The 56,147-nt window shown below is 73.8% G+C and carries 56 protein-coding genes, 1 tRNA gene and 1 riboswitch (2 of these 58 only partly in view); of the genes, 43 read left to right on the top strand and 14 right to left on the bottom strand.

The genetic code is table 11. The features are described 5' to 3' along the window. Window positions 1-1,091, top strand: partial view of a RelA/SpoT family protein gene (locus ATL31_RS01095; protein ID WP_101394144.1) — the 3' end only. It extends 1,243 nt beyond the left edge of the window; 1,091 of the gene's 2,334 nt are visible here — the last part of the coding sequence; its start codon lies beyond the left edge, outside the window; it ends in the stop codon at window positions 1,089-1,091. A gap of 27 nt (window positions 1,092-1,118) precedes the next feature. Here the strand turns inward: ATL31_RS01095 and ATL31_RS01090 are convergent, their stop codons facing one another. Beyond that, the gene (locus ATL31_RS01090) at window positions 1,119-2,477 is read right to left on the bottom strand and encodes a DUF349 domain-containing protein (RefSeq protein WP_245861814.1); all 1,359 of its coding nucleotides are present in this window, start codon (window positions 2,475-2,477) and stop codon (window positions 1,119-1,121) included. Window positions 2,478-2,479: 2 nt separating this feature from the next. Beyond that, a complete protein-coding gene (locus tag ATL31_RS01085) occupies window positions 2,480-3,304 on the bottom strand; it encodes a peptidylprolyl isomerase (RefSeq protein WP_101394143.1) in 825 nt (274 codons plus the stop codon). Between the two features lie 68 nt (window positions 3,305-3,372). On the opposite strand from ATL31_RS01085, the gene ATL31_RS01080 reads away from it, so the two are divergent. Together ATL31_RS01080 and hisS are read left to right on the top strand one after the other, a co-directional pair. Beyond that, window positions 3,373-4,074 (top strand): MBL fold metallo-hydrolase, encoded by a 702-nt coding sequence (locus ATL31_RS01080; protein ID WP_101394142.1) that lies wholly within the window; start codon window positions 3,373-3,375, stop codon window positions 4,072-4,074. A gap of 8 nt (window positions 4,075-4,082) precedes the next feature. Further along, window positions 4,083-5,477, top strand: coding sequence for a histidine--tRNA ligase (gene hisS, locus ATL31_RS01075; RefSeq protein WP_101394141.1), 1,395 nt, complete (start codon window positions 4,083-4,085; stop codon window positions 5,475-5,477). Here hisS and ATL31_RS01070 read toward each other — a convergent pair. Beyond that, window positions 5,467-6,081, bottom strand: a complete 615-nt coding sequence (locus ATL31_RS01070; protein ID WP_101394140.1) for a hypothetical protein — start codon at window positions 6,079-6,081, stop codon at window positions 5,467-5,469. The genes hisS and ATL31_RS01070 overlap by 11 nt on opposite strands. Window positions 6,082-6,201: 120 nt before the next feature. Here ATL31_RS01070 and ald point away from each other — a divergent pair, with 120 nt between their 5' ends. The 10 genes from ald (at window position 6,202) to ATL31_RS01020 (ending at window position 15,220) form a co-directional block, all read left to right on the top strand. Then, complete coding sequence (ald, locus tag ATL31_RS01065) at window positions 6,202-7,317, top strand: alanine dehydrogenase (RefSeq protein ID WP_101394139.1); 1,116 nt, start codon at window positions 6,202-6,204, stop codon at window positions 7,315-7,317. Window positions 7,318-7,355: 38 nt separating this feature from the next. Continuing rightward, a complete protein-coding gene (gene xerD / locus ATL31_RS01060) occupies window positions 7,356-8,267 on the top strand; it encodes a site-specific tyrosine recombinase XerD (RefSeq protein ID WP_342749449.1) in 912 nt (303 codons plus the stop codon). Between the two features lie 87 nt (window positions 8,268-8,354). Then, on the top strand, window positions 8,355-9,236 hold the full coding sequence (locus tag ATL31_RS01055; RefSeq protein ID WP_170062483.1) for a ParA family protein: 882 nt from the start codon (window positions 8,355-8,357) through the stop codon (window positions 9,234-9,236). A 5-nt stretch (window positions 9,237-9,241) separates the two neighbouring features. Beyond that, on the top strand, window positions 9,242-10,159 hold the full coding sequence (locus tag ATL31_RS01050) for a segregation and condensation protein A (protein ID WP_101394137.1): 918 nt from the start codon (window positions 9,242-9,244) through the stop codon (window positions 10,157-10,159). Continuing rightward, the gene (gene scpB, locus ATL31_RS01045; RefSeq protein ID WP_101394136.1) at window positions 10,152-10,799 is read left to right on the top strand and encodes an SMC-Scp complex subunit ScpB; all 648 of its coding nucleotides are present in this window, start codon (window positions 10,152-10,154) and stop codon (window positions 10,797-10,799) included. Before ATL31_RS01050 ends, scpB begins: the two co-directional genes overlap by 8 nt. Beyond that, complete coding sequence (locus ATL31_RS01040) at window positions 10,796-11,722, top strand: pseudouridine synthase (protein ID WP_101394135.1); 927 nt, start codon at window positions 10,796-10,798, stop codon at window positions 11,720-11,722. The genes scpB and ATL31_RS01040 overlap by 4 nt, the downstream gene beginning before the upstream one ends. Continuing rightward, window positions 11,722-12,804 carry a prephenate dehydrogenase gene (locus ATL31_RS01035; protein WP_101394134.1) on the top strand — a complete coding sequence of 361 codons (1,083 nt, stop codon included), beginning with the start codon at window positions 11,722-11,724 and terminating at the stop codon, window positions 12,802-12,804. The genes ATL31_RS01040 and ATL31_RS01035 overlap by 1 nt, the downstream gene beginning before the upstream one ends. A gap of 21 nt (window positions 12,805-12,825) precedes the next feature. Beyond that, window positions 12,826-13,524: a (d)CMP kinase gene (gene cmk / locus ATL31_RS01030; protein WP_101394133.1), complete on the top strand. Its 699-nt coding sequence runs from the start codon at window positions 12,826-12,828 to the stop codon at window positions 13,522-13,524. Window positions 13,525-13,576: 52 nt separating this feature from the next. Then, window positions 13,577-15,058: a ribosome biogenesis GTPase Der gene (gene der / locus ATL31_RS01025; protein ID WP_101394132.1), complete on the top strand. Its 1,482-nt coding sequence runs from the start codon at window positions 13,577-13,579 to the stop codon at window positions 15,056-15,058. An 88-nt stretch (window positions 15,059-15,146) separates the two neighbouring features. Then, window positions 15,147-15,220: transfer RNA gene (locus ATL31_RS01020), tRNA-Pro, on the top strand. A 36-nt stretch (window positions 15,221-15,256) separates the two neighbouring features. Here the strand turns inward: ATL31_RS01020 and ATL31_RS01015 are convergent. Together ATL31_RS01015 and ATL31_RS16260 are read right to left on the bottom strand one after the other, a co-directional pair. Beyond that, the gene (locus tag ATL31_RS01015; protein WP_101394131.1) at window positions 15,257-16,504 is read right to left on the bottom strand and encodes a tyrosine-type recombinase/integrase; all 1,248 of its coding nucleotides are present in this window, start codon (window positions 16,502-16,504) and stop codon (window positions 15,257-15,259) included. Then, on the bottom strand, window positions 16,501-17,094 hold the full coding sequence (locus tag ATL31_RS16260; protein WP_143598261.1) for a helix-turn-helix transcriptional regulator: 594 nt from the start codon (window positions 17,092-17,094) through the stop codon (window positions 16,501-16,503). Before ATL31_RS16260 ends, ATL31_RS01015 begins: the two co-directional genes overlap by 4 nt. Before the next feature lie 78 nt (window positions 17,095-17,172). Here ATL31_RS16260 and ATL31_RS01005 point away from each other — a divergent pair, with 78 nt between their 5' ends. From ATL31_RS01005 to ATL31_RS00945, 14 genes are all read left to right on the top strand, one after another. Further along, window positions 17,173-17,478: a MerR family transcriptional regulator gene (locus ATL31_RS01005; protein ID WP_101394130.1), complete on the top strand. Its 306-nt coding sequence runs from the start codon at window positions 17,173-17,175 to the stop codon at window positions 17,476-17,478. Window positions 17,479-17,627: 149 nt separating this feature from the next. Beyond that, on the top strand, window positions 17,628-18,008 hold the full coding sequence (locus ATL31_RS01000) for a hypothetical protein (protein WP_143598260.1): 381 nt from the start codon (window positions 17,628-17,630) through the stop codon (window positions 18,006-18,008). After that, window positions 18,005-18,277, top strand: a complete 273-nt coding sequence (locus ATL31_RS00995) for a hypothetical protein (protein WP_101394128.1) — start codon at window positions 18,005-18,007, stop codon at window positions 18,275-18,277. Before ATL31_RS01000 ends, ATL31_RS00995 begins: the two co-directional genes overlap by 4 nt. Further along, window positions 18,274-19,692 carry an AAA family ATPase gene (locus tag ATL31_RS00990; protein WP_101394127.1) on the top strand — a complete coding sequence of 473 codons (1,419 nt, stop codon included), beginning with the start codon at window positions 18,274-18,276 and terminating at the stop codon, window positions 19,690-19,692. Before ATL31_RS00995 ends, ATL31_RS00990 begins: the two co-directional genes overlap by 4 nt. Before the next feature lie 146 nt (window positions 19,693-19,838). Further along, window positions 19,839-20,057 (top strand): hypothetical protein, encoded by a 219-nt coding sequence (locus tag ATL31_RS16255; RefSeq protein ID WP_143598259.1) that lies wholly within the window; start codon window positions 19,839-19,841, stop codon window positions 20,055-20,057. Continuing rightward, window positions 20,054-20,539: a hypothetical protein gene (locus ATL31_RS16370; protein WP_158239762.1), complete on the top strand. Its 486-nt coding sequence runs from the start codon at window positions 20,054-20,056 to the stop codon at window positions 20,537-20,539. Before ATL31_RS16255 ends, ATL31_RS16370 begins: the two co-directional genes overlap by 4 nt. Continuing rightward, entirely contained in the window at window positions 20,536-22,035 is a 1,500-nt protein-coding gene (locus ATL31_RS00975) for a terminase large subunit domain-containing protein (protein ID WP_101394124.1), read from the top strand. Before ATL31_RS16370 ends, ATL31_RS00975 begins: the two co-directional genes overlap by 4 nt. Further along, window positions 22,032-22,406: a helix-turn-helix domain-containing protein gene (locus tag ATL31_RS16590; RefSeq protein ID WP_211283941.1), complete on the top strand. Its 375-nt coding sequence runs from the start codon at window positions 22,032-22,034 to the stop codon at window positions 22,404-22,406. Before ATL31_RS00975 ends, ATL31_RS16590 begins: the two co-directional genes overlap by 4 nt. After that, window positions 22,403-23,134, top strand: coding sequence for a hypothetical protein (locus tag ATL31_RS00965; RefSeq protein ID WP_101394123.1), 732 nt, complete (start codon window positions 22,403-22,405; stop codon window positions 23,132-23,134). Before ATL31_RS16590 ends, ATL31_RS00965 begins: the two co-directional genes overlap by 4 nt. Beyond that, entirely contained in the window at window positions 23,134-23,307 is a 174-nt protein-coding gene (locus ATL31_RS16365) for a hypothetical protein (RefSeq protein ID WP_158239761.1), read from the top strand. The genes ATL31_RS00965 and ATL31_RS16365 overlap by 1 nt, the downstream gene beginning before the upstream one ends. Then, window positions 23,304-23,555, top strand: a complete 252-nt coding sequence (locus ATL31_RS00960) for a hypothetical protein (protein ID WP_101394122.1) — start codon at window positions 23,304-23,306, stop codon at window positions 23,553-23,555. The genes ATL31_RS16365 and ATL31_RS00960 overlap by 4 nt, the downstream gene beginning before the upstream one ends. Before the next feature lie 3 nt (window positions 23,556-23,558). Then, complete coding sequence (locus ATL31_RS00955) at window positions 23,559-25,916, top strand: phage tail tape measure protein (RefSeq protein ID WP_101394121.1); 2,358 nt, start codon at window positions 23,559-23,561, stop codon at window positions 25,914-25,916. A 39-nt stretch (window positions 25,917-25,955) separates the two neighbouring features. Further along, window positions 25,956-26,819, top strand: coding sequence for an AbiV family abortive infection protein (locus tag ATL31_RS00950; protein ID WP_101394120.1), 864 nt, complete (start codon window positions 25,956-25,958; stop codon window positions 26,817-26,819). 105 nt (window positions 26,820-26,924) lie between these two features. After that, window positions 26,925-27,182: a hypothetical protein gene (locus ATL31_RS00945; RefSeq protein WP_101394119.1), complete on the top strand. Its 258-nt coding sequence runs from the start codon at window positions 26,925-26,927 to the stop codon at window positions 27,180-27,182. A 102-nt stretch (window positions 27,183-27,284) separates the two neighbouring features. Here ATL31_RS00945 and ATL31_RS00940 read toward each other — a convergent pair whose 3' ends face one another. Both ATL31_RS00940 and ATL31_RS00935 read right to left on the bottom strand, forming a co-directional pair. Further along, a complete protein-coding gene (locus tag ATL31_RS00940; RefSeq protein WP_211283940.1) occupies window positions 27,285-28,460 on the bottom strand; it encodes a tyrosine-type recombinase/integrase in 1,176 nt (391 codons plus the stop codon). Next, window positions 28,457-28,876: a DUF6907 domain-containing protein gene (locus ATL31_RS00935; protein ID WP_101394118.1), complete on the bottom strand. Its 420-nt coding sequence runs from the start codon at window positions 28,874-28,876 to the stop codon at window positions 28,457-28,459. Before ATL31_RS00935 ends, ATL31_RS00940 begins: the two co-directional genes overlap by 4 nt. A 536-nt stretch (window positions 28,877-29,412) precedes the next feature. On the opposite strand from ATL31_RS00935, the gene ATL31_RS00930 reads away from it, so the two are divergent. Both ATL31_RS00930 and ATL31_RS00925 read left to right on the top strand, forming a co-directional pair. Beyond that, the gene (locus ATL31_RS00930) at window positions 29,413-31,635 is read left to right on the top strand and encodes a glycosyltransferase (protein WP_101394117.1); all 2,223 of its coding nucleotides are present in this window, start codon (window positions 29,413-29,415) and stop codon (window positions 31,633-31,635) included. Next, the gene (locus tag ATL31_RS00925) at window positions 31,632-32,948 is read left to right on the top strand and encodes a glycosyltransferase (RefSeq protein ID WP_101394116.1); all 1,317 of its coding nucleotides are present in this window, start codon (window positions 31,632-31,634) and stop codon (window positions 32,946-32,948) included. The genes ATL31_RS00930 and ATL31_RS00925 overlap by 4 nt, the downstream gene beginning before the upstream one ends. Here the strand turns inward: ATL31_RS00925 and xdhC are convergent. The 4 genes from xdhC to ATL31_RS00905 all read right to left on the bottom strand — a co-directional run bounded on the left by xdhC (window position 32,917) and on the right by ATL31_RS00905 (window position 38,960). Then, window positions 32,917-33,750, bottom strand: coding sequence for a xanthine dehydrogenase accessory protein XdhC (xdhC, locus tag ATL31_RS00920; RefSeq protein ID WP_101394115.1), 834 nt, complete (start codon window positions 33,748-33,750; stop codon window positions 32,917-32,919). The two genes, ATL31_RS00925 and xdhC, sit on opposite strands and share 32 nt — an antisense overlap. A 1-nt stretch (window position 33,751) precedes the next feature. After that, window positions 33,752-36,226 (bottom strand): xanthine dehydrogenase molybdopterin binding subunit, encoded by a 2,475-nt coding sequence (gene xdhB / locus ATL31_RS00915; RefSeq protein ID WP_101394114.1) that lies wholly within the window; start codon window positions 36,224-36,226, stop codon window positions 33,752-33,754. Beyond that, window positions 36,223-37,713: a xanthine dehydrogenase small subunit gene (locus ATL31_RS00910; RefSeq protein WP_101394113.1), complete on the bottom strand. Its 1,491-nt coding sequence runs from the start codon at window positions 37,711-37,713 to the stop codon at window positions 36,223-36,225. Before ATL31_RS00910 ends, xdhB begins: the two co-directional genes overlap by 4 nt. Before the next feature lie 98 nt (window positions 37,714-37,811). Next, the gene (locus ATL31_RS00905) at window positions 37,812-38,960 is read right to left on the bottom strand and encodes a MalY/PatB family protein (protein WP_245861813.1); all 1,149 of its coding nucleotides are present in this window, start codon (window positions 38,958-38,960) and stop codon (window positions 37,812-37,814) included. Window positions 38,961-39,029: 69 nt separating this feature from the next. Between ATL31_RS00905 and clsA the strand changes: the two genes are divergently transcribed. The 10 genes from clsA to gcvP all read left to right on the top strand — a co-directional run bounded on the left by clsA (window position 39,030) and on the right by gcvP (window position 47,698). Further along, window positions 39,030-39,623 carry a cardiolipin synthase ClsA gene (gene clsA / locus ATL31_RS00900; RefSeq protein ID WP_245861812.1) on the top strand — a complete coding sequence of 198 codons (594 nt, stop codon included), beginning with the start codon at window positions 39,030-39,032 and terminating at the stop codon, window positions 39,621-39,623. Then, complete coding sequence (locus tag ATL31_RS00895; protein ID WP_101394112.1) at window positions 39,620-40,549, top strand: DUF881 domain-containing protein; 930 nt, start codon at window positions 39,620-39,622, stop codon at window positions 40,547-40,549. Before clsA ends, ATL31_RS00895 begins: the two co-directional genes overlap by 4 nt. Continuing rightward, window positions 40,546-40,878, top strand: a complete 333-nt coding sequence (locus ATL31_RS00890; RefSeq protein ID WP_055812796.1) for a small basic family protein — start codon at window positions 40,546-40,548, stop codon at window positions 40,876-40,878. The genes ATL31_RS00895 and ATL31_RS00890 overlap by 4 nt, the downstream gene beginning before the upstream one ends. After that, window positions 40,875-41,648: a DUF881 domain-containing protein gene (locus ATL31_RS00885; RefSeq protein ID WP_101394111.1), complete on the top strand. Its 774-nt coding sequence runs from the start codon at window positions 40,875-40,877 to the stop codon at window positions 41,646-41,648. The genes ATL31_RS00890 and ATL31_RS00885 overlap by 4 nt, the downstream gene beginning before the upstream one ends. A 31-nt stretch (window positions 41,649-41,679) precedes the next feature. Beyond that, entirely contained in the window at window positions 41,680-42,066 is a 387-nt protein-coding gene (gcvH, locus tag ATL31_RS00880; RefSeq protein WP_101394110.1) for a glycine cleavage system protein GcvH, read from the top strand. Between the two features lie 102 nt (window positions 42,067-42,168). After that, window positions 42,169-42,627: an FHA domain-containing protein gene (locus ATL31_RS00875; RefSeq protein WP_101394109.1), complete on the top strand. Its 459-nt coding sequence runs from the start codon at window positions 42,169-42,171 to the stop codon at window positions 42,625-42,627. Window positions 42,628-42,636: 9 nt separating this feature from the next. After that, complete coding sequence (ftsR, locus tag ATL31_RS00870; protein WP_101394108.1) at window positions 42,637-43,338, top strand: transcriptional regulator FtsR; 702 nt, start codon at window positions 42,637-42,639, stop codon at window positions 43,336-43,338. 22 nt (window positions 43,339-43,360) lie between these two features. Continuing rightward, entirely contained in the window at window positions 43,361-43,852 is a 492-nt protein-coding gene (locus tag ATL31_RS00865) for a bifunctional nuclease family protein (protein WP_101394107.1), read from the top strand. A gap of 108 nt (window positions 43,853-43,960) precedes the next feature. Then, window positions 43,961-44,596 carry a MerR family transcriptional regulator gene (locus tag ATL31_RS00860; RefSeq protein WP_101394106.1) on the top strand — a complete coding sequence of 212 codons (636 nt, stop codon included), beginning with the start codon at window positions 43,961-43,963 and terminating at the stop codon, window positions 44,594-44,596. A 59-nt stretch (window positions 44,597-44,655) separates the two neighbouring features. Then, window positions 44,656-44,748: riboswitch (glycine riboswitch) on the top strand. Window positions 44,749-44,821: 73 nt separating this feature from the next. Further along, a complete protein-coding gene (gene gcvP, locus ATL31_RS00855) occupies window positions 44,822-47,698 on the top strand; it encodes an aminomethyl-transferring glycine dehydrogenase (protein ID WP_101394105.1) in 2,877 nt (958 codons plus the stop codon). Window positions 47,699-47,741: 43 nt separating this feature from the next. Here gcvP and ATL31_RS00850 read toward each other — a convergent pair whose 3' ends face one another. Then, complete coding sequence (locus ATL31_RS00850; protein ID WP_101394104.1) at window positions 47,742-50,765, bottom strand: AAA family ATPase; 3,024 nt, start codon at window positions 50,763-50,765, stop codon at window positions 47,742-47,744. Further along, window positions 50,762-51,937, bottom strand: coding sequence for an exonuclease SbcCD subunit D (locus ATL31_RS00845; RefSeq protein WP_101394103.1), 1,176 nt, complete (start codon window positions 51,935-51,937; stop codon window positions 50,762-50,764). The genes ATL31_RS00850 and ATL31_RS00845 overlap by 4 nt, the downstream gene beginning before the upstream one ends. 93 nt (window positions 51,938-52,030) lie before the next feature. Between ATL31_RS00845 and ATL31_RS00840 the strand changes: the two genes are divergently transcribed. Then, complete coding sequence (locus ATL31_RS00840) at window positions 52,031-53,512, top strand: glutamate-cysteine ligase family protein (RefSeq protein WP_101394102.1); 1,482 nt, start codon at window positions 52,031-52,033, stop codon at window positions 53,510-53,512. Here ATL31_RS00840 and ATL31_RS00835 read toward each other — a convergent pair. Then, the gene (locus ATL31_RS00835) at window positions 53,509-54,117 is read right to left on the bottom strand and encodes a histidine phosphatase family protein (RefSeq protein ID WP_101394101.1); all 609 of its coding nucleotides are present in this window, start codon (window positions 54,115-54,117) and stop codon (window positions 53,509-53,511) included. The genes ATL31_RS00840 and ATL31_RS00835 overlap by 4 nt on opposite strands. Window positions 54,118-54,146: 29 nt before the next feature. On the opposite strand from ATL31_RS00835, the gene ATL31_RS00830 reads away from it, so the two are divergent. The 3 genes in view from ATL31_RS00830 to ATL31_RS00820 are tightly spaced (at most 59 nt apart) and all read left to right on the top strand, a layout consistent with a single transcriptional unit that may run on beyond the window. Next, window positions 54,147-54,677, top strand: a complete 531-nt coding sequence (locus ATL31_RS00830; protein WP_245861811.1) for an OsmC family protein — start codon at window positions 54,147-54,149, stop codon at window positions 54,675-54,677. 59 nt (window positions 54,678-54,736) lie between these two features. Continuing rightward, window positions 54,737-55,624: a hypothetical protein gene (locus tag ATL31_RS00825; RefSeq protein ID WP_101394100.1), complete on the top strand. Its 888-nt coding sequence runs from the start codon at window positions 54,737-54,739 to the stop codon at window positions 55,622-55,624. A gap of 9 nt (window positions 55,625-55,633) precedes the next feature. Next, window positions 55,634-56,147 carry the 5' portion of an L-threonylcarbamoyladenylate synthase gene (locus ATL31_RS00820; protein WP_101394099.1) on the top strand. 107 nt of this gene lie beyond the right edge of the window, so the window shows 514 of its 621 coding nt (coding positions 1-514); the start codon lies at window positions 55,634-55,636; its stop codon lies beyond the right edge, outside the window.

Raw genomic sequence — 56,147 nt, 5'->3', positions numbered from 1 at the left:
AGGAGACCTCCGACCCGGGGGAGTTCCTCGAGTCGCTGCGCTTCGAGATCACGGCCAGCGAGGTCTACGTCTTCACGCCCAAGGGGCAGCTGGTCGGGCTCCCCGCCGGGGCCACGCCGGTCGACTTCGCCTACGCGGTGCACACCGAGGTCGGCCACCACTGCATCGGCGCCCGCGTCAACGGCCGCCTGGTGCCGCTCGAGAGCCGGCTCGACAACGGCGACGTCGTCGAGGTCCTGACCTCCAAGGCCGACTCCGCGGGCCCCTCCCGCGACTGGCTGGGCTTCGTCCGCTCGGCCCGGGCGCGCAACAAGATCAAGCACTGGTTCACCAAGGAACGCCGCGAGGAGATGATCGAGGAGGGCAAGGACGCCCTCGCGAAGGTCATGCGCAAGCAGGGGCTGCCCCTGCAGCGGATGACCTCGCTCGAGTCGCTCACCGGCGTGGCCGAGGAGCTGCGCTACCCCGGCATCGAGTCCCTGTACGCCGCCATCGGCGAGGGCCACGTCTCGGCCCAGCACGTCGTGGCACGGCTCGTGGCGTCGGTCGGTGGCGAGGACGGCGCCAGCGAGGACATCGCCGAGGCCGCCTCCCCGGTCCTGTCGCGGCCCAGCCACCGCCGCGGCGGCGATCCCGGCGTGGTCGTCAAGGACATGTCCGACGTCTGGGTCAAGCTCTCGCGCTGCTGCACCCCGGTGCCGGGCGACGACATCCTGGGCTTCGTCACCCGCGGCAACGGGGTGTCGGTGCACCGGCGCGACTGCACCAACGCCGACTCCCTGCTGTCCCAGCCCGAGAAGATCATCGAGGTCGAGTGGGCGCCCACGGCGGGCAGCCTGTTCCTGGTCCAGCTGCAGGTCGAGGCGCTCGACCGCTCGCGCCTGCTGTCCGACGTCACCCGGGTCATCTCCGACCACGGGGTGAACATCCTCTCGGCCTCGGTGCACACCTCGCGCGACCGGGTGGCCGTGCTGCGCTTCACCTTCGAGATGGGCGACCCCGGCCACCTGGGGCACGTCATCCGCGCCGTGCAGCGCGTCGACGGCGTGCTCGACGCCGAGCGCGTCACCGGCGGGCGCCGCGACACCTGAGCGGTCGCGGCGCCCGGCCGGGGTGGCTCAGCCGCCGAACTCGTCGAGCCCGGCGCGGGCCTGCTCGAGCCACTGCTGCTGGGTGGCCAGCCGGTCACGCGCGGCGGCGGCCTTCTTCTCGTCGCCGGCCTTCTCGGCCGTGGCGACCTCGGCCTCGACCGAGGCCACCGACGCCTCGAGCTGCTCGACCATGGAGCGGGCCCGGGCGGCGACCTCGGGGTTGCTCTGCTTCCAGCGGGAGTCCTCGGCCTCACGCACGGCGGTCTCGACGCGCCGGATGCGCTTCTCGACGCGCTCGATGTCGGCGCGCGGCACCTTGCCGGCGGCGTCCCAGCGGTCCTGCACCGAGCGCAGCGCGGCCTTGGCGGCCTCGAGGTCGGTGATGGGCAGGATGGCCTCGGCCTCGACCAGGAGCTGCTCCTTGACGGCGAGGTTGCCGCGGAACTCCTCGTCCTCGACGGCCGCCGCGGCGTCCTTGGCGGTGAAGAACGCGTCCTGGGCGCTGCGGAACCGCTCCCAGAGGGCGTCGTCGTCGGAGCGGGAGGCCCGGCCGGCGGTGCGCCAGCGGTCCATCAGCTGCTTGAAGGCGCGGGCGGTGGGGCCCCAGTCGGTGCTCTTGGCCAGGGTCTCGGCCTCGGCCACGAGCTTCTTCTTGGTCCCCAGGGCGTCGGCGCGCGTGGTCTCGAGCTCAGCGAACCAGGCGCGCCGGCCCTTGTCGAAGGTGTTGCGGGCGTGGCTGAAGCGCTGCCAGAGCGCGGTCTCGGTGGGCTTGTCGAGCTTGGCCGAGCCGCGCTGGTGGCGCTTCCAGTCGTCGAGCAGGGCGCGCATCCGCTCGCCGCTCTGCTTCCACTGGGTACTGCCGGCCGGCTGGCCGGCGATCTGCTCGGCCTCGGCGACGATGGCCTCTCGCTCGGCCGCGGCCACCGCGCGCGCGGCCTGGCGCCGCTCGGTCTCCTCGGCGCGCTTGGCCGTGATGGCCTCACGCACCCGCTCGACGGTGGCCTGCAGGGCCGCGAGGTCGCCCACCACATGCGCCTCCGCCAGGTGCTCCTCGAGGGTCTTCAGCCCGTCGGCGACCTCCTTGGCCGAGACCTCGGGGTTGGCCAGGCGGGTCTCGAGCAGGTCGGCCGAGGCGGCGAGCTCGTCGTACTTGCGGGCGAAGTACTGCAGCGCCTCGTCCGGGGTGGCGCCGGGGTAGGACCCCACCTCGCGCTCCTCACCGTCGACGGTGACGAAGACGTGCCCCTCGTCGTCGACGCGGCCGAAACGGGCCGACTCGGAGTGTGCCGGGGCGGCCGGTGCGACGACCGGGCGGGGTGCCACGCGCCCGGCCAGGGCGGCCGGCGACGGGACGGGGGGACGGGGGATGGGCTGGTCCTCGGGCACGGTCAGGACTTCTCCTCGGTGACAGCAACGCTCAGGATGCTGATCGGTGCGGCGGGCGATCCGTCGTCTGGGTTCGTGTCGTTGGGCGCCACTCCTTGGGCGGCCACCTTGTCGACGATATCCAACCCTGCGGTGACCTTGCCCACCACCGTGTATCCGTGCGGGTCCGGAAGGGTGGAGTCGCCGTACACGATGAAGAACTGCCCGCCGGTGCCCTTCGCGGGGTCGCTGGTCCGCGCCATGGCCACCGTGCCGCGAGGGTACCGCCCGTCCTTCGGGGCGTTCTCGACGCCGTAGCCGAAGCCGGGGGTGCCCTGGCCGGTGCCCGTGGGGTCCCCGCACTGGAGCACCTTGAGGGTGGGGGCGGTGGTGAGGCGGTGGCAGGGGGCGTCTCTGTAGTAGTTGCGGCGCGCGAGGTCGACCAGGACCGCGGTGGCCTGGGGGGCCTTGGTGCCGTCGAGGCTCAGCACGATGTCGCCGCAGTTCGTGGTGAGGGTGGCCGTGAACGTCGTGCCGGCGGCGGTGGCCTTGTCGGGCAGCGAGAGCTCGGCGGAGGTACCGAGGGGCTTGGGCGGCAGCGCGCAGCCCGCCAGCGTGGTGCTGGCGGCGGACGGCGTGGCGGACGGCGTGGCGCCCGGCGCGGCGTCGGAGCCGCGCGAGCCGAAGGTCAGCCCCAGGACGGTGACCAGGCCCCCGACCAGCGCCACGACGGCCACGACCGCGCCGAGGCGGCGCCAGCGCAGCCGCCGGGCCCGGCGCTGCGCCAGGGTCGCCTGACGCCTCTCCCAGCGTCGTCGTGCCCGCGCCCGCTCCTGCTTCCTGGTCACCCCGAGATCCTCCGTGCTCGCTCCGACAGCGCGCCCAGTGTAGGCACCGGGCCCGTTACGCTCGCCCGGTGCTCGCCCTCTCCTTCCCCGCCGCCGCCTTCGGGACCAACTGCTACGTCCTGGCCCCCGGGCCGGGGGAGGAGTGTCTGGTCGTCGACCCGGGCATCGGTGTCGAGGACACGCTGCGCTCCCTGCTCGAGGAGCACCGCCTCCGCCCGGCGGCCGTCCTGCTCACCCACGGCCACCTCGACCACGTCTACTCGGTGACGCCGGTGTGCGGGGGCGACACCGCGGCCTACATCCACACCGACGACCGCTACCGGCTCGCCGACCCGGTGGCGAGCATCGACCCGGGGACCCTGGCCATGATGGAGGCACAGTTCGGGCAGCGCGCCACGTGGCGCGAGCCCGAGCGGGTCGTCGAGATCGAGGACCGCGGGCGGCTCGAGCTCGCGGGGCTCTCGCTCGAGGTGCTGCACGCGCCGGGGCACACCGAGGGGTCGGCCATGTTCGCCCTCGACGTCGTCCCCGACGGTCTGCCCGCCGAGGAGGGACTGGACCGCACGGTGGTCTCGGGGGACGTGCTCTTCGCCGGCTCCATCGGGCGCACCGACCTGGCCGGCGGCAGCGACGCGGCCATGCGCCGGTCGCTGCGCGAGGTGGTCCTACCGCTGCCGGACTCGACCCTGGTCCTCACCGGGCACGGCCCCGCCACCACGATGCGCCGCGAACGGGCCACCAACCCCTACCTGCGAGGATTGGACGCGTGAGCGAGACAGTGGAGAACGCCGCGCCGGGTCGGGGCGGCGCCCCGCGGGCGGAGAAGGTCCGGGTCGAGAAGGTCCTGCCCATCTCGGGCTTCCCCGAGCTGCTGCCCGCCGAGCGCTTCGTCGAGCTGCACTTCCTCGACACCATCCGTGAGGTCTTCGAGCTGCACGGGTTCGCCCCGCTCGAGACCCGGGCCGTCGAGCCCACCAGCCGGCTCCTCGGCAAGGGCGGCGACGCCGACAAGGAGATCTACGGGGTCTCCCGCCTCGCGGGCCGCTCCGAGGAGCGCGGCGGCTCCGACGCCGAGCTGGGCCTGCACTTCGACCTCACCGTGCCCTTCGCCCGCTACGTGCTCGAGAACGCCGGCAAGCTGGCCTTCCCGTTCCGGCGCTACCAGATCCAGAAGGTGTGGCGCGGCGAGCGGCCCCAGGAGGGCCGCTTCCGCGAGTTCACCCAGGCCGACATCGACGTCGTCGACGTGGGAGAGCTCGCGCCGCACGTCGAGGCCGAGATGCCGCTGGTCATCGCCGAGGCGTTCGGGCGCCTGCCGGTGGGGGAGTTCCGCATCCAGGTCAACAACCGCCGCATCCCTGAGGGCTTCTACCTCGGCATCGGCCTCACCGACGTCGCGGGCACCCTGCGCATCGTCGACAAGCTCGACAAGATCGGGCCCGAGAAGGTCGCGGCCCAGCTCGTGGCCGCCGGCGCCACCGATGAGCAGGCCCGGCTCGCACTCGCCCTGGCCGAGGTCCGCAGCACCGACCTGTCGTTCGTCGACGCCGTCCGGGCACTCGGGGTCACCCACCCCACCCTCGACCAGGGCCTCGAGGCACTGGCCGCGGTCATCGCGGTCGGGATGGAGCGGGCGCCCGGGGTGCTGGTGGCCGACCTGCGCATCGCGCGCGGGCTCGACTACTACACCGGCACCGTCTACGAGACCCAGCTCGTCGGCAGCGAGGAGTGGGGCTCGGTCTGCTCCGGCGGCCGCTACGACTCGCTGGCCTCCGACGGCCGCACCACCTACCCCGGCGTGGGCATCTCCATCGGCCTGACCCGCCTGGTGCACCTGCTGGTGTCCAAGCGCGGCCTCACCGCGTCGCGCTCGACCCCGGCGGCGGTGCTGGTGGCCGTGGTCGACGACGAGGGACGTTCGCGCTCCGACGCCGTGGCCTCCGCCCTGCGGGCCCGCGGCGTGCCCTGCGAGGTGGCCCCCACGGCGGCGAAGTTCGGCAAGCAGATCCGCTACGCCGACCGCCGTGGCATCCCGTTCGTCTGGTTCCCGGGCGCCGGCGACGACGGCGGCGACCAGGTCAAGGACATCCGCTCCGGCGACCAGGCCGACGCCGACGCCGCCACCTGGGAGTGCCCCGCGGCCGACCTGCGGCCGAGCATCCTCACGCCCTGACGGGCGGGGGCCGCAGGCCGGCGTCCCGCAGCTCCAGCACCGCCAGCGAGCGGATGACGTCGGCGTCGCCCCGCCGCCAGGCGCCGGCCGGGTCGTCGCTGATCCGGGCCAGCCGCGTCATCGGCTGGTTCGCCATGGCCCGCAGCGCGAAGAGGTCGAGGTCGGGGTCGGCGTCGACGAACCGCTGCGCCGCCGTGGCCCGCCGTACGAAGCGCGAGCGCAGCACCAGCCACGTGACCAGGACGAGCACGATCGGGGTCAGCGCCACGGTGAGGGCCAGGAGCAGCGCGAAGCGGTCGACGGCGCTCACCAGGTCACGCCCGGCGGCCTCGAAGTCGGCGCCCAGCCCCGCGGCCGAGCGGAAGGGCACGGCGATGCGGTCCTCGAGCAGCGGCAGGTGGTCGACGGCGTCGCCCGCGTCGGTCATGGTGCCGCGGAAGCCGGCCCCGGCGTCCTGGAGACGCCGCCCGGGCTCGCCGAGGGAGAGCGTCGCGTCGTGCACGCGCTGCGCGATGCGCACCCACAGGTAGACCCAGGCGAGCACACCGAGGTCGGCGGCCACCTGGCGCAGCCGGCGGGCGGGCAGGTCGCTGTAGAGCTTCACGGGGTCTCCTGCGGTGTCCGGATGCTGCGGGGTCGCCACTAGACTTCCATCGCGCTCCCGCCGGAGGCGGCTCCCGGGCAACGACGCCCCGGGCCACGACACGAGACAGGGCTGATATCCGTGAAGGTCGGCATCCCCACCGAGGTCAAGAACAACGAGTTCCGGGTCGGTATCACCCCGGTCGGCGTGCACGAGCTCACCCGCCGCGGCCACGACGTGCTCGTCCAGCAGGGCGCCGGGCTCGGCTCCTCCATCACCGACGACGAGTACACCGCCGCCGGCGCGCGGATCGTCGCCTCGGCCGACGACCTGTGGGGCGAGTCCGACATGGTGATGAAGGTCAAGGAGCCCGTCGCCGAGGAGTACCACCGCCTCCGCGAGGGCCTGACCCTCTTCACCTACCTGCACCTGGCCGCCGACGAGCCGCTCACCCGCGAGCTGGTCGAGAAGAAGGTCACCGCCATCGCCTACGAGACCGTGCAGCTGCCCTCGGGCCTGCTGCCGTTGCTCTACCCGATGTCGGAGGTCGCGGGCTGCCTCGCGCCCCAGGTGGGTGCGCACTCGATGATGAAGGCCCAGGGCGGCCGCGGGGTGCTGATGGGCGGTGTCGGCGGCGTCGCGAACGCCAAGGTCGTCGTCCTCGGCGCCGGCGTGGCCGGCCAGAACGCGGCCAACATCGCGCTCGGGATGGGCGCCGACGTCACCCTCCTCGACACCGACCTCGACAAGCTGCGGATGAGCTTCTGGCGCTACGACAACCGCGTCGCCCAGATCGCCTCGTCCGCCATGTCGGTGCGTGAGCAGGTGCTCCAGGCCGACCTCGTCATCGGCACCGTGCTCATCCCCGGCGCCAAGGCGCCCAAGCTCGTCACCGACGAGATGGTCGCGCAGATGAAGCCCGGCTCGGTGCTGGTCGACGTCGCCATCGACCAGGGCGGCTGCTTCGAGCACTCGCGGCCCACCACCCACGCCGAGCCGACCTTCGAGGTCCACGACTCGATCTACTACTGCGTGGCCAACATGCCCGGGGCGGTGCCGCACACCTCCACCTGGGCGCTCACCAACGCCACGATGTCGTACGCCATCAAGCTCGCCGACCAGGGCTGGCAGGACGCCTCCCGCGCCGACCGCGCCCTGGCCCTGGGCCTGAACACCCACGCCGGCCACATCACCTACGGCGCCGTGGCCGAGGCCTTCGGGATGGAGAGCATCACCCTCGACGAGGCCCTGTCCTGACCGACCCGACCGCGCCGTCGACGGCCCGCCCCACCCCCGTGGGGCGGGCCGTCGACGCGTGGCTGACCCACCTCGACGTCGAGCGGGGGGTCTCGCCCAACACCCTGGCCGCCTACCGGCGTGACCTCGGGCGCTGGCGAGCCTTCCTCGACGACCAGGGCGTCGCCCGCCCCGAGGAGGTCACCGCGGCCCACGTCGCCGAGTTCCTCAGCCGCCTGCGCGAGGGCGACGACCAGCACCCACCGCTGGCCGCGACCTCGGCGGCCCGGACCCTGGTCGCGGTGCGCGGCCTGCACCGGTTCCTGGCCCTCGAGGGCGTCCTCGACGCCGACCCGGCCCGGGACGTGGCACCTCCACGCACCCCCGACCGGCTGCCCAAGGCCATCGCCCTCGACCAGGTCGAGCGGCTGCTGGCCGCGGCCTCGGTCGGCGACACCCCGGTGTCGCTGCGCGACCGCGCGCTGCTCGAGGTCCTCTACGGCACCGGCGCCCGCATCTCGGAGGCCGTGGGGCTCGACGTCGACGACCTCGACACCGAGGAGCGGGTGGTGCGGCTGCGCGGCAAGGGGGGCAAGGAGCGCATCGTGCCGCTGGGGTCGTACGCCGCCGACGCCCTCACGGCCTGGACGGTGCGCGGGCGACCGGTGCTCGCAGCGCACGGCCGCGGCACCCCGGCGGTCTTCCTGGGGCTGCGCGGGGCCCGGCTCTCGCGGCAGAGCGCCTGGGCCGTGCTGCGCGGCGTGGCCGGACGGGCCGGGCTCCCGGGGCACCTCTCGCCGCACACCCTGCGGCACTCCTTCGCCACCCATCTGCTCGAGGGCGGGGCGGACGTGCGGGTGGTCCAGGAGCTGCTGGGGCACGCCTCGGTGACCACCACGCAGATCTACACCCGCGTCACCGTGCAGCAGCTGCGCGAGGTGTACGCCCAGGCCCATCCACGGGCCCGGTGATGCCCGGGGTCACCGCCGCACGCTGATAGGGTCGGGCCCGATCAGCGGGATGCTGACCGACGCGCGAGAGGACCGGGGAGAGACACGGTGGGCGAGACCGAGGCGGCGTTCCAGATCCGCGTCGACGGGCAGGTCGGCCCCACCGGACGACCGCTGCCGGACTTCCCGGACCCGCCGGTCCTGACCGGTCACGGGCCGGCCCGGATCATCGCCATGTGCAACCAGAAGGGTGGCGTCGGCAAGACGACGACCACCATCAACCTGGGTGCGGCGCTGGCCGAGCTGGGCCGCCGGGTGCTCCTGGTCGACTTCGACCCGCAGGGCGCGCTCTCGGTCGGCCTGGGCGTACCCACCCACGAGCTCGACGTCACCGTCTACAACCTGCTGGTCGAGCGTGGCCACGACATCCGCGACGTCATCGCCCACACCCGCGTCGAGGGCCTCGACGTCCTGCCCGCGAACATCGACCTCTCCGCCGCCGAGGTGCAGCTCGTGGGCGAGGTCGCCCGCGAGCAGATCCTGGCCCGGGTGCTGCGCCCGGTCATCGACGACTACGACGTGGTCCTGGTCGACTGCCAGCCGTCGCTGGGGCTGCTCACCATCAACGCCCTCACCGCGGCGCACGGCGTGATCATCCCGCTCGAGTGCGAGTTCTTCGCCATGCGCGGCGTGGCCCTCCTCGTCGAGACCATCGAGAAGATCACCGACCGGCTGAACCCCCGCCTCGTCGTCGACGGCATCCTCGCCACGATGTACGACGGGCGCACGCTGCACTCCAAGGAGGTCGTGGCGAGCGTGGTCGAGCACTTCGGCGACCGGGTCTTCCACACCGTCATCTCCCGCACCGTCAAGTTCCCCGACGCCAGCCTCGCGGCCGAGCCGATCACGACCTACGACGGCAGCCACAAGGGTGCCACCGCGTACCGCCAGCTGGCTCGCGAGCTCATCGCGCGCGGCGGGGCGGCCTGATCGTGATGGCCGCGCCCCCCGGGGCCCGCGAGGAGACCGCCGTCCCGGGCGGGGTCATCACCCGGCGCGCGGCGCCCACCCCGTTCGAGGTCCACCTCGAGAACTTCGCCGGCCCGTTCGACCTGCTCCTGGGGCTGATCAGCAAGCACAAGCTCGACATCACCGAGATCGCCCTGGCGACGGTCACCGACGAGTTCATCGCGCACCTGCGGGCCGGGCGCGACTCCGAGGCCGGCTGGGACCTCTCGCAGGTCACCGAGTTCCTCGTCGTGGCCTCGACCCTGCTCGACCTCAAGGCGGCCCGGCTGCTGCCGCAGAGCGGGCCCGAGGACGAGGAGGACCTCGCCCTCATCGAGGCCCGCGACATCCTCTTCGCCCGGCTGCTGCAGTACCGCGCGTTCAAGGACATCGCCCGCACCTTCGCCGACCGGATGGCCACCGCCGGGCGTCGCCAGCCGCGGGCCGTGGCCCTCGAGCCGCATCTGGCGGCCCTGCTGCCCGAGCTGGTCATGACGGTGACCCCCGAGCAGCTGGCGGTCATCGCGGCCCGGGCCCTGACGCCCAAGATCGCGCCCACCGTGGGGCTGGCCCACCTGCACGCCCCCGCCGTCAGCGTCCGCGAGCAGGCCGGGATGCTGGGCGCGCGGCTGCGGCGCGAGCGGGTCGCCTCGTTCCGGGCCCTGGTGGCCGACGCCGACTCCACCCTCGTGGTGGTGGCGCGCTTCCTCGCGCTGCTCGAGCTCTTCCGCGAGTCCGCCATCGGGTTCGAGCAGGCCGAGGCCCTCGGCGAGCTCACGGTGCGCTGGACCGGCCCGGAGGAGGGCGACATCGAGGTCGACGACGAGTTCGACGAGCCCGACGCGCCCGCCCCGTCCGCGGACCCCCGTCCCACCCCGACCGACACGGAGCAGCCCGATGAGTGAGCCGACCGCGGCCGCCGCGCCGGGGGCCACCGCCCCCGACGGGGCCGGTGCCGCCGACGAGCAGCTGGCCTTCGACGTCGCCGACTTCCCCGGCGGCGTGCACGCCGCCCTGGAGGCCGTGCTGATGGTCGTCGACGAGCCCGTCACCACCGCCGCCCTGGCCTCGGCCCTCGAGCAGCCGGCCGACGACGTGCGCCGGGCCCTGGCCGAGCTGGAGGCCGGCTACGCCGGGCAGCAGCGCGGGTTCACCCTGCGCGAGGTCGGCGGCGGCTGGCGGATGTACAGCCGCCACGAGTACGCCCCGGTGGTCGAGCGGTTCGTGCTCGACGGCCAGCAGGCGCGCCTGACCCAGGCCAGCCTCGAGACCCTCGCCGTGATCGCCTACCGCCAGCCGGTGTCCCGCTCGCGGGTCGCGGCCGTGCGCGGCGTCAACGTCGACGGCGTCATCCGCACCCTGCTGGGGCGCGGGCTGGTCGAGGAGGTCGGCCACGACGAGGAGTCCACCGCCACGCTGTACGGGACGACGTCCTACTTCCTCGAGCGGCTGGGGCTGCAGAGCATCGACGAGCTGCCCGCCCTGGCGCCCTATCTGCCCGAGGTCGACATGCTCGACGAGATCGCCGAAGGAGGCCGCGGATGACACCGCCGAAGAACCGAGGTGGTGCGCCGGGCCGAGGCCCGAAGCGCGCCGACGCAGGCCGGGGCCCCCGCCCGGAGGCAGGCCGGGGCCCCCGCTCCGACCAGCGCACCCAGCGGGCGCCGGGCACGGGCACCACCCGCCCGAGCCAGCCCACCCAGACCAAGCGCGAGCCCCAGCGGCCCGTCATCGACGTCCACGACCCCGACGGCGTGCGCCTGCAGAAGCTGCTGGCCGCGGCCGGTGTCGGCTCGCGGCGGGTCTGCGAGGACCTCATCACCCAGGGCCGGGTCGAGGTCGACGGGCAGACCGTGCGCGAGCTCGGCGTGCGCATCAAGGCCACCCAGGTCGTGCACGTCGACGGCGAGCGGGTCCAGCTCGACGAGTCGCGGGTCTACCTGGCCTTCAACAAGCCGCTCAACGTCGTCACCTCGATGAGCGACGACCTGGGCCGGGTCGACATCGGCGACTACTTCGGCGACCGCAAGGAGCGGCTCTTCCACGTGGGCCGGCTCGACGCCGACACCGAGGGGCTGCTGCTGCTCACCAACGACGGCGACCTGGCCCACCGGCTCCAGCACCCGCGCTACGGCGTGCTCAAGACCTACCTGGCGCAGATCCAGGGGCCGGTGCCGCGCGACCTCGGGCGGCGGCTGCGCGAGGGCGTCGAGCTCGACGACGGCCCGGTGAAGGTCGACAGCTTCCGGGTCGTCGACTCCCAGCCGGGCAAGGCCATCGTCGAGGTGATCCTGCACGAGGGGCGCAAGCACATCGTGCGCCGGATGCTGGCCGAGGTCGGCCACCCCGTGCTGTCGCTGGTGCGCACCCAGGTCGGCCCCATCCGGCTGGCCGACACCAAGGTGGGCAAGTTCCGCTCGCTGTCCTCGGCCGAGGTCGCGGCGCTCTACAAGGCCGCCGGGCTCTGATGCGCGTCCACGTCGTCGGCACCGGGCTGATCGGGACCAGCCTGGGGCTGGCCCTGACGCGGCACGGCGACGACGTGACGCTCGAGGACGCCGTGCCCACGCACGCCGCCCTGGCCCGCGACCTCGGCGCCGGGCGCCTGCCGGCCGCGGAGGAGTCCCTCGAGCCCGACCTGGTGGTGGTCGCAGCCCCGCCCGACGTCACCGCGGGCTGCGTCGTCGCGGCCCTGGCACGCTGGCCGCACGCCGCCGTCACCGACGTGGCGTCGGTCAAGGGCTCGGTGCTGGCGGCCGTGCGGTCGGCCGGCGCCCCACTGGCGCGCTACTGCGGCTCGCACCCGATGGCCGGGCGCGAGCGGGCCGGCGCCGTCTCGGGCCGGCACGACCTGTTCGACGGGCGCGCCTGGGTCGTCACCCCGACGGCCGAGACCCTGCCCGAGGTCACCGCGCTCGTCACCGACGTGGCCCGGGCGGCCGGGGCCGCGGTGCGCGAGCTGCCACCGGAGGAGCACGACCGGGCCGTGGCGGCCGTCTCGCACGTGCCGCAGCTGGCGGCCAGCCTCGTGGCGGCCCGGCTGCAGGACCTCGACGACGGCGCCGTGGCCCTGGCGGGGCAGGGCCTGCGCGACGTCACCCGTATCGCGGCCAGCGACCCCCACCTGTGGACCCAGATCCTCGCGGGCAACGCCGTGGCCGTCCGGGCCGTGCTGCGCGCCCTGGTCGACGACCTGAGCGCCGTGGGCGAGGCCCTGGAGTCGCTCGAGGGCGGCGGCGACGCCCCGGGGGCCCGCGGCACCATCGCGCGCGCCATCGCCGCGGGCAACGCCGGCCAGGCCCGCATCCCGGGCAAGCACGGTGGCGCCTCGACCGCCTACGCCACGGTGCGGGTGCTCGTCCCCGACGAGCCGGGCCAGCTGGGGCGGCTCTTCGCCGACATCGGGGCCATCGGCACCAACATCGAGGAGTTCCACCTCGACCACGGGCTGGGGCAGCAGTTCGGGCTGGCCGAGGTCGACGTCTCGCCGGCCGCGGTCGCCGGGCTCGCCGAGGCGCTGGCCGAGCGCGGCTGGCGCCTGCACGGCTGAGCGCGACTAGGCTCCTCGCCCATGACCGAGCCGCTCACCATCGCCATCGACGGGCCCTCGGGATCCGGCAAGAGCAGCGTCGCCCGCGCCGTGGCCCAGCGCCTCGGCGTGGGGTACCTCGACACCGGGGCCATGTACCGCGCCGTGACCTGGTGGTGCCTCGAGCGCGGTGTCGACCTGGCCGACACCGCAGCGGTGGCCGAGGCCGCGCGGTCGCTGCCGCTGGAGCAGAGCACCGACCCCTCCAGCCCGGCCGTCTCCGTGGGCGGCACCGACGTCACGGAGGCCATCCGCACCTCCGAGGTCTCGACGGCCGTCTCGGCGGTCGCCACCAACCGCGAGGTGCGCCCCGTCCTCCAGGCCCTCCAGCGCGACCTCATGGCGCGGATCTCCGACGCCACCGGGGGAGTGGTGGCAGAGGGGCGCGACATCACCACCGTCGTCGCCCCCGACGCGCGGGTGCGCATCCTGCTCACGGCCTCCGAGGAGGCCCGGCTGCGCCGACGCAGCACCGAGCTGCACGGGTCGGCCGATGCGGCCGCCGTCGAGGCCACCCGCGACCAGGTCCTGCGCCGCGACCGCCAGGACTCGACCGTCTCGCAGTTCGAGGACGCCGCCGAGGGCGTGGTGCTGGTCGACACCTCCGACCTCACCCTCGAGGGGAGCATCGAGGCCGTCCTCGACGTCGTGGCGGGCGCCACCGGGAGCGACGAGTCCTGAGGCCCACCGCCGGGTGACCGCGGCACCCCCGCGCGTACGGGAGAATGGGGGGATGAGCACCGACGACCCGACAACCGCCGTGGGCGACACCGAGGATCCCACGGCCGTCGAGCGGGCCCTGCGCGCCGGCCTCGACGACTTCGAGCTGAGCGACGAGGACCGCGCACTCCTGGACGCCGAGGGCCTCCTCGACGAGGACGGCCAGCCGATGGCCCCGGCCCCCGTGGTCGCCGTCGTGGGGCGCCCCAACGTCGGCAAGTCGACCTTCGTCAACCGCATCCTCGGCCGCCGCGAGGCCGTCGTCGAGGACGTCCCCGGCGTCACCCGCGACCGCGTGGCCTACGACGCCGAGTGGACCGGCCACCGCTTCACCCTGGTCGACACCGGTGGCTGGGCGGTCGACGCCACCGGCATCCACCTGCGGGTGGCCGAGCAGGCCGAGATCGCGGTCGAGCTCGCCGACGCCGTGATGTTCGTCGTCGACGCCACCGTGGGTGCCACCGACGACGACGAGGCCGTGGTGCGGCTGCTGCGCCGCTCGGGCAAGCCGGTCGTCCTGGTCGCCAACAAGGTCGACGACCAGCGCACCGAGGCCGATGCCGCCGCCCTCTGGAACCTCGGCCTGGGCCAGCCCTGGGCCGTCTCGGCCCTGCACGGGCGGGGGAGCGGCGACGTGCTCGACGCCCTCCTCGAGGTGCTGCCCGACGTCTCGCAGGTCACGGCGTACCAGCGCGGCGGGCCGCGGCGCGTGGCCCTCCTGGGCCGGCCGAACGTCGGCAAGTCCTCGATGCTCAACAAGCTCACCGGCACCGACCGCGTCGTGGTCGACGACGTGGCCGGCACCACGCGCGACCCGGTCGACGAGGTCGTCGAGCTGGCCGGGCGTACCTGGCGCTTCGTCGACACCGCCGGCATCCGGCGCCGCGTGCACCAGACCCGGGGCGCCGACTTCTACGCCTCGCTGCGCACCCAGACGGCGCTCGAGAAGGCCGAGGTCGCCGTGGTCCTGGTCGACGCCAGCGACCGCATCGCCGAGCAGGACGTCCGCGTCATCCAGCAGGTCATCGACGCGGGGCGCGCCCTGGTCATCGCGTACAACAAGTGGGACCTCACCGACGAGGAGCGCCGCCACTTCCTCGAGCGCGAGATCGAGCGCGACCTGGTGCAGGTGCCGTGGGCGCCGCGGGTCAACGTCTCGGCCCGCACCGGTCGCCACCTCGAGCGTCTCGTGCCGGCCATCGACCGCGCGCTGGAGTCGTGGGAGACCCGCATCTCGACCGGGCGCCTCAACGCGTTCCTGGGCGAGATCGTGGCGGCCCACCCGCACCCGGTGCGCGGTGGCAAGCAGCCGCGCATCCTGTTCGCCACCCAGGCCGGGACCCGCCCGCCGCGGTTCGTGCTCTTCGCCTCGGGGTTCATCGAGGCCGGCTACCGCCGCTTCGTCGAGCGCCGGTTGCGCGAGGAGTTCGGCTTCGAGGGCACGCCCATCGAGATCTCGGTGCGGGTGCGCGAGAAGCGCCGCGACCGCCGCTGACCCCGCCGCGATGTCCGGGGGCCGGGGCGATTGGGTCGCTCCGGGCCCGGTGGGATAAGGTTTCGACGCTCCCGCGAGGGAGCAGCCACGGGCTGTGGCGCAGCTTGGTAGCGCACTTGACTGGGGGTCAAGGGGTCGCAGGTTCAAATCCTGTCAGCCCGACGGTAGGAAGTCGCAGGTCAGAGGCGGTCTCGGTCATCACGACGAGGCCGCCTCTACTGCTGTCTGGGAGCGATGTGCGTGCACTGTGCGTGCAGACGGCACGAGGGACGCCGCGGCGTTGGCCGCGTCCCGTGAGGCGGAGCCGATCAGGTGGGCGTAGATGTCGCCCGTCACCTGCACGCTCGAGTGCCCGAGGCGCTTCGACACCACGGCCAGGTTGGCGCCCGAGGCGATCATCAGCGACGCGCTCATGTGCCGCAGGCCGTGCAGGGTCATCAACGGCAGACCCGCGGCCACGCGCAGCTTGTCGAAGAGGCGGGTCGCGTACTGGAGCTTGAGCGGCTCGCCGTTCTCGTAGGTGAACACGTGCCCGGTCTCGACCCACGCGGGCCCCCAGGCGGCCCGCTCGGCCTCCTGGGCCAGGCGCCACGCCATCAGGGCCCCAGTGGACCGGTCGTCGAGGTCGACGACGCGGCGGCCGGCGTCCGTCTTGCTGGTCCGGACGGTCAGGACGCCGCGCTCGGTGTCGATGTCCGACCAACGGAGCCCGACGAGCTCGGAGCGCCGCAGGCCCGTGAACACCGCCAGCTCGAAGAACGCGCCCAGGCGGTGGGTTGAGGCGACGTCGAGGAAGTGGCCCACCTGGGCCGGCTCCCACGGTGCGAACGGCTCGACGTCGACCGCGGGCAGCCGCAGTCGGGTCGCAGGGTTGTCCTCGATCTGCTCCTCGGCCTGCGCGGCGCGCATCGCGCCCTGGACCACGGCGGCTATCCGGCGGACCGTCACGGCTCCGCGGCCGGCGTCGCTGAGCTGCTCGAGGAAGGCGTTGATGTGGTGCCGCCGGATGTCCCCGAGCCGCATCCCTCCGAGGGTCGACGGGGCGATGTCCTGGGCGATGTACCGGGCGTAGTTCTCCCGGGTCGCCGGGCGCAGGCTCCGGCCCTTCACGGTGTGCCGTGAGAGCCACACCGGGAGGTAGTCCGCGAGGACCTCCCGAGAGGGTGCGACGACCGCGCCGCGGTTCACTCGGACGGCGGCGGCGTTGCGGGCCTCGCTGGCCTCCCGGCGAGTCGCGTAGGTGCCGCCGTTGACCTGCCGGCGCTTCTTCGTCACCGGGTCCACTCCGGCGCCCAGACGGAACGACCAGCGCCCGTGCTTGGCATCGGCGAGCATCACCGGGCATGCGGCGGCGCGCTGCGCCTCGGTGGGCCGCTCCACCAGGGCCGGGTACTGCCGGCCGTCGGCGGTCCGGCAGCCGCAGCGCCGGAACAGGGTTCCACTCATTGGTCGTCGTCCTCTCGGTTCAGAAGGTCAGAGCGCTCGGCGCTCGAATGACGGCGCGGGTGGCGCCACTTGTGAGACATCGCCCGCGCCAGTCCGTCGATGGCGTCCCTCACCAGGCCACGGGAGGTCTCGGGCGGGTCAAGCCGGCTCGGCGCGCCGTGGACCGCGGCCTCGAGCTCGCTGACCTCGAGGGTCAGCCCGGAGACCACGGCCGCCAACTCTCCCCGGGCTGCGTTGAGAGCGCGGGCGCTGCCGAGCAGCCGCATGGTCCGGTCACGCTCGGAGTTGCGGCCCGACATCAGCGCGTCGACCGTCGCCGCCTCCATTCGCAACCCCGACGGCATCCGCACCGCGTCGGGAAAGTCGAAGAGCTGGGGGACGGTGGCATCGAGCGCGGCCGCGAGGCCGATCAGCTCAGCCGCAGTGAAGTTCCGCTCCCCGGCCTCGGCCTTCCACACGGCCTGACGGGTCCAGCCGGCGCCGCCCAAGAAGTCCCGGAGCAGTTCACCGAGTTGGGATTGCGTCAGCCCTCGGGCCTTCCGGAGTTCCGCGAGTTGCCTGCCCAGCTCGGCCTCTAGTGTTGCTATCACGGTGACAGCGTTGCACAACAGGTGACGCCAGGTCAAGACTCTGCGTGACGGCGAACGATCACCAGGGAGTCAGCGCACATGAGCACCGCACCGAACATCGAGGCCCTTCGAGGCCGACTGACCATCACGGTCGACGAGCTGTACCCGGCACTCGGGATCGGCCGCAACCAGGCGTACGCCGCCGTGGCCAACGGCACCATCCCATCGCTGCGACTGGGCCACCGGATCGTCATCCCCGTCCCGAAGCTCCTGGCTCTTCTCGGCGACGACGCGCCACCAGGCCCGGCGAGCGAGCCCAGCATCACCCGGCGGAACCACGTCGCCGGCCCTGCAGAGGACAGGCCGCTCCTCGACGACGCCGGCGCCAACCCTCCCGCCGCTTGACCCCAGACATGAGCGACGGCCCGGGCGCCACACCCGAGCCGACCGCCACCACCACCGACCGGATGGAGCCCGGCCATGACCAGCATTCTCCCCTGCGCGCCGTCTGAGCGCGAACACCCACACGACAACCGTGGGGCGGCGGGCGCCCGATGAACCCCGCAGTCGGGTATCTGACGCACCTGGCCGACCAGGAGGGCGTGACACCCATCCACAACCACGAGCCCTCCTTCTGGCTCCGAGCCCGCCTCGTCGACCTCCACAGCCGCTGGAACACGGGCCGCATGCTGACCTGCCGCCACGTCCTCACCCAGCCCGGCGGCGTCTTCATCACCGCGCTCTGGCTGCCCGAGGTCATGGTCTGCACGTCGTGCGCTGTCGACGCTCTCCGCCTCCCCGCGGCTGCCGACCTGACCTGCGACCGCTGCTCCGCGCCGGATCCGAAGACCCGCGCCGTCGCCGTCGACGAGCAGGGCGTCATCGTCACGTTCGGGCTGTGCCCGGACTGCTACCGGCGGGAGATGCCGGCATGAGCGGACAGACCACAGACCTCGACCTCCTCGACGCGATCGCAGTGGCCTACTCCTCCGGCTACGACGCCGGCCACGCCCACGGTCGTCGTGACGAGCGCGTCCTGATCGAGCAGGAGCGACGCTCGGCTGTCGCTGGAGCTGTCGTCCGCCGGCTCGCCGACATCCCAGCGATCAGCGCAGACGAGCTGCACCGGCGCCGGGAGGGGCGGCAGCGAGCACTCGACCGCCTTGCCAGCACGAGCCGCCAGAGGGGGACGCGCCCCGCATGAGCACCTTCCCCGACGAGCTCCCCGAGGACCAGGTCGAGCCCATGCCGCCGTGGCCCGACGACGACTCCCTCGACGACGACTACGAGGCCGACCTCGATCACCGCCGGCGTGTCTCCGATGAGCTCGACCGCCTCCGGGTCCGCGAGGACGCTCGCCGGATCTTCGACCTCGAGCGGCACCCCCCGACCGACTACGCCGGCCTGTACCTCGACGCCGACCAGCTGGACACGCTCCCCACCGCGGACCCGCTCATCGACAAGGTGCTCAACCGGCACAGCTACGCGATCCTCAACGGCCGGGACCACTCGTTCAAGACGTTCGTCGCCCTCGACTGGGCGTTCTGCCTCGCCACCGGGAAGCCCTGGCAGGGACGCGACGTGGACCCCGTCCCCGTCCTCTACATCGCCGGCGAAGGCGCGTACGGCCTCGACCAGCGAAAGCAAGCGTGGGAGGCCGCGTGGAAGCACAAGATCCCGCCGCAGATGTTCGTCACCCGATCGCGCGCCCTCGACCTTCACGCTGGCGGCCCCGCACTCGACGAGCTGCTCCAGCGCATCACCGACGGCCACTACGGCCTGGTCGTGGTCGACACCCTGCGCCGCGTCTCCGGTCGCGCCGACGGCAACGGTTCCGAGATGGGCATCGTCGTCGACAACATCGACCGGCTCCGCCGAGCCACCGACCAGGGCAGCATCCTCGTCCTCGCACACACCGCGAAGGACGACAAGGACTCCCGCGGGTTCTCCGGCATCGAGGATGACGCCGACATCGTCTGGCACGCCCGACGCCCGACGGACGGGCCACCCATGGGCCTCGACCTGGTCAACCGCAAGATGAAGGACGGCCCAGACGGGGAGAGCATCGAGCTCACGATGAGCCCCGTTCTCGACTCCCTCGTCGTCTCGAGGTACGCCCGCACCGGGCAGACCGCCGGCCTCCTGGCCGTGGAGAACTTCGAGAGCGACGACCAGATGATGACCGCCATGCGAGAGACCTTCGCGCAGACCGGGGCGAGCATCACCCAGCTGATCGAGGTCACCGACCTCCCCCGCTCGACCGCCTACAAGTCCCGCGGGCGGCTCCTGGCCAGCGGTCAGCTTGTCCCGCGGAAGAAGGGCGCGACGCAGTACCTCTACCTGCCTGGGACCCCCGTGGAATCGCCGTGGAATCCGACCCCCGATTCCACACCTGTCCACACCACCTCTTCCACACCCGTCCACGCTGACGCTGAGCACGAATCCACGGCAGTCCACACCAGTCCACGCCCGGATTCCACACCTGTCCACACCCCGCCCCCTGTCTATAAGACAGGGGTGGCGTGGACAGAGACCGAGACGAGATGCCCACTGCACCCCGAGAAGCCCAGACCCGACGCCTGCAGCACCTGCGAGCAGAACCACTTGGAGGCCTCATGACCGCCCACCTTTGCCGGCGCGTCCTCGGCGCGTTCTCGTGGATCCCCGCGCGCATGCGCAAGAGGCCGATTACTGCACGCACACTGCACGCACGCGACCTGTTGTCGCAGGTCAGGGCGTGGCCTCTTGACACGGACACAACAGCGATGACCGAGGCAGAGCGTGTCGCGCTGCGTGACCTCGCGGCCCGTCACCGCCTGGGCGCGTTCGTCAACGACGCCGACGAGCTCGCCAAGCCTTCCGGGGACGCCTCGAGCCCGGCCTCACGGCGTGCTGGTGCCGCTGTCCTGGCCCTGCTCGAGGAGCTCGACGGCGGACCGACGGACCGTGAGTGGCGCGCGCAGACGTGGGGGGTGGCGTCGTGAGCGAGGTGGACTGGAGCCCGGCCTTTCCCAACCAGCGGCCGCCGTTCGCCCCCGGCAACACCATGTCGCTGCGGCACGGGGTGTACTCGCCGAGGCGGATCGGGGAGCGCGCCCAGACCGTGGTGGACCAGCTGCTCGAGCAGGCGGGGGTGGGGTACCTGGCGGCGCCGGAGTACCGGGCCAGCGTGTGGAGGTACGCGCAGCGGCAGGCCCGGGCCGACCTGATGCATGACCGGCTGCTCGAGCACTCGGAGTCGTGCGAGGAGGTCGCGGGCTGCGAGACGTGCGAGTCGTTGGAGCGGCGGTGGCGGGAGTTCGACACGGCGGCGGCGAAGGCGTCAGAGCGCCTCGGGCTGGACCCGCTGTCGCGCGCCCGCCTCGGCAAGGACGTGGCCCAGGGCCGGCAGGCGGATGCCGCGGCGATCATGGCCGAGCTGCACCGGCAGGAGCTGGAGCGCAACGCCGGGGGCGAGGGGTCGTGACCACGACCGCGGCCCTGACCGCTGCCGACTACGACGAGGCCCGCCGGGACCCGGTGGTGTTCGCTGCCCTCCTGCTGGGGGACCCGCTGTGGGACCACCAGGTGGAGGTGGTCCGCTCCTCGGCCCGGTACCGGGTGCTGTGCGCTGGCCGGCGCTCGGGCAAGACCCGGGTGTTCGGGGTGCTGTCGCTGCACCGGGCGTTCGCGGTGCCCCGCTCGCGGGTGCTGATCGTGTCGGCGTCGGACCGCACCGCCAAGCGCATGTTCGCGGACGTGCTGGGCATGGTCACCGGGGCGCTGGGTCTGGCGTCGTCGGTGGACGACGAGACCACCCACATGCTGACGCTGAGCAACGGCTCCACCATCGAGTGTGTGCCGAGCTCGATGAAGGCGGTTCGCTCGGCCGAGGCTGACCTGCTGATCGTCGACGAGGCGGGGTTCGTCGACCAGGGCATCTGGGAGGCGGCGGAGCCGGTGGTGGGCGCCCGGCCGGGGGCGCGCGTCCTGATCGCGAGCAGCCCTTGGCGGGGTCCTGGGCACTTCTTCCACGACCTGTGGCGCCAGGGCATGGACCATCCCGATACGGAGGTGGCGTCGTGGCACTGGCCGTCGAGCATCAGCCCGTTGGTGGACCGGGTGTGGCTCGAGGCGGTGCGTGGGCGGTCGGCCTTGGACTACTTCCGCCGGGAGTACCTGGCGGAGTGGACGGGCGAGTCGGGGGCGTACTTCTCCGAGGCCGAGCTGATGGCGTCGGTGGCGGACTACGAGATGACCTCCCCGGAGGCCGCGGCCCTGCTGGGCTTCCCGGGGATGCAGGTTGGTGGTGGCATCGACTGGGGTTTCTCCCGGGACGCGAACGCGGTGGTCTACCTCGGGGTGCTCGACGACCTGGGCTTGAACATGGAGCGGAAGTGGCGGCTGTTCGTCCCGTGGCTGGAGGCTCGGCACCGGTGGGAGTGGTCGGACTTCATCGACTACCTGTGCGAGGGCGCGAAGGGGTACGACGTGAGGGTCTACGCCTCGGAGGCCAATGGTGTGGGGGCGTACCCGAGCGACGACCTGGCCAAGCGGCTGTGGGAGAAGCACCGGCTGCCGACGACGGTGGCGAAGGTGTGGACGGACGTGCGCCGCAAGCAGTCGGGGTTCGGGATGGTGAAGTCCCTGCTCGGCCAGGGGCGGCTGGTGCTCCCTCGCCACCCCGAGCTGCTCAAGCAGCTGCGAGGGCTGGAGTTCGAGCAGACGCAGACGGGGCAGATGCGGATCTCGGTTCCGGAGCGGTCGGGGCACGACGACTTGGCCATGGCCCTGCTCCAGGCGGTGTCGACGGTGCACCCGCGGATACTGGCTGACGGGGTCCAGGCGCCGCGCCGGTTCCGTTCTGTGGAGTCGGTGAGCACCACTGGCGGCGTGGTCCTGCCTCGCAGGCCGTTGCCGTCGCAGGACTTGCCGTGGTGCTTCTCCTCGCCCAAGGGCCGCGAGAAGGGGGACCTGTGGTGAGCGACCTCGACGACCTGCTGCGGGGCCCTGTCGCGTTGGCCGTGACGCGGGTCCTGATCCGTGACCTGACGGTGCAGCGGCGGAACGGGCAGCCGGTGCCGCCGTGGGCGCCGGCCCTCTTGGACGCGTTGGTGCGGGCTGGCGGTGAGCGGGTCGACGTCGACAGGTTCGCTAGCGAAACCCGCAGGGGCACAGTGGGTCCGGTGTTGATGAGTGAGACCCGGGCACCCGAGGCAGCGGATCAGACCGGGGTCAGTGTGCAGTACGTGCGCAAGCTGGCCCGCTCTGGTCGGATCCGCTGCCGGAGGGTCGGCCGCGACTGGCTCATCGATGTTGACTCACTCCGCAACGTGCTCGGGAGGGCATCATGACGACCAAGATCGACGACCCGACCAAGCTGGTGTCCGACGCCGAGCAGGAAGCGGCCGAGGCGGACGCTCTGATCGAGGCGCTCGAGGAGCGCGTGCGTGAGGGCGACGACACGGTCACCCCCGACCAGATCGAGGCGCAGCGGGGGGTCTCCCGCTTCGCCCGACTGCGGGCGGACGCCGCCCGCCGCAAGGCTGCCGCCGTGCGGGAGACCAAGCACGACGAGCTCGTCGCCCAGCTGCGCGAGGACGTGGCCGCGCTCAACGAGGCCGACCTGGGCGCCATGGCCAAGCTGTACGAGGGCCTGGTCCGCGACGGCGCCAAGCTGCAGTCCCTGATCGAGGCATGGCACGGCAAGCGGGGCGACCTGCTCGGCCGCTCGCAGGCGCTGGGCTTCGACCCGGAGTCGCCCGCCAGTCCGGTGTTCGCGCTCGTCGAGCCGCCCAGGGACGCCGTGGCGCTTGCGGCGGCACAGGCCCAGGGGAAGGCGCCCAAGGGGGCCGCCGAGCACGCACTGACCGTGACGGGCGGGTGGGCCACGGTGGTCGAGGGGAAGCGGGCGAGGGTGCAGGCCCAGCGCGCCGAGCGGATCGACCGGCTTCGCACCGCCGAGGACCGCGCCCGAGCCCGAGCCGCCGCGCCGGCGTCGACCGTGAGTGAGCGCGCCGCCGACCTCAAGCGCGCCGACGAGATGCGCGCCGAGCGTGAGCAGATCGAGGCGAACCGCTGATGGCGCACCGCGTCTCCAACGGGGCGGCCCGTCGCGAGGAGGCCCGCCAGCTCGCCGAGGAGTCCCGCCCCGGTGTCGAGGCCGAGCTCTCCCGGCAAGCGGAGGAGTCGCGGACCAAGTCCGCCGAGGAGATCATGACCGAGCTCGACGCCGATGCTGGTGATGCCGCGTGACCCGCGCCGCCGACCTGGGGAACCGGATCGTCGCCGAGCGCCTCGTGCGGATCGCTCGCACCTGCGCGCTGGCCGGCGACGGCACGCCCCTCAAGCGGGCCATCCACGAGGCCACCACGGGCATGAGCAAGGCCGAGCGTCACTCACTGCTGGCGCAGATGGCCCTGACCGCGGCCGCCGTCATCCTCGAGAAGGTGCCCCAGGACGAGCAGGACGCGTACCTGCGCACCATCAGCGGCAGGAGCTGACCCATGGCGCTGAACATAGGCACGCTCACCGGCTACCTCGACCTCGAGGCGGGGCCCTTCGAGAGAGGCCTCGGGTCCGCCATGGACAAGCTGCGGGACCTTGGCCCCAAGGGCGCGAAGATCGCCGCGGCCGGCGGCGCGGCCATCGGCGTGGCCATCGGTGCCGCGCTGGCCGGTGCCATGGACGTGCAGGACGCCAACGCCAAGCTGGCCGCCCAGCTCGCGCTCAGCGCTCCCGAGTCTGCCCAGGCCGGGAAGATGGCCGGCGACCTGTACTCCCAGAACTACGGGGACTCCCTCGGTCAGGTCAACGACGCGGTCCGCGCTGTCGCCCAGAACATCACCGGCACCGGCACGATCGGGTCCAAGTCCATGCAGGACCTGACCGCCGACGTGCTGTCCGTGTCCTCCGCGTTCGACCAGGACCTTGGCGGCACCACGGCGGCGGTCGGTCAGCTCATGAAGACCGGGCTGGCCAAGGACGCCACGCAGGCCCTCGACATCATCACCCGGGGCTTCCAGCAGGGCACCGACAAGAGCGGCGACCTGCTCGACACCTTCACCGAGTACTCGACCGTGTTCCGGGACATCGGCATCAGCGGTGTCGACGCGACCGGGCTGCTCCAGCAGGGCCTCAAGGCAGGCGCACGCGACGCCGACACCGTCGGCGACGCCCTCAAGGAGCTCGCGATCCGCGGGCAGGACGGGTCGACGACCTCCGCGGCCGGCTTCAAGGCCATCGGCCTGTCCGCGAGCAGCATGACCGCGGCCTTCGCCAAGGGCGGCCCGGCCGCGCGCGCCGCGACGGACAAGGTCCTCGACGGGCTGCGGGCGATCGAGGACCCGGCCAAGCGCAACGCCGCCGCTGTGGCCCTGTTCGGCACGAAGGCCGAGGACCTCGGGGACTCGCTGTTCGCCCTCGACCTCGACACCGCCGCGACTGGGCTGGGAAAGGTGGACGGCGCCGCGAAGGGCGTCTCCTCGACGCTGGGCGGCACCGCGTCGAGCAACATCGAGTCCTTCAAGCGCCAGGCGCAGCAGGCGTTCGTGACGACCCTCGGCGGGCGGGTCCTGCCGATCGTCAACACCGCCGCCGCTACCCTCGCCTCCGAGTTCGGGCCCGCGCTGAAGTCCATTGGTGACTGGATCATGAACCCGGTCCTGCCCTCGCTCCAGCAGCTCGGGCAGTTCATCTCCGACAACCAGACCCCGATCATGGTCATCGCCGGCCTCATCGCCGCGGTGTTCATCCCCCACCTCATCGCGCTCGGGGTCCAGTCGGTCATCGCCGGCACCAAGGCCGCGGCGGGGTGGGTCATGCAGCAGGGCGCCGCCATCGCAGGCGCGGCCGCGCACTCCCTCTCCGTGCTCCGTGTCGTCGGCGGCTGGGTCCTGATGGGGGTCCAGTCCCTCCTCCAGGCGGGCCGGATGGCCGCCGCCTGGTTCATCGCCCTCGGCCCGATCGGGTGGGCGATCGCCGCGATCATCGGCATCGCCGCCATCGTCATCGCCAACTGGGACACCATCAAGGCCTGGACGATCAAGGCCTGGGCCGCCGTCAGCAGCGCCGTCGGGTCGGCCGTCACCTGGGTGAAGGGCGCGGTGGCCACCGTCCTGCAGTGGATCGTCTCCGCGTTCCTGCGCTACACCCCGGTCGGCATCGTCATCTCCCACTGGGGCCAGATCAAGGCCGACATCGGCGCGGCCGTCTCGTGGGTCAAGGGCGCCATCGCCTGGTTCGGCACCCTCCCGGGGAAGTTCGCCGACTGGTTCGGGCGGGCCAACGCCGCGGCCATCGGCAAGGCAACGCAGCTCGTGACGTTCGTCAAGGGCCTGCCCGGCAAGATCCTCTCCGGCCTGGGCAACATCGGCGGGGTCCTCGTGCAGAAGGGGAAGGACCTCATCACCGGCCTCATCGACGGCGCCGGGTCGATGCTCGCCAACCTCGGCAGGTTCTTCCTCGACAAGGTCCCGGCGTTCATCCGGGAGCCGTTCAAGAAGGCGCTCGGCATCAACTCCCCCTCGCGGGTCATGGCCGACCTGTCCCGGTGGATCCCCCTCGGCGTCGTCGAGGGCATCAACTCCACCGCCGGGAAGGTCTCCGCGGCCATGGTCGACCTCGTCGCCCCCCCGACGATCCCGCCGATCGCCCCGCCCCGGGTGCTGTCCGCGCGAGCAGCCCTCGACCCGAACGTCAGCCGTGACGCCGCGCGCGGGTACGCGGGCGGCGCGCAGGGCCGGGAGCCTGTCGCGCTCGACTCCGCGACCATCGCCGCCATCGGCGCCGCCGTGGCCCGCGTCACCGTCAGGGGCGAGATCAGCGCCGGCCGGCTCGACCGCGCGCTAGGTGGCTACCGATGACCAGCACGGTGGCCTTCGAGGACAGGTAACGTCGACGATGTGCCGATCCGAGAGCTCCCAGATCTGACACCTCAGCAGGTCATCCGCCTGCAGGATGCGCTGCTGAACAACGCGGACTCCCTCTTCAGCTCGGCGCTCGCGCTTCTCGAAGCCGGTCGTGTCGCGCTGGCGCAGTCTCTCGCGATCCTTGGCCTTGAGGAGTCGGGGAAGGCGATCGCCGTGCATCAGAGACGGGTGCAGATGTGCCGCATAGAGGACGGTGCCACGTTCCGTTGCGAGTGGCTGGATGAGGTGTGGTCGAGCCACCAGCGCAAGCTCGAGATCGTGCACCAGTTCCTGGAGTACGAGGACTACTGGTTCGGGACCGGCCCACCGGAACCCGGCGAGAACGCAGCCGTCCTAGGCACTCTCCGCCGGTGGACCAGGAAGCACGACGACTTGAAGAAGGCCGGCCTGTACGTCGAGCTCTCAAGGACTGGCGAGGCTCTCGCGCCGGCGCGCTTCACGGAGTCCGAGCGCCTCCTTGAGGTGCTGAACCGAGTGCACCAGATCGGGTGGCAACTTCGGCTCGGAGAGCACATCGAAGGTCAGGAGCAAGACCGGCGCGCGGAGGGCATTCCTGCGAGCACACCAGAGGACGTGGACGAGTGGTTCCCCTCCGACGGGACTGCCGGGCGTGAGGAGATCCGCGCGTTCTCCCTCCAAGGCGTTCCCGGTGAGGTGCTGCCGAACACCGCGTACAGATTCAACCCGCCTGGCGGTGATCGGAAGCCCTTCGACACCTTCGGAAAGCCCGGCTACGAGGCGCAGACTCGCGAACTGATTGCCCTGATGAACGACCGTCAGGAACCGTCGGAACCCAACGATGTGCAGGGCCACTCTCCGACCCCGGAGGAGCCCTGAGGGTCGTCACGGCCCTGCTCGATCACCGTGAGCGGTAACGGCGTCAACATCGACGCGGCGCTCCTGCTTCTATGCTGAGGATCAGGCGCGCCGTACCCTCGCCCAATGACAGATCCACGCCTCGACAACGTCCGGGACGCGATCCGCGTGATGACCGCGTGGGCCGACGCGCCAGACGGCTCCCGGTTCATGTCTGAGCAGGTGATGTCGATCCTCCAAGAGAGTGACGACGAGAGCTTCGCCCTGTTGAATCTCTCCCTGGGCCTCAGCAACCTGTGCGGGTACCTCCTCGTCATGCGTGAGGCTGACACCGGCGCCACGCTCGAGGAGACGCTCCAAGAGATCGCTCGACGCATCGCCTGAGGGCAGCTCCCTCAGCCACGGCGGCCCAGGAAGGCACGTGGCCCGCGCAGCCCGCGAACGTGTGCAACGTCGATGTGACCGCGCTTTTCCTCCGCTGCGCGCTCAGATGCCCACCCCGGCCACCGCGGCCTCGAGCGCCCCGTCAGGGACCGCGGCGTAGATGGCCGTGGTCTCGGGCTTCTGGTGCCCCAGGAGCTCCTGCACGGCCCGCAGGTCGCGCCCGGTCAGGTAGGCCTTCGTGGCGAACCGGTGCCGCAGGGTGTGGGTGGTCCACCCGGCCGGCAGGGCGGCCGCGATGAGCTTGCCCAGGTGGTGCGCGGTCAGGTGCTCGTCCGGGATGTCGGACGGAAACAGCCAGCCGCCGGGCGCCGTCGGCCTGCACCCCCACCCGGTGCCGCTGGTGCCCTCACGGCGCCGGTGCAGCTCGGCACGCAGCGCGGTCCGGAGCTCGGGATGGAGGGGCACGAGCCGCTCGTGGCCGCCCTTGCCGTGCACGTGCAGGACCTGGTCCTCGATGTCCCGGGTGTGCACGGCGGCGATCTCCGCCCGCCTCAGGCCCGCGTACACCGCGAGGTACAGCGCCAGGCGGAGACGGTCGTCAGCGACCTCGAGCGCCGCGCGCACGGCGTCGTCCGGCGTCGGCCGCGGCAGGGCCCTCGGGATCAGCACCGCGGGCAGCATCCGGGCCGGTGACCGCTCGACGCGCCCGGTGTTCTCGGCCCAGGTGTAGAACAGCTGCACGGTGGAGCGGCCGAGGCGCTTGGTCTGCGGGGCCCAGTCCCCGCGGGAGAGCCACAGCCCCAGGTCGTCGGGGGTGACCTTCCACGGGTCGGCGAACGTCTCCGACAGGCGGATCAGCCACCACCGGCGCTGCTCGATGGTGGAGGCCTTGCGGGCGCCGGCCTCCATCCACGTCAGGAACGCCGTCACGGGCTCGGCCCACCGCTCGGCCACCTGGACGCGCGAAGGGCCGCGCCGGCGCGAGGGCACCGCCTCCAGGCCCGCCAGGGGCGACCGGGCGAGCTCGCCCATGTCGAGGCCGTGGCGGTAGAACGCCCGCAGTGACACCAGCACCTTGCGCCGCGTGTGCATCGACCAGTTGTGCCCGTCGACCCAGTCGCGCAGCTGGCCCGGGGTGACCTCCCAGGGGTCGCCGCCGAGGTCGTCCGCGAGCCATGTCACGTGCTTGGCGTAGCCCTCGATTGTGGCCGCGGCTCGGCCGCTGTCCTCGAGCATCATCCGCCAGCCGGCGGCCGCCGCGGACCAGGCCGGGTTCACGACTGACCCGTGATCTTGTCGAGCTCGGCTGCCGCACGGACGGCTGCGGAGAGCAGCTCACGAGCGATGGTCTCGGCCGAGGCCGCGGTTAGCTCAGCGGCCTGACCAGGCCACTGCACGGCCACGGTCGGCGGAGTCAGCGAGGACTCCACCGTGGGGTCGTCCTCGATGCCGGCTTGGACGTACCGGTCGGGGTCGGTCAGGTCCAGCCCGTTGCCGGTCGGCGCGGTCTCGCTCGCCATGATGTCGACGTCGATCGTCTCTCGGCCGACCTGGACCTTGGCCACCGGCCGGACGTGGTACCTCTGAGCGAGGTCGCCACCGGGTGAGTCGAAGAGGGACTCCCAGCCGTGACCGGCGGGCAGGGTGCACCAAAGGGGGCAGGGGCGGTTGGTGTTGGGCAGGATGTTGTTCACGGTCGTTCTCCTCTATCTCAGGTGATCGGTCGAGGCCCTGGCTCGGTGTTCCAGCACCGGGCTGGGGCCGCTCTTCTTGTGTAGCGCTGCCTGGTGACAGCGGGGTCTGTGAGCGTGCAGTGTGTGCACGCACTGCACGGGATGGCGGGGGATGGGATGTGATCTGGCCACGTTCACGGCCGTTGTGCCGTGCTCACTGAGCAGCGGTAGAGAGTGGCAGGGACCACGCATGACGGATGGATCATCACTGGGGGTCAAGGGGTCGCAGGTTCAAATCCTGTCAGCCCGACCATCTCGAGGGGCCGCTGGATCGACGGAGTCGATCCAGCGGCCCTTCGTCCTGTGTCGGGCCTGACGAGATGCCGGGAGCGGGCTGCGGCCTGCGACGAAGGTGCAGGCAGGACCCGCGGCGTTTTGTCAGCCCGACGGCGTGAAGGGGCAGGGCCGTGCGGAACCTCTGACAAAGGTTCGACAGAATGGTCGAGATGGCCCGCTCGGGCCGTGCTCCGGGGCGGCGGCTCGCCTAGGGTCGAGACATGCACGTCGGAGCCGCTCTGTCGGCGGTGAGGTCGTCCGGGAGCATCCTCGAGGGGCTGCGCGCGGGCCAGCGTCTCGAGGAGCTCGCCCGCCGGGGGGACGCGGCCGCCGTCGACCTCCTGGTGGCCGCCACCTCCGACCCCGACGCGATCACGGCCGTCGCCGCGGTGCGCGCCCTGGGCGCGCAGGGCAGCGCAGCCGCAGCCTCCCGCCTGGTCGCACTGCTGGACGACCCCCGAGCCGACGTGGCCGAGCACGCCGTCGAGGCCCTCGCCGGCGTGGCCCCCCCGCGCGACGCTGTGGCGCCACTGGTGCAGCGCTGTGCCGCAGGGGGGTTCACCGGGATGCTCGCGCAGCGCACCCTCGAGACCTGGGCGGCCGCCACCCCGTCGACCGTCCTGGACGGGCTCGTCGCCGAGCTGGCCGCGGAGCACGACCCCGGAGCGCGCGCCCGCCTCATCGAGACGGTGGGCCTGCTCCCGAAATCGGGCGGCCTTCCCATCCTGACCCGAGCGAGCCTGGACGACGCCGAGACGCCGGCCGTCCGCGCCGCGGCCCTGTCCGCCCTCGGCGACCTCCTCGCCGACCGGAGCGGTCACGGCACGACCGAGGCGCCGGCGGTGCGCGCTGCCCGTGCCGCCCTGGCCGCCGTAGCGGCCACGAGCGGCCCCCTGGCCAGGGTCGCGGACCGGGCCCGGGCCGACGCCCAGCCACCCGCCGACCGGCGACCCCGGGCCACCGGACGTTCCGACGGCCTCACCGTGGTGCAGCTCTTCCTCCACGGTGCCGTCGACGGCAGCCTGCGGCACTCCGGCCGGGGGGACACCGGCGGCATCGCCACGCTGCTCGTGCAGCTCGGCGACGCCCTGCTGCGGCAGGAGTCGCGGGTGGGCCGGGTCATCACCGTCTCGGGGGGCTGGGGCGACCTCTCCACGCCGGCGGCGCCCGACCCGACCGAGCCCGACGGGCACCCGGACGACCTCCGTGGGCCGGGCCACCACTACGTGCAGGTGCCCTTCCGTGAGGCGTCCACCGGCCTGGCGGCGGCCTGGTCCCGGTGGGTCGAGGCGCGCCGCGGCCTCCGCCGCATCCTGCGCGCGGCGGGCTCGGTCGACGTCGTGCACCTGCGGATGGCCGACGTCGGCTCGATGGTCGCTGCGGAGGTCGCCACCGAGCTCGGCATCCCCGTCGTCCTCACCATGGCACCCGACCCGCAGGCGCTCGTCGCGGCCCGGGAGGCGGACGGCTCGCTGACCCGGGCCGGGTTCGGCGCGGCCGACGTCGTGGAGCACCTGTGGTTCCGCGACCGGCTGGTGCGCCGCCTCGCGGAGCAGGCCGAGCACCTGGTGCTCTTCCCCCGGCCGGACCTCGAGGGCAGCATCGCGCGCCTCGTCGGCGTCGACCTGTCGGCCCACCCGGAGCGCGTCCTGGTCGTGGGGGAGGGGATCGACGTCGGGGCCCTCGACCAGGTCGCGCGCGAGGTGTGGGGTGACGCACCGCGCAGCCCGGCCACGGGCGCCGCGCTCGGTGAGCTCGACGCGCTGCTCGACCGGCTCCCCCCGGAGCGCCGGTCGCTGCCGCTGGCGGTGTCGGTGGGCCGGCTGGCCCCCGTCAAGGGGATGGCGACCCTGGTCGGCTCCTGGCTGGCCGACCCGGCGCTGCGTGACCGCTGCAACCTGCTGCTCATCGGCGGCGAGCTCGACGACCCCAGCCGTGAGGAGCGCGCCGAGCTCGACCGCATCCACGACCTGCTGGCCTCCGACACGTCCGCCGGAGCCGGCGTGCTCCTCGCCGGCCACCGCCCCAACGCCACGGCGACGGCCTGGCTCGCCGCCGCGCAGCGCGGTACCCCAGCCGCGGCCGGGCCCGGCGGTGTCTACGTGTGCGCAAGCCTCAAGGAGGAGTTCGGCATCGCGATCCTGGAGGCGATGACCGTGGGCCTCGTCGTCGTCACCCCGGACGGGGGCGGTCCCGCGACCTACGTCGACGACGGCGTCACCGGGGTCCGCACCGACACCACCCGACAGGACGCGCTGTCCGGGGCCGTGCGGCGGGCCCTCGACCTCGCCGCGGCCCCCGGCGCCGGGCTGCGCCGTCGCCGCTCGCGGGCCGTCGTGCGCGAGCGTTTCGGCATCCACACGATGGCCGCCGCGGTGGCCGAGGTCTACACGGAGGTGGCGTCGGCGCACCGGGGGCCCGGCCGGATGGTCGCCACGCCGTGACCCTCCTCGTCATCAGCCCCGACTACGCCTCGCACCTGTACCCGCTCGCCACGCTGGCCACGGCCTGGCGCGACGTGGGGGAGCGCGTCGTCGTCGCCACGGGGACCGCCACCGAGGGGGTGGTGCAGGCGTTCGGCTACGAGCGCGTGCAGCTCCAGCTCGGTCGCGGCTCCAACCCCGGCGTCATCCGCGCCGAGGAGCAGCCGCCCGGCGAGGACGACACCCTGCGGGGGTTCTTCGACGCCACGCGGCAGGGTGCGGTGGCCGCCCTGGCCTTCCAGGCCCGCGCCCGTGGGGACGACCTGCTGTGGAACGCGGTCGGTGTCGCCCGGCGGGTGCACGAGATCGTCGGCGCGGTGCGCCCCGACGCGGTCCTCGTCGACCACCTGGCGTTCGGCGCGCGGCTCGGGCTCGTCAGCGGAGGGGTCCCGCACGCGGACGTCGTCCTCGGGCATCCCTCGGCCCTGACGGTGGGGGACGAGGTCTACGGCTACCCGCCCGCCTGGCCGTCGTGCCTCGCCCCGGACCGCGGCGCCCTCGCGGCGCTGCACGGGCTCTGCGTCGAGGTCCGCGACCGGTTCACCGCGCAGTGGAACGCCGCCCTCGCCGAGCTCGACCCGAGTGCGCCCCCGAGCACCGACGCGTTCGCCGAGACCGGCGACCTGCTGCTGCTCAACTACCCGGGCGCGCTCCACGAGCCGGAGCGCACCGCGCTGCTGCCGGAGCACACGTTCCTGGGGTCGGCCCCGCGGGAGGAGGCGCCGGACGCGGAGGTCGAGGCGTGGCTGGGCCGCGACGAGCGGCCGGTGGTCTACGTCAGCCTCGGCAGCTTCCTCTCGGCCCGGGCCGACGTGCTCGCGGTCGTCGCCGCCGCGCTGCGGCCCCTCGACGTGCGGGTGGCGCTGGCGACCGGCTCGGCGCCACGCACCGCTCTGGGCGAGCTGCCGGCCGGCTGGCTGGTGCGCGAGTTCCTCCCGCAGGTGCGCCTGCTACGCGACAGCGCGGTCGCGGTGACGCACGGCGGCAACAACAGCGTCACCGAGGCGCTCACGGCGGGCGTCCCGCTGCTCGTGCTCCCGCTCTCGACCGACCAGTTCGCCGGGGCGGCCGCGGTCGAGCGCAGCGGGGTGGGGACCTGTCTCGACCCCAACGCGACGACCGCGGAGCAGGTCCGCGCCGCCGTCGAGTCCCTCCTTCGCGCAGGGGGTGCGGCGTCGGCCGCCGCCGCCCTGGGCGGCTCCCTGCGCGAGGTGCCGGGTCCCCACCGGGCCCGCGCCGCGCTCAACGACCGGTGGGCGCCTCCGCGGGGCTGACCGCCCCGGCGACGGACAGCACCCGCAGCAGGTCGGCCGCGACGGCCACGGCGATGGTCGCCGGCTCCTTGCCCGCGAGGTCGGGCAGGCCGATCGGCGTCCGGATCCTGGCCACGGCCTCGGGTCGGTGCCCGTCGGCGAGCAGCCCACGCTCGAAGCGGCTCCACTTGGCCGACGACCCGATGAGGCCGATCGTCGCGAGGTGCGAGCAGCGCAGCGCGGCGTCGCACAGGGCGTGGTCCTCGGCGTGGTCGTGGGTCATGACGAGCACGTGGGTCCCCGCCGGCAGCTGGTCGAGCACCATCTCCGGCAGCGGTGAGTGGTGCACGTGCACGCGCGCGACGGCGTCGGTGAGCCACGGCATCCGCCCCGGAGCGAGCTGCTCCTCGCGGGAGTCGACCAGGTGCAGGTCGAGGTCGTGGCGGCTCAGGATGCGGGCGAGCTCCTGCCCGACGTGCCCGGCACCGAACACGGCGACGCTCGGCACGACGGTCAAGGGCTCGAGGAGGATGCCGACCTCGCCGCCGCAGCACTGCCGCCCGTGCTCGGTGCGTGCCTTGTCGCTCAGGGTGACGGCGAGCTGTTGCGGTGCCGTGGCGCCCTGGTCGAGGAGACGCCGCGCCGTCTCGATCGCCGTCTGCTCGAGGTTGCCGCCCCCGATGGTGCCCCACGTGGCCTCGGCCGACACGACCATCTTCGCGCCGGCGTCGCGGGGGGCGTGGCCGCGCACCGAGACGAGGGTGACCAGCACGCCCGGCGCCCGCCGGTCACGGAGCTCCTGGGTAGCGGTGAGCCAGTGCACCTCAGGCCCCCGGTCCGGGCCTGGGGACGAGCTCCTCGGAGGCCGGCTCGATCGGCGGCGCGGCGGGGCCCGGCTGGTCGGGCACGACCCCGGGCGCACCCTCGACGACCGCCTCGAGGCCCGGAGGGACGCTCCCGCCGCGCGCCTGCTCGACCGCCCAGTAGACCGCCTCAGGGGTGGCGGGGCAGGCCAGGTCGACCGCCACGCCCTCCGGCCCGAACGCGGCAGCGGCCTGCCGCAGGGCCTCGCGGACCGAGAACGCGAGCATGAGCGGTGGCTCGCCGACCGCCTTCGACCCGTAGACCGCGCCGTCCTCGTGGGCCCGCTGGAGCAGGGCCACCCGGAAGTCGTCCGGGAGCTCGGAGAGGCTGGGCAGCTTGTAGGTGCTGGCGGACCCCGTCGTCAGACGCCCCCGCTGCGGCCCGTCGGTCTCGTCCCACCGCAGGTCCTCCAGGGTGAGCCAGCCGGCGCCCTGCACGAACGCTCCTTCCACCTGGCCGATGTCGACCAGCGGCGAGAGCGAGTCGCCGACGTCGTGGACGATGTCGACGCGCAGCACCCGGTGGGCCCCGGTGAAGCCGTCGACCTCGACCTCGGCGGCGGCCGCGCCGTAGGAGAAGTACTTGAACGGCGAGCCCTGCATCGTGCTCGAGTCCCAGTGCAGGCCCTCCGTGCGGTGGAACCCGGCGGCGAACAGCTGCACCCGCTGCACGTAGGCGGCGGAGACGAGCTCCGCCCAGGTCAGCGAGGCGTCCTCGGCGCCATCGTCGGCACCACCATCGGCACGGACCCGGCCGTCGTGCACCACGACGTCCCCGGCGGCGCAGCCGAGCAGGCCCGCGGCGACCGGCCGCAGCCGGTCGAGGATCTGGGTGCACGCGTTCAGGACGGCGCCCCCGTTGAGGTCGGCGCCCGAGCTGGCCGCCGTCGCCGAGGTGTTGGGCACCTTGTCGGTGCGGGTCGGTGCGAGCCGCACGACGTCGAGCGGCACCCCGAGGGCCGTGGCGGCCACCTGGAGCATCTTGGTGTGCAGCCCCTGGCCCATCTCTGTGCCCCCGTGGTTGACCAGGACCGAGCCGTCCTTGTAGACGTGCACCAGGGCACCGCCCTGGTTGAACGCGGTGAAGTTGAAGGCGATGCCGAACTTCACGGGGGTCGTCGCGATGGCGCGCTTGGTGTGCTCGTGGGTCGCGTTGAACTGCGCGACCTCCTCGAGCCGGCGGGCGACCTCGCCGGTCTCGAGCACCTGCTCCCAGCACGTCACCGCCCGGTCCGGGTGGCGCACGACCTGCCCGTAGGGGGTGGACTGGCCTTCGCGGTAGAAGTTGCGGCGGCGCAGCTCGGCGGGGTCGAGCCCCAGGCGCGGCGCGCAGCGACCGAGGACGTCCTCGATGACGAGCATCCCCTGGGGGCCGCCGAACCCGCGGAAGGCGGTCTGCGAGGTCTTGTGGGTGCGCGCGACCCGCCCGTTCACCCGCACGGCCGGGATCCAGTAGGCGTTGTCGACGTGGCACAGGGCGCGGGTCATCACCGGCTCGGACAGGTCCAGGCTCCAGCCGCCGTCGGAGGTGAGCGTCGCGTCGAGCGCCAGCAGGTGGCCGTCGCCGTCGAACGCCACCCGCCAGCGGGTGTGGAAGGCGTGCCGCTTGCCGGTCATCGACATGTCCTGGGCCCGGCTCAGCCGCAGCCGCACCGGGCGCCCGGTGAGGGTCGCCCCCAGGGCGGCCACGGCCGCCAGCCCGTGCGGCTGCATCTCCTTGCCGCCGAACCCGCCGCCCATCCGCAGGCACTGCACGGTGACCGCGTGACTGGGCACGCCGAGGACGTGGGCCACGATCTCCTGGGTCTCGCTCGGGTGCTGGGTGCTGCTCTGCACCACGACCTGCCCGTTCTCGTCGACGTGGGCGAGCGCGCAGTGCGTCTCGAGGTAGAAGTGCTCCTGCCCGGCGGACTCCGTGACACCGCTGTAGACGTGCGCGGCGCCGGCGAAGGCCGACTCGACGTCGCCCCGCTCGAGCCGCGGCATCCCGCCCTGGTAGCTCTGCGCCTCGATCGCCTCGCGCACCGTCACCACGGCCGGGAGCGGCTCGTAGGCGACCTCGACGGCCAGCGCCCCGAGCCGGGCCGCCTCGAGCGTCTCGCCGAGCACCCAGCAGACCGCCTGGCCGTGGAACATCACCTCGGCGGGGAACAGCGGCTCGTCGCCCTTGACCCCGGCGTCGCCGACCCCCGGGACGTCGCCGCCGGTCAGCACCCGCACCACGCCGGGCACCGCGAGCGCCGGCGTGACGTCGAGGTGGCGCACCAGGGCGTGGGCGTGCGGGGCCTGCACGGGATGGGCGTGCAGCGCCCCGGGCATCCGGGCCACGAGGTCGTCGGTGTAGAGGGCCGTGCCGGTGACGTGCAGGGCCGCGGACTCGTGGGGGAGGGGCCGCCCGACCACGCGGTCGTCGGAGGGGGTGGGGACGCCGCTCATGCGTGCACCGTCTCCGCCGTCTCGCCCTCGGCCCACAGGCGCACGAGGGACGCGGCGAGCATCGCCCGGCGGTACGCGGCACTGGCCCGGTGGTCGTCGATGGGGGTCCCCTCCTCGCGCAGCACCGCGGCCGCCGCCCGGACGGTCCGCTCGGTCCACGGCCGCCCCTGCAGCGCCGCCTCGGTCGCGGTCGCCCGCAGGGGGGTCGCCGCGACGCCTCCCACCCCGATCCGGGCGCGCGCGACGACACCGTCCTCGACGTGCAGGGAGATGCCGACCGCAACGCTCGAGATGTCGTCGAAGCGCCGCTTGGCGACCTTGTGGAACGCGCTGACCCGACCGAGCGGCAGGGGGACCCGCAGCGAGCGGATGAGCTCGTCGGGCCGCCGCACGCTGCGCCGGTACCCGGTGAAGTACGCGTCCAGTGGCACCACGCGGGAGCCGGCCGGGCCTTCGAGGACGACGGAGGCCTCGAGAGCGAGCAGGGCGGGAGCCAGGTCGCCGATGGGTGACCCGGTGGCCAGGTTGCCGCCCACGGTGGCCGTGTTGCGGACCAGGGGGGAGGCGAACTGCGGGAAGACCGCCGAGAGCAGTGGGACGCTGCCCGCGAGGCCCCGCTCGAGTTCGGCGAGGGTGAGGGCGGCACCGATCTCGAGGTGGTCAGGGGTGCGCTCCAGCGCCCGCAGCTCCGGGAGGCGGTCGATGCCGATGACGAACGGGGCACGGGAACCGCGCAGGTTGACGTCGACGCCCCAGTCGGTCGAGCCCGCGACGAGCACGGCGTCGGGGTGCTGGCCGACCAGCTGCAGCGCCTCGGCGAGGTCGGCGGGGCGGACGTAGGAACCGGCCGGGCCGTCGACCCGCGCTCGCGCCGGAGTGGAGGGGCGGTCCTCGGCCGGGGTGGCGAGCGGGTCGTCCTCGGCCGGGAACCCGAGGGCGAAGGCGGCGTCGCGGATGGGGCGGTAGCCCGTGCAGCGGCAGAGGTTGCCCGAGATCGCGACCAGGTCGAAGCCGTTCGGCCCGGGCGCCTCGTGCGCGTGCGGCCGGGCGGCGGCGTCGCCCGCGCCGGTGCCCGGGCCGGCGGCGGTGGCCCTGCGGTCGGCGCGGTAGTACTCGGCCGCCATCGAGCAGACGAACCCGGGCGTGCAGTACCCGCACTGCGAGCCCCCGCGCACCGCCATCTCGGCCTGCACGGGGTGCAGGCGGTCGGGAGCGCCCAGCCCCTCGGCGGTGACGACCTCCCGCCCGGCCAGCGAACCGGCGGGTGCCAGGCAGGCGTTGACGGCCGCCCAGTGCGTGCCGCCGACACCGTCGGGACGCGCGACCATCACGGCGCAGGCGCCGCACTCACCCTCGGCGCAGCCCTCCTTGGCCCCGGTGAGCCCGCGGGAGCGGAGCCAGTCCAGGGCGTTGGTGCACGGGTCGGTGCCCTCGAGATCGAGGACCTCGCTGTTCACGGTCACCTGGGGTGCCGTCCCCGTCTCCATCACCCTGCTCCTCGCCTTCTCCTGCGTGCTCGATCCGGGACCATGATGCGCCCTGTCGCAGGAGGGGACGCCGCGGTTGTCGAGGGTTGGCGGTGGCCTCAGAGCACCGACGCCATGCGGCGCACCGCATCCTCGAGGATGGCCGGCGACGTGGCGAGGTTGAGCCGCACGAACCCCTGCCCGCAGGTCGGGTCGTACCGAGGGCCCGAGCCGAGCGCCACCCGGCCCCGCTGCCGGAACACGGCCGCGGGGTCGTCACCCAGCCCCAGGGCGCGGCAGTCGAGCCACGCCAGGTACGTGGCGTCGGGGCGCACCCAGCCGACCTCGGGGAGGTGCTGGGCCAGCAGGCGCCCGAGCAGGTCGTGGTTCGCGACGATCTCGTCGAGCAGGCGCGCCTGCCACTCCCGGCCGTCGCGCATCGCGGCGACGTGGGCGATCTCGCCCAGGTGCGACGAGCCGTGGGTGTGCACCTCGTGCAGCCGCGCGAGGTCGGGGCGCGCCTCGGCGCCGGCCAGCACGGCCGCCGACTTCAGCCCCGCGAGGTTCCAGCCCTTGCTCGGCGAGAAGACGGCGACGGCGTCCTCGCTGCCGGGGACGGTGAGGTACGGGGTGAAGCGGGCCCCGGGATGCGTCAGCGGGGCGTGGATCTCGTCGCTGACGACGCGGACGCCGTACTCCCGCGCCAGGGCGGCGAGCGCGGCCAGCTCGGCGGCGGAGTGCGCGACCCCGGTGGGGTTCTGCGGGTTGCACAGCAGGTACACCGCCCGGGCGCCGCCGGCCGTGGCCGTGGCGAACGCCGCCCGCAGCGCCTCGGGGTCGAGGCGGCCCTGCGCGGTCAGCGGTGCGTCGACCCGCCGCCGGCCGACGGCCTCGACGAACCCGAAGAAGGAGTCGTACACCGGGGGGGACACCACGACCGGGCCGCCTTCGTCGGTCAGCACCCGCAGCATCTCGCTGACGCCGATCATCACGTCGGCCACGACCACGGCGTCGCCCGGGTCGAGCTCCCACGCCCACGCCTCGCGGGCGTAGCGGGCGAGCTCGCCGGCGTAGCGCGGGCCCCAGCCGTAGCCGGTGTCGCCGCGCGCCAGGGCGGCCGAGACGGCCTCGACCACGGCGGGGCAGGGGAGGGCGTCCATCTCGGCCACCCACAGGGGCAGCACGTCGGGCTCGTAGGCGAGCCACTTCACGCTCGTGCGGTCTCGGCGCAGGTCGGCCTCGGTCGCGCCGAGGATGGGGGTGCTCACCGTCCCACCCTAGGAGGCGCGCCCGAGCGCCGGGGCGGTCCGTACGGCCCACCCCCTACAGTGGCGGCCATGGCGGGCGAGATGTCGCAGCAGGCGGTGAGCACACGCGTCCTCACCGTCCCCAACGCCCTGTCGGCCCTGCGGCTGGTCGCCGTCCCGCTGTTCCTCTGGGCGATCCTCACCCGCCGCGACGCCCTGGCCCTGGTGCTGCTGATGGCCAGCGGCCTCACCGACTACCTCGACGGCAAGATCGCCCGGGCCTACGGGCTGGAGTCCCGGCTCGGCCAGCTGCTCGACCCCGTCGCCGACCGGCTCTACATCGCCTCCACCCTGCTGGGCCTGGCCTGGCGCGACATCCTGCCCTGGTGGGTCGTGGTCGTGCTGTTCGCCCGTGAGGCCTTCGCCGGCGCGGTCGTGCTGGTCGCCAAGCGGCACGGCTGGGTGGGCCTGCCGGTGCACTTCGCCGGCAAGGCCGCCACCTTCAACCTGCTCTACGCCTTCCCGTTCCTGCTGCTCGCGGACGGCGACGGCACCGCGGCCCGCATCGCCCAGCCCATCGGCTGGGGCTTCGCGTGGTGGGGCATCGCCCTGTACTGGCTGTCCGGCGTCATCTACGCGGTGCAGCTGCGGCGGCTGCTCGCGGCCGGACGGGTGCCCGCATGACCGATCTGCCGGACCCCGCACCCTCCCGCGCGGGGCGCCGTACCCCGGGGCGCCCGGACGCCTCCATGACGCTCATCCGGGCGATGCTCGAGCGCCCCCTCGACCCCGGCTACGCCGCGGCGGCCGACCGTCGCGAGGCCGCGGGGCTGCCGCGGGCCACGACCCTGCGCTCCCCGCTGCTGGCCGGCGCGGTGCTCGTCATCGGGCTCGTCGTGGGGGTCGCCGCCTCCAACCTGACCGCCGCGGACTCGCCGCGGGCCGCCGCCCGGGCCGACCTCATCCAGCAGATCACCGCCCGGCGCACCCAGGTCGACCGGCTCTCGGCCCAGGCCCAGACGCTCCAGGCCGACCTCACCGCGCGCGAGGCCAGCCGGCTCGGCGACCAGGGCGAGCTGGCCCGGGGCCGCAGTCTCGCCATCGCCGTCGGCGCCCTCCCGATGGAGGGCCCCGGGATGACGGTGACCCTGGACGACGCACCCGACGCCGACCAGGCCACCGGCACCGACGCGGGCGAGAAGCGGGTGTTCTCGCGCGACGTGCAGATCGTGGTGAACGCGCTGTGGCAGGCCGGGGCCGAGGCGATCAGCATCAACGGGATGCGGCTGACCTCGCTCTCGGAGATCCGGTTCGCCGGCTCGGCCATCGTCGTCGGGCACCGCGCGCTCAACCGCCCGTACGTGGTCACCGCGCTCGGGCCGCCCCGCGACCTGCCCGGCGACTTCGCCGACGGTCCCGGGGGCACCTACATCTCGACGCTGCACAGCACCTTCGGCATCCGGGCCGACACCGAGGTGTCGCAGCGGCTGACCGTCCCCGCAGCGTCCCGCCTGACGACCCGCTACGCGCAACCCATGGATACTGGGTCGCCGGGGACGCCGAGTCCCTCCGCCACGACCAGCACCGAGACGGGAGGCAGCGCGTCGTGATCCCCGCCATCGGCCTCGCCATCGGCATCGTCGTCGGGCTGCTCCTGCAGCCGGCGGTCCCCGTGTGGCTCCAGCCCTACCTGCCCATCGCGGTCATCGCCGCCCTCGACGCCGTCTTCGGCGCGGTGCGGGCCATCCTCGACGGCATCTTCAGCGACAAGGTCTTCGTCGTCTCGTTCCTCTCCAACGTCGTCGTCGCCGCGTTCATCGTCTTCCTCGGCGACAAGCTCGGCGTCGGGAGCCAGCTCTCCACCGGCGTCGTCGTCGTCCTCGGGGTGCGCATCTTCTCCAACGTCGCCTCGATCCGACGGCACCTGTTCGACGCATGACCGACCCCGACCGGCCCGTGCGCGCCCCACAGCCCCCGGAGGACGCCCGGCACGCGTGGGCGCGGCTGCGCCGGGCCGGGGCGCCGTCGATGAGCCGGTCCAACATCCTCGTGATGGTGCTGGCCATCGCCCTGGGGTTCGCGATCATCGCCCAGGTGCGCCAGACCTCCGTACAGGGCCTCGAGACCCTGCGCGAGGACGAGCTGGTGCGCCTGTTCGCCGACGTCGACCAGGACGGCGACCGCCTCTCGTCCGAGATCCGCGACCTGCAGACCTCGCTGCAGCTCCTCGACAGCCGCTCGACGGGCGAGGAGGAGGCCCAGCGCGCCGCCAAGGAGCGGGTCGACGCCCTCGGCATCCTGGCCGGCACGGCGCCCGCGGTGGGCCAGGGCATCACGCTGCGGATCGACGACCCCGAGGGCAAGGTGCCCTCGACCGTGCTGCTCGACGCCGTCCAGGAGCTGCGCGACGCGGGCGCCGAGGCCATCCAGGTCGGCGACGTGCGGGTGGTGGCCGACACCTGGTTCGCCGACGGCGGCGACGGCATCTCGGTGTCGGGGGTCGAGGTCCGCCCGCCCTACGTCCTGCGGGTCATCGGCGACTCCAACACCCTGGCCGGCGCCATGCAGATCCCCGGCGGTGTCACCGCCACCGTGCGACGGGTGGGCGGGGAGGCGACGGTCGACATCCGCACCCGTGTCGTCGTCGACGCGTTGCTGAGCGTGTCCACCCCTCAGTACGCTCGACCCGTCCCCACGACCACCCCCTGACGGCCCACCCGGGCCCGCGAACAGGAGCGACATGAGCGACCTCGAGTACCCCGCCGGCCTCCGGTACACCGCCGAGCACGAGTGGCTGCGTGCCGAGGGCGACACCGTGCGGGTGGGTATCACGGCGTTCGCGCAGGAGGCCCTCGGCGACGTGGTCTACGTCAGCCTGCCGGCCGTCGGCGACACCGTGGCCGCGGGCGACACCTGCGGGGAGGTCGAGTCCACCAAGAGCGTCAGCGACCTCTACGCGCCGGTGGGCGGCGAGGTCACGGCGGTCAACCCGGCGCTCGACGCCACCCCCGAGCTGGTCAACACCGACCCCTACGGCGACGGCTGGATGTACGAGCTGCGCCCCGCCGACGCCGCCGATGTCGACGCGCTCCTCGACGTCGACGGGTACACCTCCCAGCTCTCCTGAGCCGCACCGGGCCTCGGCCGTCGACCCGATCGTTGGGAGTTCGACGCCCTGGTGATCTAGGGTGGCACTCCGCGACGTGACGTAGGGAGGCGAACGGTCGACATGGCAGCAGACGAGCGCGAGCAGGGCGCCGCTTCGGCGGTGCCCGAGCCCACGACCATGCGGTTCCACGCGGTCGAGGGGGCCCGGGTCGAGCAGGCCACCGAGAGCGAGCACGTCCTCACCAAGGCCGACCTGGCGACGGTCGAGGCCCTCCGGGCCGGGACGGCCCTGCTGGTCGTCCTCCGCGGCCCGAACACCGGGGCCCGTTTCCTCCTGGACGACGACGAGGTCCTCTCCGGGCGCCACCCCGACAGCGACATCTTCCTCGACGACGTCACGGTCTCCCGCAAGCACGCCGTCTTCCGGCGCTCCGGCGACACCTTCGTGGTCCGCGACGTCGGGTCGCTCAACGGCACCTACGTCAACCGCGACCTGGTCGACGAGGCCGTCCTGCGCACCGGCGACGAGGTCCAGATCGGCAAGTTCCGGCTCGTCTTCTACGCCTCCGCCCAGGGCTGACCCCGCGGCGTGACCCCGGCCGGCAAGCCCCTCAGCATCGGGGCGGTCGTGCGTGCCCTCGGCGACGAGTTCCCCGACCTCACCATCTCCAAGGTCCGTTTCCTCGAGGCCGAGGGCCTCGTGACGCCGGCGCGCACCGCGGCGGGGTACCGCCAGTTCACCGGGGCCGACGTCGACCGGCTGCGATGGGTGCTGCGGGCCCAGCGGGACCGGTTCTGGCCCCTCACGACCATCCGCGAGGCCCTGGCCGCCGCCGACCGCGGGTTCGAGCCCGGCCCCGTCGGTGACGGGCCGCGCCTGCCGGCCCCGTCTCCGGACACCGACGTGCCCGACGTCGACGACCTGCTCGCGCGCGGCCGCATCCGGCTGACGCGCGCCGAGCTGGTGCGTGCCAGCGGGCTCGACGCGCCCGAGGTCGCGTCGCTGGTCGAGCACGGGCTGCTCCGGCCGGCCCCGGACGGCAGCCACGGCGAGGACGACCTGCGCGCCGCCACGGCCGCCGCGGGCCTGGCGCGCTACGGCCTGGAGGCCCGGCACCTGCGGGTCTTCCGCGCGGCGGCCGACCGCGAGTCGGGGCTGCTCGAGCAGGCCACCGCCGGGCTGCGGGCGGGCGCGGCCGAGCAGGCGCGGGCGGACGCCGCCCACCACGCGCTGGCGCTGCACGCGGCCCTCGTCCGCGGCGGCTTCGCGGGCTCCGGCGGCCCGGGCTGAACCGGCGGGGTACGGTGGCGTGGTGAAGGTCCTGGACGTCCTCGGTGTGCGGGTCGAGATGCCGACGAACCACCCGATCGTGCTGCTGCGCGAGCGCGACGGGGTGCGCTACCTCCCGATCTGGATCGGCGCGGCCGAGGCGACCGCCATCGCCTACGCCCAGCAGGGCGTGGTGCCCCCGCGGCCCCTCACCCACGACCTCCTGCGCACCGTCATCGAGGACACCGGGCACACGCTGACCCGCGTCCGCATCACCTCGCTCGAGGACGGCGTCTTCCACGCCGTGCTCGTCATCGACGGCGGCCCCGAGGCCGGCGGCACCGACGTCGACTCCCGCTCCTCCGACGCGATCGCCCTCGCCCTGCGGGCCGGCGCCGAGATCTGCGCCGACGAGGAGCTGCTGGCCGAGGCCGGGGTCGAGATGGCCGAGCCGGAGGAGGACGAGGTCGAGAAGTTCAAGGAGTTCCTCGACCAGGTCTCCGCCGACGACTTCGACCTCGAAGAGGGCTCCTGACCCCTGCGCGACACGCCGGTGAGCGTGCGGGCCCCGCGGTCGTTGACCGCCGACTCATCCACCCCTACTGTCACACCAGTCACAGAGGTATCCGAGGAAGTGACGTCGATGTCATTTCCCGGCGTACAGTCGTCGTCACAGGCGGCTCATCATTTGGAGGTAGGCGTGGGCTCCACCGGCGAGGCGCGGCACACCGGCACGGTTCCGGTGGTCGCCCAGGGGATGCTGTTCTCCGACGACCTGCCCGAGCTCGACGAGGAGGTCGGCTACCGCGGCCCCACGGCCTGCAAGGCGGCCGGCATCACCTACCGCCAGCTCGACTACTGGGCCCGCACCGGTCTCGTGGTCCCCTCGGTGCGTCCGGCCGGGGGCTCCGGCACCCAGCGCCTCTACGGCTTCCGCGACATCCTCGTGCTCAAGGTGGTCAAGCGCCTCCTCGACACCGGTGTCTCGCTCCAGCAGATCCGCGGGGCCATCGAGGTCCTGCGCCTGCGTGGCGTCGAGGACCTCGCGGGCATCACCCTGATGAGCGACGGCGCCTCGGTCTACGAGTGCACCTCGAGCGACGAGGTCATCGACCTGCTCCAGGGCGGCCAGGGCGTGTTCGGCATCGCCGTCGGCCGGGTCTGGCGCGAGGTCGAGGGCGAGCTCTCGGCCCTGCCCAGCGAGCGCGCCGAGCACGACGAGCCCGCCGCGCACCCCGGCGACGAGCTGCGCGCCCGTCGCACCGCCCGCCTCGCCTGAGCGCCGCTCCTCGCAGCGCGGCCGGCGGACGGCCCTCGGTGTAGATTGGCTCTCGCCGCTCACACCGTGCGGGAGAGTCCTCGGCCAGGCCGGGGCGCCGAAGGGGCAACACTCCCCAGAACCTCTCAGGCGCAAGGGACCGCTCGGGACAGGCACCTCTGGAGGCCGTACGGCTCGACAGAGGGGGAGGACGTCGACGTCGTCTGCCCCCGCCCGGAGGTCCCCGTGAGCACGCCCATCCTTCCCGACTTCGCCGGTCGCCACATCGGCCCGCGCGAGTCCGACCTCGCCGGCATGCTCAAGGTGGTCGGTGTCGACTCCCTCGAGCATCTGGTCGAGACGGCGGTGCCCGGCGGCATCCGCGCCGTCACCGAGCTCGACATCGAGCCGGCCGCGTCCGAGGCCGCGGTCCTGGCCGAGCTGCGCGGGGTCGCCGCCCGCAACCGGGTGCTCACCTCGCTGATCGGCCTCGGCTACTACGGCACGCTCACACCGGCCGTCATCCAGCGGGGCGTCCTCGAGAACCCTGCCTGGTACACCGCCTACACGCCCTACCAGCCCGAGATCTCCCAGGGCCGCCTCGAGGCACTGCTCAACTTCCAGACCATGGTCTCGGACCTCACGGGCCTGCCCATCGCGGGTGCCTCGCTGCTCGACGAGGCGACCGCCGCCGCCGAGGCGATGACGCTGATGCGCCGAGGCTCCAAGGCCCCGGCCGACGCGGTGCTGCTGGTCGACGAGGCCGTCTTCCCGCAGACCCTGGCCGTCGTGCGCACGCGCGCCGTGCCGCTCGACCTCCCCCTGGTGGTGGCCGACCTGCGCGAGGTGACCACCGCGGACGCGCTGCGAGCCGCCGCCGGCGGCCGCGAGGTGTTCGGGGTGCTGGTGCAGTACCCCGCGCTCGACGGGCGCCTGAACGACCACCGCGCGCTGGCCGAGGCCGCCCACGAGGTCGGCGCCCTGGTCACCGCTGCGGCCGACCTGCTCGCGCTGACCCTCGCCACGCCGCCGGGGGAGTGGGGCGCCGACATCGCGGTGGGCACGACGCAGCGGTTCGGGGTGCCGATGGGCTTCGGCGGCCCGCACGCCGGTTACATGAGCGTGCGCCCCGGGCTCGAGCGGACCCTGCCCGGCCGCCTGGTCGGGGTGTCGGTCGACGCCGACGGTGCGCCGGCCTACCGGCTCGCCCTGCAGACCCGTGAGCAGCACATCCGCCGTGAGAAGGCGACCTCCAACATCTGCACCGCGCAGGTGCTCCTGGCCGTCATGGCCAGCATGTACGCCGTCTACCACGGCGCCGACGGTCTCCGGGCGATCGCGCTCCGGGTGCACGCCCACGCCCGGACCCTGGCCGAGGCGCTGCGCGCCGGCGGCCTCGAGGTGCTCGACGGGCCGGTGTTCGACACCGTCGCCGTGCGCGCACCGGGCCGCGCCGGCGACCTGGTCGCCGGGGCCCTGGCCCAGGGCGTGAACCTGTGGCAGCACGACGACGACACGGTGCTGGTGAGCCTGGACGAGACCACCGACCTGATGGTCCTGGGCAAGGTCTGCCGGGGGCTGGGCGTCCCGGCGCCCGACGCCGTCGAGCTCGCCGCGCCGGCGTGGCCCGAGGCGCTGGTGCGCGGCAGCGAGTACCTGACCCACCCGGTGTTCTCGGCGCACCGCTCCGAGACCGCGATGCTGCGCTACCTGCGCCGGCTCGCCGACCGCGACTTCGCCCTCGACCGCGGGATGATCCCGCTCGGCTCCTGCACCATGAAGCTCAACGCGACGACCGAGATGGCCGCGGTCACCTGGCCCGAGTTCGCCCACCTGCACCCGTTCGCCCCCCACGAGCAGACCCGCGGCATCCGCGGCCTCGTCGACGAGCTGTCGGCCTGGCTGTGCGAGATCACCGGCTACGACGCGGTCTCGCTGCAGCCCAACGCCGGCTCCCAGGGTGAGCTCGCCGGGCTGCTGGCGATCGCCGCCTACCACCGGGCCAACGGAGACGACGAGCGCCGGGTGTGCCTCATCCCGGCCAGCGCGCACGGCACCAACGCCGCCAGCGCCGTCATGGCCGGGATGCGGGTGGTCGTGGTCAGGACCGACCCGATCAGCGGCAACGTCGACCTGGACGACCTCAAGGCCAAGGTCGAGGAGCACCGAGAGCAGCTCGCGGCGATCATGGTCACCTACCCCTCCACGCACGGGGTGTTCGAGGACACCATCACCGACCTGTGCGCGATGGTGCACGACGCGGGCGGCCAGGTGTACGTCGACGGGGCGAACCTCAACGCCCTCGTCGGCGTGGCGCGGCCCGGCCACTTCGGTGCCGACGTCTCGCACCTGAACCTGCACAAGACCTTCTGCATCCCGCACGGCGGCGGCGGCCCCGGGGTGGGTCCGGTCGCGTGCCGCGAGCACCTGGCGCCGTTCCTGCCCAACCACCCGCTCGACCCGGCCGCCGGCCCCGAGACCGGGGTGGGTCCGGTCTCGGCCGCACCCTACGGGTCGGCCGGCATCCTGCCGATCTCCTGGGCGTACGTGCGCCTCATGGGTGGGGCCGGCCTGCGGCGCGCCACGGAGGTGGCCGTGCTCAACGCCAACTACGTCGCGGCGCGGCTGCGGGAGCACTACCCGGTGCTGTACTCGGGCACCGACGGGCTGGTGGCGCACGAGTGCATCCTCGACGTGCGGGGCATCACCAAGGAGACGGGCGTGACCGTCGACGACGTCGCCAAGCGGCTGGTCGACTACGGCTTCCACGCCCCGACGATGTCCTTCCCGGTGGCCGGGACCCTCATGGTCGAACCCACCGAGAGCGAGGACCTCGGCGAGATCGACCGCTTCTGTGACGCGATGATCGCGATCAAGGCCGAGATCGACGAGGTCGGCGCCGGCACGGTGGCCGTGGCCGACAGTGTGCTGCGGCACGCGCCGCACACCGCGCGGTCGCTGACGACCGAGTGGGACCACCCGTACGACCGGTCGCGCGCGGCCTACCCCGTCGGCGTCGACGCCACGGCGAAGTACTGGCCGCCGGTGCGGCGCATCGACGGGGCCTACGGCGACCGGCACCTCGTGTGCTCGTGCCCGCCGCCGGAGGCGTTCGAGGACTGAGCGGCCCCCGCGCCGGACGGCTCTGCCGGTGCCCGTCGCCTGCTCAGGCGGCGGGCGCCGTCGCCCCGGCCCGCACGCTGACACCGCTGCCGGACGGGCCCTTGGTGACGACGACCTGGTGCGGGATGCGGGCCCGCAGGTCGGCGACGTGGCTGACGACACCGACGGCCCGGCCGCCCTCGCGCAGCCCGTCGAGCACGGTGAGGACCTGCTCGAGGCTGTCGTCGTCGAGGCTGCCGAAGCCTTCGTCGATGAAGAGCGTCCCGAGGTCGAGACCGCCGGCCTCCTCGCGGACGGCGTCGGCCAGGCCCAGGGCCAGGGCCAGGGAAGCCATGAACGACTCACCCCCCGAGAGGGACGCGGTGTCGCGGGCGCGCCCGGTCCACTGGTCGAGGACGCGCAGGCCCAGCCCCGAGCGCGCCCCGCGGGCCGCGCGGTCGTCGGTGTGCTCGAGCAGGTAGCGGCCGGCGCCCATGACGGCGAGCCGCTCGTTGGCCAGGATGGCGACCTTCTCGAGGCGCGCGGCGAGCACGAACGAGCTGAGCCGCATCCGCAGCGTGTTGTCGGGGCCGATGCCGCCGGCGGTGTCGGCCAGCTCGCGGATGCGTGCCTGCCGCCCGGCCTGCTCGCCGACGGCCGCGCAGGCCTCCTCGAGGACCGGGCGGAGGCGCTCGAGGGTGCGGGCGGCCCGGCGGAGCGCGTCGTGCTCGGAGCCCGCGGCGAGCACCGTGCGACGGGCGACGGCGACCGCGGCCTCGAGGTCGCCGATCGCGGGCGGCTCGGCGGCCAGGGCGGCGGTGACCTCGGCCTCGGCCAGGGCCGCCGATGCGGTGGTGCGGTCGCGCTCGTGGGCCAGCACGGCATCGCGAAGCCGGTCGGCCTCGGCCACCGGTAGCAGAGCGGCCTCGGCCCCCGCCTCGGTGTCGAAACCCGCCTCGGCCAGGGCCGAGCCGAGGTCGTCGAGGGTCGCGGTGAGCCGGGACTGCGCCGCGTCGGCGGCGTCGTGCGCGGCCGCCAGGTCCAGGAGGGCCTGGCGGACCCGGGTGTGGCGCTGCGCGTCGGGGCCCCCGCCGCAGGGGCAGCCGGCGTGGGCGCCGAGCCCGGCGGAGAGGCGGGCGGCCGTGGCCTCGACCTCGGCCGCCACCTCGACCAGCCGCTCGTCGAGGGCGGAGAGGGTGCCGGTGAGCGACTCGTACTCCCCGGCCAGGCGCTCGGCCTCGGTCCGCCGTCGCTGCAGGGCAGTGGTGGCCGCGGCCAGCGCGTGGCCCGCGGCGACCGCCTCGGTGTGCGCCGTGCGCGCCGCGACCAGCGCGGCCTCGACGTCGTCGCGGCCGGCGCCGTCGAGCACGCTCTCGCGGGTGCGGACCGCCGCGCCGAGCTCGCCGACCTCGACCTCGACGACCGACAGGGCGCTGCGGGCCGCGGCCACGACCTGCTCGGCCTCGGCCAGGTGCTCGGTGGTGACGGGGTCGGCGGCCACGGCGGCCGCCGGGTGCTCGAGGGCGCCGCACACGGGGCACGGGTCACCGTCCGAGAGGGCGGCGGCGAGCTCGGCGGCCATCCCGTCGAGGCGCCGCTGCTGCAGGTCGATGAGCGCGGCGAGCCGGCCCGACAGGTCGTCGCGCGCCGCCAGGAGACGCGGCTCGAGAGCGGCCAGCCGGGCCCGGTCGGCCTCGACCCGCTCGCACAGGGCCAGCCGGCGCTCGTGCTCGCGCACCGCGGCGGCGAGGTCGACGGCGCGCGCGCCGTCCGCCGACAGTCGGTCGACCTCGGTGGCGGCCACCTCGACCGCCTCCCGCGCGGCCGGCAGGGCGGCGTCGGCCTCGACGCGGCGCGCCTCGAGGCCGGCCCGGTGGTCCTCGCCCCGCTCGAGCCCGGCCCGCAGCTCGCGCGCGGTCACGGTGTCGCGCTGCAGCGCTGCCGAGACGTCGTCGAGCGCCTGCGCCTGTCGGGCGAGCTCGGCCACGGGCGCGGTGCCGGGGTCGGCGCCGAGGGCGTGCACGACCTGCTCCAGGGTGCCGACCTCGTGGGCGGCGGCCTGCAGCTCGGCCCGGGCTCGAGCGGCGGCGGCGAGATGACCCCGCACCCCGGCGGCGCGGTCGGCCGCGGCCAGGGCGGCGGCCCGGTCGCGGTGCTGCTCGCCGGTGCGGTCGAGCTCGGCGAGCCGGGCGCGGGCCTGCTCGCCCCGGCGGCGGTGGTCGGCGGTGGCCCGGGCCTCGGCCAGGGTGCGGGCGGCGGCGGCCTCGGCGGTCTCGGCGGCGTCCAGGGCGGTCATCGAGACGGTGAGGCGCTCGGTCAGGGACGCGGCCACCTCGGCCAGCCGCTCGGGCAGCCGCTCGACCGGCGTCTCGGCCAGGGTGGACTCCGGCTCGAGGGCCGGGCCGCCGGACGGCGGGGCCACGGCCCCGAGGACGTCGTCGAGGCGGGCGAGCTCGCCCTGGAGGCCCAGCCGTGCGCCGTCGAGGGCGGCGGCACCGTCGCGCCGGGCGTCCGCGAGCCACTGCTCGACGTCGGAGTAGACCCCGATGTCGAAGAGCCGCTCGAGGATCTCGCGACGGTCCTCGGGCGTCGCCCGCAGGAAGGCCGCGAAGTCGCCCTGCGGCAGCATCACGACGGACGAGAACTGCCGCAGCCCCATCCCGAGGACGTCGAGCACGACGTCGGCGACCTCGTCGTGGCGGGTGCTGACGGCCGCCCACCCGGCAGCGCCGCGCTCCTCGAGGACCACCGAGGGCTGGACCCTCGTGGTGCCGCCGCCGCGCTTCTTGGGGCGGTACCACTCGGGGGAGCGGGTGATGCGCAGCCGCCGGCCGCCCACGGTGGCCTCGAGCACCACCTGGGGCACGGTCTCGGGCGCGGCGTGGTCGCTGCGCAGGGCCTGCTTGCGGCGGGCCCCGGGGACGTCGGCGTAGAGCGCGAAGCAGACGGCGTCGAGCAGGCTGGTCTTGCCCGACCCGGTGGGGCCGTGGACCAGGAACAGCCCGCCGGCCGAGACCTCGTCGACGTCGACGACGACCCGCTCGGCGAAGGGACCGAAGGCCTGGACCTCGAGCCGGTGGATCCTCACGCCGCCCCCGCCGCGCGACCCGGCCGCGCCACGCCCTCGTCGTCGGTGAGCCCGCGCGCCACCCGGGAGGCCTCGACGGCCTCCGCGAGCAGGGCCCGCTCGTCGGCGTCGGCGCCCTGGCCGGCGCGCACGTGGTCGAGGAAGTCGCAGCAGACATCGACGGGCGACTCGGCCCGCACCCGCTGCGCGTAGGGCCGGAGCGGGCGGACCGCACCCTCGGGCTCGAAGCGGAGCTCGAGGGTGTGCGGGAAGCGCCGGCGCAGCCGCTCCATGGCGCCGAGGGGCCGGGAGGCGTCGGTGAGCGTGACCTGGCACCAGGCGCCCTCGGCGGCGGCGTGCCGGGGGTCGGCCAGCAGGTCGTCGAGGGTGCCGCGCAGCACGGCCAGCCGGCGGCCGACCGGGGCGTCGACCTCGTCGACGACGGCACCGGCGCCGCCGAGGTCGACCAGCAGGCCGCCCTTGCGGTGGCGCCACTCGCTGAAGGACATCGCCACCGGCGAGCCGCTGTAGCGCACGGCCTCGGAGACCCGCTGCCGCCCGTGCAGGTGCCCCAGCGCGGTGTAGTCGACGCCGTCGAAGACCTCCACCGGCACCGCCGACACCCCGCCGACCGAGATGTCGCGCTCGGAGTCGCTGGCGACGCCCCCGGAGACGAACGCGTGGGCCATGACGACCGTGCGGCCGCCCCGCGTGGCGGCGTCGGCCCGCACCCGGGCCATGGCGGCTCGCAGCACCCCGGCGTGGGTGCGCTCGGTGGCGCCGAGGTCGTCGGCGACCAGAGCCGGCTCGAGGTAGGGGAGAGGGTGGACCGCGACGTCGCCGACCATCACCGGGCGGCCGATGTCGGCGACGGTGGTGCGCAGGTGGACCCCGGCGCGCTCGAGCAGGCCCGAGGCGAAGCCGAGCCGCGTGGCCGAGTCGTGGTTGCCGCTGGAGACGACGACCCGGGCGCCGGCGTCGACCAGGCGCTCGAGGGTCTCGGACAGCAGCTGCACGGTGTCGGGGGAGGGCAGCGCACGGTCGTAGACGTCGCCGCTGACCAGCACGGCGTCGACCGCCTCGGTGCGCACGACCTCGACCAGGTGGTCGAGGTGGGCGGCCTGGGCCCCGAGCAGCCCGACACCGTGGAACGAGCGCCCCAGGTGCCAGTCGGAGGTGTGCAGCAACCGCATGGCGCCCACGCTAGGAGACCGGTCCGACAGACCCGGTGACCGAAACGCCCATCCCGGCTACCGCCCTCCCGTCCGATGTGGTTGGTTGAGCGCATGGGAGCCGAGGTCAGCGCACAGAGCTACACGCGCGAGCAGCGTCAGCGCTACCGCGAGAAGGTGCGCCAGAACCTCGACGTCTTCGAACGGATGCTGACCCAGAGCTCGTTCGAGTTCGACCGGCCGATGACCGGTCTCGAGATCGAGCTCAACCTCGTCGACGCCGACCACCAGCCGCACTTCCACAACGCCGAGGTGCTCGAGGCGATCGCCGACCCCGGCTACCAGACCGAGCTCGCGCGCTACAACATCGAGCTCAACGTGCCCCCGCGCCCGCTGCCCGGTGACGCCGCCATCGAGCTCGAGAACGACCTGCGGGCCAGCCTCAACGCCGCCGACGCCGCCGCGGCCCGCGTGGGCTCGAAGATCCTGGCCATCGGCATCCTCCCCACGATCATGCCCGAGCACTACGAGGGCGACTGGATCAGCCGCAACAACCGCTACACCGCCCTGAACGACTCGATCTTCCTGGCGCGCGGCGAGGACGTCTACCTCGACATCGAGGGCCCCACCGGCGAGCGGGTCGCCACCTTCTGCGACTCCATCGCGCCCGAGAGCGCCTGCACCTCGGTGCAGCTGCACCTGCAGGTGGCCCCCCACGAGTTCGCCAACCACTGGAACGCCGCCCAGGCCATCTCGGCGGTGCAGCTGGCGCTGGCCGCGAACAGCCCGTACTTCTTCGGCAAGCGCCTGCACGCCGAGACCCGCATCGAGCTCTTCACCCAGGCCACCGACACCCGGCCGGTCGAGCTGAAGAACCAGGGCGTGCGCCCCCGGGTGTTCTTCGGCGAGCGCTGGATCACCTCGATCTTCGACCTCTTCGAGGAGAACGTCCGCTACTTCCCGACCCTGCTGGCCGAGGTCACCGACGAGGACCCGATGGCCAAGCTCGAGGCCGGCGTGGCCCCCGACCTGGCCGAACTGCGGCTGCACAACGGCACCGTCTACCGCTGGAACCGCCCCATCTACGACATCGTCGACGGCACCCCGCACCTGCGCGTCGAGAACCGGGTGCTCCCCGCCGGCCCGACCATCGCCGACGTGCTGGCCAACGCCGCGTTCTACTACGGCGCGATCCGGGTGCTGGCCTCCGCCGACCGCCCGGTCTGGACCAAGATGAGCTTCGCCGCGTGCGAGGAGAACTTCCGCCGGGCGGCTCGCGACGGCATCGAGGCCAGGCTCTACTGGCCCGGGTTCGGCGAGGTCTCGGCCGACGAGCTCGTGCTGCGCCACCTGCTCCCCCTGGCACACGAGGGCCTCAAGGCCTGGGGGGTCTCGGACGCCGTGCGCGACCGGTTCCTCGGCATCATGGAGGGTCGGGCCACCACGGGGCTCAACGGCGCCGAGTGGCAGACCCGGTGCGTGACGCACTTCGAGGGCGAGGGTCACGAGCGGCGCGAGGCGCTGCGCCTGATGGTCGAGCGCTACGCCGGGCACATGGCCGGCAACGAGCCGGTGCACACCTGGCCGGTGCCCTAGCGGCTCGGGCCCTCGAGGTTCCAGGCCAGCACGGCCGGAACGCCGTGCTCCGCCCCGAGGACGCAGACGGCGGCCGGGCGCAGCACCAGGTGCGCGGCGAACCGCGGCTCCTGCCGCAGGGCGGTGGCCGTCAGGACGCGCAGCAGGTGACCGTGGGCCACCAGCACGACGTCACCCCCGGTGCGCGCGGCCTCGGCGCGCCGGAGCACCCGCGCCGCCCGCGCGGCCACCTCCTCGACCGTCTCGCCCGGGGTCGCGCCCGGCTCGACCCCGTCGTCGAGCACGGTCCACCCCGGGTCACCGAGCCGGGCGCGGATCTCCGGCGTCGTCATCCCCTCCCAGCGGCCGTAGTCCCACTCGAGCAGGTCGTCGTCGACCTCGGCCGCGAGCCCGGCGAGCTCGGCGGTGCGCCGGGCCCGCTCCAGCGGCGAGCACAGGGTGAGCGCCACCTCGAACCGTGCCAGGAGAGGCACCAGCGCCCGGGCGTCGGCCTCGCCGCGCTCGGTCAGGGGTACGTCGGTACGGCCGGTGTGCCGCCCCGCGGCGGACCATGCGGTCTCGCCGTGGCGTACGAGCACGAGCCGGCCGGGGGCGTCAGCGGACATGGGCGCCATCGTCGCACCCGGATGACAGGATGGACGCCGAGGCCGCCGAGGCCGCCGAGGCCGCCGAGGCCGCCGAAAGAGGGAGCACGATGACGGAGCAGGTCCAGCAGCCCGACGACACCGGTGGGACCGGCGGCACCGGCCTCGGCCACCGCAGCGTCTCGATGACCCGTCTCGAGAAGGGGCTCTACGAGGTCACGAACGCCCGGGGCGGCACCCTGCGCACCGGTGGAGGGGGCGACACCGACGACTTCACCCCGGTCGAGCTGCTCCTCGTGGCGATGGCCGCGTGCAGCGCCACCGACGTCGACTTCATCACCAGCCGGCTGGCCGAGCCGGTCGCGTTCGACGTCGAGTCCGCCGGCGAGAAGCTCAAGGACGACGGCGAGAACCACCTCGGCGACATCGAGATCACCTTCCGGGTCCGCTTCCCCGAGGGCGCCGACGGCGACCGGGCCCGCGCGCGGCTCCCACGCGCCATCGCCCAGAGCCGTGACCGGCTGTGCACGGTGTCGCGCACCGTCCAGCGCGGCGCCCCGGTCACCTACCGCGAGGCCTGACGTATCGCGGAGGCCGCCTCGCGCCTCCTGAGGGCAGCGACGTCACCGAGGAGGACCCCGTGCAGCCCGATCCCGCCCTGGGTGCGGTCAAGACCTACCGCTACCTGCGCCTGGCCCTGGTGGCCCTGGTCGTCCTCCTGTTCAGCGCCGTCACCCTCGAGTGGGTGGCCACCGGCCGCGGCTGCCTGCAGGGCTCCATCAGCGCGTACTACTACACGCCCGTGCAGTCGGTGTTCGTCGGCGTCCTCGTGACCATGGGCGTGTGCCTCGTGGCGCTGAAGGGGAACACCGAGGTCGAGGACGTCCTGCTCAACGTGGCGGGGATGCTGGCGCCGGGCGTCGCCTTCGTGCCGACGACCGAGGCCGGCACGTGTCGGTCGGTGCCCCTCGCGGCCATGGACGTGCCGAGCCGCGTCGCGAACAACATGCAGGCCCTCTTCGTCGCCGGGGCGCTCATCGGGGTGACCGTGGCCGTCATCGCGCGCCGTGACGCCGGGTCGGGGGGTCTCGGCCGCTGGGACCGCCTCGGCATCCTCGGCACGGCGGTCCTGCTCGGCGGGGGAGCGGTCTGGTTCTACGCCGCGCGCCGGTCCTTCCTCGACCACGCACACGGCTTCGCCGCCGTCCCGATGTTCGTCTGCATCGTCGGGGTCGTCTGGCTCAACGGGCGCGACGTCCGTTCGTCGATGCGCGCCGGCGTCGCCCCCGCCCGGGCCTCGCGCTACGTCGCGGCATACCGGGGCATCTCGACGCTCATGCTGGTCTCGCTCGTGGTCACCGTGGTGGTCAGCCTGGCCACCGGCTCCTCCGAGGTCGTGCTGTGGGTCGAGGTCGTCCTCATCGTGCTGTTCGCCGCCTTCTGGCTGGTGCAGACCGCCGAGCTCTGGGACCGCGGTCTGCGCCGTCGCGCAGCCGCACGGGCGCCGGGCCGGACGGCGGCGTCCTAGGCTGGCGGGGTGGCCCGCTACCTCGACGTCCACCCCGTCGACCCCCAGCCCCGCGCGATCGCGCAGACCGTCGACATCCTGCGTGCGGGTGGTCTCGTCGCCTACCCCACCGACTCGGGCTACGCCCTCGGCGCGCTCATGGGCGACCAGCAGGCCAAGGACCGCATCCGCACCATCCGCCGGCTCGACGACCGCCACCACTACACGCTGGTGTGCCGCGACTTCGCCCAGCTCGGGCAGCTGGTGCACGTCGACAACCACGTCTTCCGGGCGGTGAAGGCCGCGACCCCGGGGCCCTACACGTTCATCCTGCCGGCCACCCAGGAGGTGCCGCGGCGGCTGCTGCACGCGAAGAAGAAGACCGTGGGCGTGCGGATCCCCGAGCACCCGGTCGTCCGCGAGCTGCTGGCCGCCCTCGGTGAGCCGCTGCTGTCCTCGACGCTGATCCTGCCCGGCGAGACCGAGCCGATGACGCAGGGCTGGGAGGTCAAGGAGACCCTCGACCACGTCGTCGACGTCGTCC

The organism is Phycicoccus duodecadis, from assembly GCF_002846495.1.
In the GTDB taxonomy this organism is placed as follows: Bacteria; Actinomycetota; Actinomycetes; order Actinomycetales; family Dermatophilaceae; genus Phycicoccus; species Phycicoccus duodecadis.
Note: the sequence above shows the minus strand (reverse complement) of the source record. Positions and strands in the feature narration are given on the sequence as shown.

What these genes read in the sequence shown, in the direction of transcription:
- ATL31_RS01050 (WP_101394137.1), top strand. Translation starts at nt 9,242, where the DNA reads ATGGCCGCGCCCCCCGGGGCCCGCGAGGAGACCGCCGTCCCGGGCGGG.
- scpB (WP_101394136.1), top strand. Translation starts at nt 10,152, where the DNA reads ATGAGTGAGCCGACCGCGGCCGCCGCGCCGGGGGCCACCGCCCCCGAC.
- ATL31_RS01040 (WP_101394135.1), top strand. Translation starts at nt 10,796, where the DNA reads ATGACACCGCCGAAGAACCGAGGTGGTGCGCCGGGCCGAGGCCCGAAG.
- ATL31_RS01035 (WP_101394134.1), top strand. Translation starts at nt 11,722, where the DNA reads ATGCGCGTCCACGTCGTCGGCACCGGGCTGATCGGGACCAGCCTGGGG.
- cmk (WP_101394133.1), top strand. Translation starts at nt 12,826, where the DNA reads ATGACCGAGCCGCTCACCATCGCCATCGACGGGCCCTCGGGATCCGGC.
- der (WP_101394132.1), top strand. Translation starts at nt 13,577, where the DNA reads ATGAGCACCGACGACCCGACAACCGCCGTGGGCGACACCGAGGATCCC.
- ATL31_RS01015 (WP_101394131.1), bottom strand. Translation starts at nt 16,504, where the DNA reads ATGAGTGGAACCCTGTTCCGGCGCTGCGGCTGCCGGACCGCCGACGGC.
- ATL31_RS01005 (WP_101394130.1), top strand. Translation starts at nt 17,173, where the DNA reads ATGAGCACCGCACCGAACATCGAGGCCCTTCGAGGCCGACTGACCATC.
- ATL31_RS01000 (WP_143598260.1), top strand. Translation starts at nt 17,628, where the DNA reads ATGAACCCCGCAGTCGGGTATCTGACGCACCTGGCCGACCAGGAGGGC.
- ATL31_RS00995 (WP_101394128.1), top strand. Translation starts at nt 18,005, where the DNA reads ATGAGCGGACAGACCACAGACCTCGACCTCCTCGACGCGATCGCAGTG.
- ATL31_RS00990 (WP_101394127.1), top strand. Translation starts at nt 18,274, where the DNA reads ATGAGCACCTTCCCCGACGAGCTCCCCGAGGACCAGGTCGAGCCCATG.
- ATL31_RS16255 (WP_143598259.1), top strand. Translation starts at nt 19,839, where the DNA reads ATGACCGAGGCAGAGCGTGTCGCGCTGCGTGACCTCGCGGCCCGTCAC.
- ATL31_RS00965 (WP_101394123.1), top strand. Translation starts at nt 22,403, where the DNA reads ATGACGACCAAGATCGACGACCCGACCAAGCTGGTGTCCGACGCCGAG.
- ATL31_RS16365 (WP_158239761.1), top strand. Translation starts at nt 23,134, where the DNA reads ATGGCGCACCGCGTCTCCAACGGGGCGGCCCGTCGCGAGGAGGCCCGC.
- ATL31_RS00955 (WP_101394121.1), top strand. Translation starts at nt 23,559, where the DNA reads ATGGCGCTGAACATAGGCACGCTCACCGGCTACCTCGACCTCGAGGCG.
- ATL31_RS00945 (WP_101394119.1), top strand. Translation starts at nt 26,925, where the DNA reads ATGACAGATCCACGCCTCGACAACGTCCGGGACGCGATCCGCGTGATG.
- ATL31_RS00930 (WP_101394117.1), top strand. Translation starts at nt 29,413, where the DNA reads ATGCACGTCGGAGCCGCTCTGTCGGCGGTGAGGTCGTCCGGGAGCATC.
- xdhB (WP_101394114.1), bottom strand. Translation starts at nt 36,226, where the DNA reads ATGAGCGGCGTCCCCACCCCCTCCGACGACCGCGTGGTCGGGCGGCCC.
- ATL31_RS00910 (WP_101394113.1), bottom strand. Translation starts at nt 37,713, where the DNA reads ATGGAGACGGGGACGGCACCCCAGGTGACCGTGAACAGCGAGGTCCTC.
- clsA (WP_245861812.1), top strand. Translation starts at nt 39,030, where the DNA reads ATGGCGGGCGAGATGTCGCAGCAGGCGGTGAGCACACGCGTCCTCACC.
- ATL31_RS00895 (WP_101394112.1), top strand. Translation starts at nt 39,620, where the DNA reads ATGACCGATCTGCCGGACCCCGCACCCTCCCGCGCGGGGCGCCGTACC.
- ATL31_RS00885 (WP_101394111.1), top strand. Translation starts at nt 40,875, where the DNA reads ATGACCGACCCCGACCGGCCCGTGCGCGCCCCACAGCCCCCGGAGGAC.
- gcvH (WP_101394110.1), top strand. Translation starts at nt 41,680, where the DNA reads ATGAGCGACCTCGAGTACCCCGCCGGCCTCCGGTACACCGCCGAGCAC.
- ATL31_RS00875 (WP_101394109.1), top strand. Translation starts at nt 42,169, where the DNA reads ATGGCAGCAGACGAGCGCGAGCAGGGCGCCGCTTCGGCGGTGCCCGAG.
- ATL31_RS00860 (WP_101394106.1), top strand. Translation starts at nt 43,961, where the DNA reads ATGTCATTTCCCGGCGTACAGTCGTCGTCACAGGCGGCTCATCATTTG.
- ATL31_RS00845 (WP_101394103.1), bottom strand. Translation starts at nt 51,937, where the DNA reads ATGCGGTTGCTGCACACCTCCGACTGGCACCTGGGGCGCTCGTTCCAC.
- ATL31_RS00840 (WP_101394102.1), top strand. Translation starts at nt 52,031, where the DNA reads ATGGGAGCCGAGGTCAGCGCACAGAGCTACACGCGCGAGCAGCGTCAG.
- ATL31_RS00835 (WP_101394101.1), bottom strand. Translation starts at nt 54,117, where the DNA reads ATGTCCGCTGACGCCCCCGGCCGGCTCGTGCTCGTACGCCACGGCGAG.
- ATL31_RS00830 (WP_245861811.1), top strand. Translation starts at nt 54,147, where the DNA reads ATGGACGCCGAGGCCGCCGAGGCCGCCGAGGCCGCCGAGGCCGCCGAA.